Source organism: Variovorax sp. 01N425 (assembly GCF_056399465.1).
Genome location: NZ_JBFTRJ010000005.1, coordinates 336,278 through 391,599, shown reverse-complemented (window position 1 = coordinate 391,599; position 55,322 = coordinate 336,278). Strand labels below are relative to the sequence as shown.

Annotated in this window: 53 protein-coding genes (2 of these 53 running past the window's edge); 16 read left to right on the top strand and 37 right to left on the bottom strand. The window is 68.7% G+C overall.

The annotated features are described in order from the left end of the window. Nucleotides 1-1,108: the 5' portion of a MocR-like pyridoxine biosynthesis transcription factor PdxR gene (gene pdxR, locus AC1DSC_RS11780; RefSeq protein WP_436288658.1), read on the bottom strand. Its footprint begins 338 nt before the window's first position; 1,108 of the gene's 1,446 nt are visible here — the first part of the coding sequence; its start codon is at nt 1,106-1,108; the stop codon falls past the left edge of the window. Nucleotides 1,109-1,195: 87 nt separating this feature from the next. On the opposite strand from pdxR, the gene AC1DSC_RS11775 reads away from it, so the two are divergent. After that, a complete protein-coding gene (locus tag AC1DSC_RS11775; RefSeq protein ID WP_369664940.1) occupies nt 1,196-1,945 on the top strand; it encodes an NAD-dependent epimerase/dehydratase family protein in 750 nt (249 codons plus the stop codon). After that, on the top strand, nt 1,942-2,481 hold the full coding sequence (locus AC1DSC_RS11770) for a cupin domain-containing protein (protein ID WP_278878226.1): 540 nt from the start codon (nt 1,942-1,944) through the stop codon (nt 2,479-2,481). Before AC1DSC_RS11775 ends, AC1DSC_RS11770 begins: the two co-directional genes overlap by 4 nt. 28 nt (nt 2,482-2,509) lie before the next feature. Here AC1DSC_RS11770 and AC1DSC_RS11765 read toward each other — a convergent pair whose 3' ends face one another. Continuing rightward, on the bottom strand, nt 2,510-2,950 hold the full coding sequence (locus tag AC1DSC_RS11765; RefSeq protein ID WP_436288659.1) for an NUDIX hydrolase: 441 nt from the start codon (nt 2,948-2,950) through the stop codon (nt 2,510-2,512). Nucleotides 2,951-3,019: 69 nt separating this feature from the next. On the opposite strand from AC1DSC_RS11765, the gene pyrF reads away from it, so the two are divergent. Continuing rightward, nucleotides 3,020-3,718 (top strand): orotidine-5'-phosphate decarboxylase, encoded by a 699-nt coding sequence (pyrF, locus tag AC1DSC_RS11760; RefSeq protein WP_436288660.1) that lies wholly within the window; start codon nt 3,020-3,022, stop codon nt 3,716-3,718. A 22-nt stretch (nt 3,719-3,740) separates the two neighbouring features. On the opposite strand, the gene AC1DSC_RS11755 is transcribed toward pyrF, so the two are convergent. The 17 genes from AC1DSC_RS11755 to AC1DSC_RS11675 all read right to left on the bottom strand — a co-directional run bounded on the left by AC1DSC_RS11755 (nt 3,741) and on the right by AC1DSC_RS11675 (nt 19,946). After that, on the bottom strand, nt 3,741-4,745 hold the full coding sequence (locus tag AC1DSC_RS11755) for a MerR family transcriptional regulator (RefSeq protein WP_436288661.1): 1,005 nt from the start codon (nt 4,743-4,745) through the stop codon (nt 3,741-3,743). Between the two features lie 80 nt (nt 4,746-4,825). Then, complete coding sequence (locus AC1DSC_RS11750; protein ID WP_436288662.1) at nt 4,826-5,452, bottom strand: GntR family transcriptional regulator; 627 nt, start codon at nt 5,450-5,452, stop codon at nt 4,826-4,828. A gap of 130 nt (nt 5,453-5,582) precedes the next feature. Further along, nucleotides 5,583-6,395, bottom strand: a complete 813-nt coding sequence (locus AC1DSC_RS11745) for an HpcH/HpaI aldolase/citrate lyase family protein (RefSeq protein WP_436288663.1) — start codon at nt 6,393-6,395, stop codon at nt 5,583-5,585. 12 nt (nt 6,396-6,407) lie between these two features. After that, the gene (locus AC1DSC_RS11740; RefSeq protein WP_436288664.1) at nt 6,408-6,989 is read right to left on the bottom strand and encodes a cysteine hydrolase family protein; all 582 of its coding nucleotides are present in this window, start codon (nt 6,987-6,989) and stop codon (nt 6,408-6,410) included. Nucleotides 6,990-7,026: 37 nt separating this feature from the next. Beyond that, the gene (locus AC1DSC_RS11735; RefSeq protein WP_436288665.1) at nt 7,027-8,232 is read right to left on the bottom strand and encodes a CaiB/BaiF CoA transferase family protein; all 1,206 of its coding nucleotides are present in this window, start codon (nt 8,230-8,232) and stop codon (nt 7,027-7,029) included. Continuing rightward, complete coding sequence (locus tag AC1DSC_RS11730) at nt 8,229-9,392, bottom strand: CoA transferase (RefSeq protein ID WP_436288666.1); 1,164 nt, start codon at nt 9,390-9,392, stop codon at nt 8,229-8,231. The genes AC1DSC_RS11735 and AC1DSC_RS11730 overlap by 4 nt, the downstream gene beginning before the upstream one ends. 35 nt (nt 9,393-9,427) lie before the next feature. Continuing rightward, entirely contained in the window at nt 9,428-10,648 is a 1,221-nt protein-coding gene (locus AC1DSC_RS11725) for an FAS1-like dehydratase domain-containing protein (RefSeq protein WP_436288667.1), read from the bottom strand. A gap of 108 nt (nt 10,649-10,756) precedes the next feature. Then, a complete protein-coding gene (locus AC1DSC_RS11720; protein ID WP_436288668.1) occupies nt 10,757-11,752 on the bottom strand; it encodes a Bug family tripartite tricarboxylate transporter substrate binding protein in 996 nt (331 codons plus the stop codon). Nucleotides 11,753-11,789: 37 nt separating this feature from the next. Further along, entirely contained in the window at nt 11,790-12,713 is a 924-nt protein-coding gene (locus AC1DSC_RS11715) for an SMP-30/gluconolactonase/LRE family protein (RefSeq protein WP_436288669.1), read from the bottom strand. Nucleotides 12,714-12,726: 13 nt separating this feature from the next. Then, on the bottom strand, nt 12,727-13,488 hold the full coding sequence (locus tag AC1DSC_RS11710; RefSeq protein WP_436288670.1) for an ABC transporter ATP-binding protein: 762 nt from the start codon (nt 13,486-13,488) through the stop codon (nt 12,727-12,729). Beyond that, a complete protein-coding gene (locus AC1DSC_RS11705; protein WP_436288671.1) occupies nt 13,481-14,260 on the bottom strand; it encodes an ABC transporter ATP-binding protein in 780 nt (259 codons plus the stop codon). Before AC1DSC_RS11705 ends, AC1DSC_RS11710 begins: the two co-directional genes overlap by 8 nt. Continuing rightward, a complete protein-coding gene (locus tag AC1DSC_RS11700; RefSeq protein ID WP_436288672.1) occupies nt 14,257-15,261 on the bottom strand; it encodes a branched-chain amino acid ABC transporter permease in 1,005 nt (334 codons plus the stop codon). The genes AC1DSC_RS11705 and AC1DSC_RS11700 overlap by 4 nt, the downstream gene beginning before the upstream one ends. Further along, nucleotides 15,254-16,132 (bottom strand): branched-chain amino acid ABC transporter permease, encoded by an 879-nt coding sequence (locus tag AC1DSC_RS11695; protein WP_436288673.1) that lies wholly within the window; start codon nt 16,130-16,132, stop codon nt 15,254-15,256. The genes AC1DSC_RS11700 and AC1DSC_RS11695 overlap by 8 nt, the downstream gene beginning before the upstream one ends. 7 nt (nt 16,133-16,139) lie before the next feature. Beyond that, nucleotides 16,140-17,066 (bottom strand): NAD(P)-dependent oxidoreductase, encoded by a 927-nt coding sequence (locus AC1DSC_RS11690; RefSeq protein ID WP_436288674.1) that lies wholly within the window; start codon nt 17,064-17,066, stop codon nt 16,140-16,142. 14 nt (nt 17,067-17,080) lie between these two features. Beyond that, a complete protein-coding gene (locus AC1DSC_RS11685) occupies nt 17,081-17,824 on the bottom strand; it encodes an SDR family NAD(P)-dependent oxidoreductase (protein ID WP_436288675.1) in 744 nt (247 codons plus the stop codon). A gap of 46 nt (nt 17,825-17,870) precedes the next feature. Next, on the bottom strand, nt 17,871-18,722 hold the full coding sequence (locus AC1DSC_RS11680; RefSeq protein ID WP_436288676.1) for an HTD2 family dehydratase: 852 nt from the start codon (nt 18,720-18,722) through the stop codon (nt 17,871-17,873). Between the two features lie 9 nt (nt 18,723-18,731). Beyond that, complete coding sequence (locus tag AC1DSC_RS11675) at nt 18,732-19,946, bottom strand: ABC transporter substrate-binding protein (protein WP_436288677.1); 1,215 nt, start codon at nt 19,944-19,946, stop codon at nt 18,732-18,734. A gap of 183 nt (nt 19,947-20,129) precedes the next feature. On the opposite strand from AC1DSC_RS11675, the gene AC1DSC_RS11670 reads away from it, so the two are divergent. Beyond that, nucleotides 20,130-21,353, top strand: a complete 1,224-nt coding sequence (locus tag AC1DSC_RS11670) for a CaiB/BaiF CoA transferase family protein (RefSeq protein WP_436288678.1) — start codon at nt 20,130-20,132, stop codon at nt 21,351-21,353. A 12-nt stretch (nt 21,354-21,365) separates the two neighbouring features. After that, complete coding sequence (locus AC1DSC_RS11665; protein WP_436288679.1) at nt 21,366-22,349, top strand: Bug family tripartite tricarboxylate transporter substrate binding protein; 984 nt, start codon at nt 21,366-21,368, stop codon at nt 22,347-22,349. Nucleotides 22,350-22,370: 21 nt separating this feature from the next. On the opposite strand, the gene AC1DSC_RS11660 is transcribed toward AC1DSC_RS11665, so the two are convergent. From AC1DSC_RS11660 to AC1DSC_RS11625, 8 genes are all read right to left on the bottom strand, one after another. After that, complete coding sequence (locus AC1DSC_RS11660) at nt 22,371-23,849, bottom strand: NAD-dependent succinate-semialdehyde dehydrogenase (RefSeq protein WP_436288680.1); 1,479 nt, start codon at nt 23,847-23,849, stop codon at nt 22,371-22,373. Nucleotides 23,850-23,879: 30 nt separating this feature from the next. Then, complete coding sequence (locus tag AC1DSC_RS11655; protein ID WP_436288681.1) at nt 23,880-24,968, bottom strand: tartrate dehydrogenase; 1,089 nt, start codon at nt 24,966-24,968, stop codon at nt 23,880-23,882. Beyond that, nucleotides 24,965-26,620, bottom strand: a complete 1,656-nt coding sequence (locus AC1DSC_RS11650) for an ABC transporter ATP-binding protein (protein ID WP_436288682.1) — start codon at nt 26,618-26,620, stop codon at nt 24,965-24,967. Before AC1DSC_RS11650 ends, AC1DSC_RS11655 begins: the two co-directional genes overlap by 4 nt. After that, entirely contained in the window at nt 26,620-27,525 is a 906-nt protein-coding gene (locus AC1DSC_RS11645; protein WP_436288683.1) for an ABC transporter permease, read from the bottom strand. Before AC1DSC_RS11645 ends, AC1DSC_RS11650 begins: the two co-directional genes overlap by 1 nt. A gap of 10 nt (nt 27,526-27,535) precedes the next feature. Further along, the gene (locus AC1DSC_RS11640; RefSeq protein ID WP_015865688.1) at nt 27,536-28,492 is read right to left on the bottom strand and encodes an ABC transporter permease; all 957 of its coding nucleotides are present in this window, start codon (nt 28,490-28,492) and stop codon (nt 27,536-27,538) included. A 158-nt stretch (nt 28,493-28,650) separates the two neighbouring features. Then, nucleotides 28,651-30,273 carry an ABC transporter substrate-binding protein gene (locus AC1DSC_RS11635; RefSeq protein WP_436288684.1) on the bottom strand — a complete coding sequence of 541 codons (1,623 nt, stop codon included), beginning with the start codon at nt 30,271-30,273 and terminating at the stop codon, nt 28,651-28,653. Nucleotides 30,274-30,359: 86 nt separating this feature from the next. Beyond that, nucleotides 30,360-31,652: an NAD(P)/FAD-dependent oxidoreductase gene (locus AC1DSC_RS11630; protein ID WP_436288685.1), complete on the bottom strand. Its 1,293-nt coding sequence runs from the start codon at nt 31,650-31,652 to the stop codon at nt 30,360-30,362. Between the two features lie 31 nt (nt 31,653-31,683). Next, on the bottom strand, nt 31,684-32,349 hold the full coding sequence (locus AC1DSC_RS11625) for a haloacid dehalogenase type II (RefSeq protein WP_015865685.1): 666 nt from the start codon (nt 32,347-32,349) through the stop codon (nt 31,684-31,686). A 501-nt stretch (nt 32,350-32,850) separates the two neighbouring features. Here AC1DSC_RS11625 and AC1DSC_RS11620 point away from each other — a divergent pair. The 4 genes from AC1DSC_RS11620 to AC1DSC_RS11605 all read left to right on the top strand — a co-directional run bounded on the left by AC1DSC_RS11620 (nt 32,851) and on the right by AC1DSC_RS11605 (nt 37,097). Beyond that, nucleotides 32,851-33,729 (top strand): GNAT family N-acetyltransferase, encoded by an 879-nt coding sequence (locus AC1DSC_RS11620; protein WP_027730866.1) that lies wholly within the window; start codon nt 32,851-32,853, stop codon nt 33,727-33,729. Nucleotides 33,730-34,031: 302 nt separating this feature from the next. Beyond that, complete coding sequence (locus AC1DSC_RS11615; protein ID WP_436288686.1) at nt 34,032-34,964, top strand: 2-hydroxyacid dehydrogenase; 933 nt, start codon at nt 34,032-34,034, stop codon at nt 34,962-34,964. Nucleotides 34,965-35,127: 163 nt separating this feature from the next. Further along, the gene (locus AC1DSC_RS11610; RefSeq protein ID WP_418147894.1) at nt 35,128-36,531 is read left to right on the top strand and encodes an aspartate aminotransferase family protein; all 1,404 of its coding nucleotides are present in this window, start codon (nt 35,128-35,130) and stop codon (nt 36,529-36,531) included. 71 nt (nt 36,532-36,602) lie between these two features. Next, a complete protein-coding gene (locus AC1DSC_RS11605; RefSeq protein ID WP_015865681.1) occupies nt 36,603-37,097 on the top strand; it encodes an Lrp/AsnC family transcriptional regulator in 495 nt (164 codons plus the stop codon). A gap of 24 nt (nt 37,098-37,121) precedes the next feature. On the opposite strand, the gene AC1DSC_RS11600 is transcribed toward AC1DSC_RS11605, so the two are convergent. Further along, complete coding sequence (locus AC1DSC_RS11600) at nt 37,122-37,892, bottom strand: helix-turn-helix transcriptional regulator (RefSeq protein WP_436045611.1); 771 nt, start codon at nt 37,890-37,892, stop codon at nt 37,122-37,124. Between the two features lie 106 nt (nt 37,893-37,998). Here AC1DSC_RS11600 and AC1DSC_RS11595 point away from each other — a divergent pair, with 106 nt between their 5' ends. Further along, nucleotides 37,999-38,442, top strand: a complete 444-nt coding sequence (locus AC1DSC_RS11595; protein ID WP_278879136.1) for an ester cyclase — start codon at nt 37,999-38,001, stop codon at nt 38,440-38,442. A gap of 18 nt (nt 38,443-38,460) precedes the next feature. Here the strand turns inward: AC1DSC_RS11595 and AC1DSC_RS11590 are convergent, their stop codons facing one another. Genes AC1DSC_RS11590 through AC1DSC_RS11580 form a run of 3 tightly spaced genes read right to left on the bottom strand, consistent with a single transcriptional unit; the run spans nt 38,461 to nt 42,381 of the window. Further along, nucleotides 38,461-39,909 carry an MFS transporter gene (locus tag AC1DSC_RS11590; protein WP_436288687.1) on the bottom strand — a complete coding sequence of 483 codons (1,449 nt, stop codon included), beginning with the start codon at nt 39,907-39,909 and terminating at the stop codon, nt 38,461-38,463. 11 nt (nt 39,910-39,920) lie between these two features. Beyond that, nucleotides 39,921-40,886, bottom strand: a complete 966-nt coding sequence (locus AC1DSC_RS11585; RefSeq protein WP_015865677.1) for a tripartite tricarboxylate transporter substrate-binding protein — start codon at nt 40,884-40,886, stop codon at nt 39,921-39,923. Nucleotides 40,887-40,929: 43 nt separating this feature from the next. Next, nucleotides 40,930-42,381 carry an amidase gene (locus AC1DSC_RS11580; RefSeq protein WP_436288688.1) on the bottom strand — a complete coding sequence of 484 codons (1,452 nt, stop codon included), beginning with the start codon at nt 42,379-42,381 and terminating at the stop codon, nt 40,930-40,932. A 69-nt stretch (nt 42,382-42,450) separates the two neighbouring features. Between AC1DSC_RS11580 and AC1DSC_RS11575 the strand changes: the two genes are divergently transcribed. Next, entirely contained in the window at nt 42,451-43,350 is a 900-nt protein-coding gene (locus AC1DSC_RS11575) for a LysR family transcriptional regulator (RefSeq protein WP_436288689.1), read from the top strand. A 69-nt stretch (nt 43,351-43,419) separates the two neighbouring features. On the opposite strand, the gene AC1DSC_RS11570 is transcribed toward AC1DSC_RS11575, so the two are convergent. From AC1DSC_RS11570 to AC1DSC_RS11550, 5 genes are all read right to left on the bottom strand, one after another. After that, on the bottom strand, nt 43,420-44,052 hold the full coding sequence (locus tag AC1DSC_RS11570; protein ID WP_436288690.1) for a DUF4337 domain-containing protein: 633 nt from the start codon (nt 44,050-44,052) through the stop codon (nt 43,420-43,422). A gap of 96 nt (nt 44,053-44,148) precedes the next feature. Continuing rightward, nucleotides 44,149-44,847, bottom strand: coding sequence for an HAD-IA family hydrolase (locus AC1DSC_RS11565; protein ID WP_436288691.1), 699 nt, complete (start codon nt 44,845-44,847; stop codon nt 44,149-44,151). A 219-nt stretch (nt 44,848-45,066) separates the two neighbouring features. After that, nucleotides 45,067-45,801, bottom strand: coding sequence for an amino acid ABC transporter ATP-binding protein (locus tag AC1DSC_RS11560; RefSeq protein ID WP_278879141.1), 735 nt, complete (start codon nt 45,799-45,801; stop codon nt 45,067-45,069). Next, the gene (locus AC1DSC_RS11555; protein WP_436288692.1) at nt 45,798-47,066 is read right to left on the bottom strand and encodes a M20/M25/M40 family metallo-hydrolase; all 1,269 of its coding nucleotides are present in this window, start codon (nt 47,064-47,066) and stop codon (nt 45,798-45,800) included. Before AC1DSC_RS11555 ends, AC1DSC_RS11560 begins: the two co-directional genes overlap by 4 nt. Before the next feature lie 9 nt (nt 47,067-47,075). Next, nucleotides 47,076-50,030 carry an FAD-dependent oxidoreductase gene (locus AC1DSC_RS11550; protein ID WP_436288693.1) on the bottom strand — a complete coding sequence of 985 codons (2,955 nt, stop codon included), beginning with the start codon at nt 50,028-50,030 and terminating at the stop codon, nt 47,076-47,078. Between the two features lie 100 nt (nt 50,031-50,130). Between AC1DSC_RS11550 and AC1DSC_RS11545 the strand changes: the two genes are divergently transcribed. The 5 genes from AC1DSC_RS11545 (at nt 50,131) to AC1DSC_RS11525 (ending at nt 54,910) form a co-directional block, all read left to right on the top strand. Next, complete coding sequence (locus tag AC1DSC_RS11545; RefSeq protein ID WP_436288694.1) at nt 50,131-51,027, top strand: dihydrodipicolinate synthase family protein; 897 nt, start codon at nt 50,131-50,133, stop codon at nt 51,025-51,027. A 52-nt stretch (nt 51,028-51,079) separates the two neighbouring features. Continuing rightward, on the top strand, nt 51,080-51,910 hold the full coding sequence (locus AC1DSC_RS11540; RefSeq protein WP_278875321.1) for an ABC transporter substrate-binding protein: 831 nt from the start codon (nt 51,080-51,082) through the stop codon (nt 51,908-51,910). Between the two features lie 45 nt (nt 51,911-51,955). After that, nucleotides 51,956-52,681 (top strand): amino acid ABC transporter permease, encoded by a 726-nt coding sequence (locus AC1DSC_RS11535; RefSeq protein ID WP_015865655.1) that lies wholly within the window; start codon nt 51,956-51,958, stop codon nt 52,679-52,681. A gap of 13 nt (nt 52,682-52,694) precedes the next feature. Beyond that, nucleotides 52,695-54,149, top strand: a complete 1,455-nt coding sequence (gene hydA, locus AC1DSC_RS11530) for a dihydropyrimidinase (RefSeq protein ID WP_436288695.1) — start codon at nt 52,695-52,697, stop codon at nt 54,147-54,149. Nucleotides 54,150-54,223: 74 nt separating this feature from the next. Further along, nucleotides 54,224-54,910 (top strand): GntR family transcriptional regulator, encoded by a 687-nt coding sequence (locus AC1DSC_RS11525; RefSeq protein ID WP_015865653.1) that lies wholly within the window; start codon nt 54,224-54,226, stop codon nt 54,908-54,910. A 34-nt stretch (nt 54,911-54,944) separates the two neighbouring features. Here the strand turns inward: AC1DSC_RS11525 and AC1DSC_RS11520 are convergent, their stop codons facing one another. Continuing rightward, on the bottom strand, nt 54,945-55,322 hold the 3' portion of the coding sequence (locus AC1DSC_RS11520) for an RraA family protein (protein WP_018905955.1). Its footprint extends 309 nt past the window's final position; the window shows 378 of its 687 coding nt (coding positions 310-687); its start codon lies beyond the right edge, outside the window; its stop codon occupies nt 54,945-54,947.

Here is a 55,322-nt window from a genome sequence, read left to right as displayed (position 1 = left end):
GGCCTTCGCGCATGAAATCGGCGACCACCGCCTGCGTGAGCTGCGGGCATCCGTTGGACCCCGTCCGCGCAGCCTCGGCGAAGGCGCCGCGCAGCGCGTCGGGCACCACCACGTAGCCGAGCGCCAGTCCGGGATACAGCACCTTCGAGAAGCTGCCGGCGTAGAGCACGCGGTCATGGCGGTCGAGGCTCTTGAGCGCGGGCAGGGGCGGGCCGGTGTAGCGGTATTCGCCGTCGTAGTCGTCCTCTACGATCCAGGCCTTCGCCTGCGAGGCCCAGTCGAGCAGTTGCAGCCGGCGGGCGAGCGACATCGAGACGCCGAGCGGCGCCTGGTGCGAGGGCGTGACGACGGCCATCTTCGCCTTCGCTGCCTTGCGCATGCCGCGCGCAACGACCAGGCCTTCTTCATCCACCGGCACGGGCACCGTGCGCTGGCCGGCGCTGCGCAGCACCTCCTGCGTCGGCGGATAGCCCGGGTCTTCCACCCACACGCGCTCGTCCCTTGCGAGCAGCGCGTGCGAGATGAGCGCGAGCGATGCGCGGTAGCCGCCGGTCACGAAGACCTGTGACGGATGGCATGCGACGCCGCGCGACACCCGCAGGTAGGCGGCAATGGCGATGCGCAGCGGCGGATGGCCCGAGGGGTCGCCATAGAACATGTCGGCCGCGGCCATCGCCCTGGCGCGGCGCGACACCAGGCGCGCCCAGAGCTTGCGCGGAAAAGCATCGAGCGCCGGGATGCCCAACTGCAGGGGCGGTGGCGGCGCGGGTTCGGCCAACTCGTGTTCCACGGCCCGCGCCTCGGCCTGCCGGGACGTGCGGCGCGCCGACAGCGGAGCGGGCAGCGACGGCGAGACCACCGTGCCCGCCTGGCCCTGCGGCGAGAAATAGCCTTCGCCCGCGAGCTGGTTGTAGGCCGCCTCGATGGTGCCGCGCGCCACGCCCAGTTCGCTGGCCAGGCTGCGCGCCGAGGCCACGCGGCTGCCCGGGCGGAGCAGGCCCTGCTCGATGGCCGTGCGAAAGCGCTCGTAGATCTGCCGGTGCAGCGGCGTGGACGCCGCGCGGTCGATTGCGAGAAGGGCGGCGGGCGGTTTCTTCTCTTGCGTCATGGCCCATGCATTTTGACGAATCTTGGCTCTTTGGAATGGTGCATCGAAAACCTAAGCTTCGAACTGCCCATGAAAAAAGGAGATGCGATGAGCGAGAAGATATTCGTGGCGGGTGCGGCCGGGGCCATCGGCAGCGCACTCGTGCCCCTGTTGGTCGACGCGGGCTACACCGTGTACGGCAGCACGCGGCGCACCGAGCGCGCGCAGGCGCTGGAGGCGAGCGGTGCCGTGCCGGTCGTCGTCGACGTGTTCGACGCGAAGGCGCTGCGCGCGGCGCTGATGCGCATCGCACCGGCGATCGTGATCCACCAGCTCACCGACCTGCCGCGGGATCTCGATCCCAGGCGGATGGCCGATGCCGCCCATCGCAATGCACGCGTGCGCACCGAGGGCACGCGCAACCTCGTGGCCGCCGCGGTGGCGGCCGGTGCCCGCCGGTTGGTGGCGCAGAGCATCGCCTGGGTCTATGCGCCCGGCGCCACCCCGCATGTCGAGGAAGACCCGCTCGATCTCGCGGCCGAAGGCACGCGCGGCGTCAGCGTGGGCGGCGTGGCGGCGCTGGAGCGCAGCGTGCTGGGCACGGCGGGCCTCACGGGCACGGTGCTGCGCTACGGGCAGTTCTACGGTCCCGGCACGTCGACCGCCGAGCCCAGGGGCGCGTGTCCGGTCCACGTGGAGGCCGCGGCCTGGGCAGCGGTGCTGGCGCTGCGGCATGCACGCGGCGGTGTCTTCAACATCGCCGAGGACAACCCCGAAGTCAGCAGCGAGAAGGCCAGGCGCGAGCTGGGCTGGAGTGCATCGCTGCGGCTGCGCCAGCGGCGGGGAGTGGCCTCGTGAAGGCGGGGCGGCTTCATCGCCGGCAACTCGGCGCGGGCATTGCGGCGCTCTCGCTGGTGCTGGCCGCCGGCTGGGCGCTGACGCCGCATGGCAACCGGCAGGAGGCGGCGCTGTGGTTCGCCGACGTGTGCAGCAGCGTCGCCCGGCCGATGTTCGCGTCGGCCCCGGCGCCCGCGGGGTCGGGCGCCGATGCGAGGCCCGCGACCTCGAGCAAGGTGCTCTCGTGCGAGGCGCTGCCGAACGTGCCGGGCAAGTCGGTGACCACTGTGCTCGTGGACTTTCCGCCGCTGGCCTATTCGCCGGCCCATCGGCATCCGGGCTCGGTGACGGCGATCATCCTCGAGGGCACCATCCGCTCGCAGCTCGGCGGCGGTCCGGTGGGCACCTACAAGAGCGGCGAGACCTTCTTCGAGCCGCCGCGCACGCTGCATCTCTTTGCGGAGAACCCCGATCCGGTGCGCCCTGCAAAGCTGCTGGCGGTGTTCGTGGCCGACGAGAACTGCGGGCCGCTGGTGCTGCCGCCGGATGCCGATTGAGCGAAGGCCCGTCGAGATACAAGCGGCCTCAGGTGTCCCTTGTCATTCCGAAGCCGGGCAGCGTCCGAAGCACCGCCCTCATCGACTTGGCGGCAAGCACCGGTATGTCTGCGGTGTCCACCCACTTGAACTGGTCCACCTCGGGCGTCATCACGCCTGAAGCGTGATGAGGAAAGAAGCTCGTGCACTTGCACGCCGAAATATCGCAATCGCGCGTGTGCACGAAGGCACGGAACAGGTGCAGGTCCTTGGCCCGGCGGTAAGGCATGCGCCCGAGCTCTTCCAGCGAATCCGCGGCCAGCTCGATGCCCGTCTCTTCCCGAACCTCGCGGATGGCCGCTTCGCGCGCGGACTCGCCTGCTTCTGCGCCGCCCTTGGGGATGTCCCAGTGCTTCTGGCCCGTCGCGTGCGCCATGAGAAGCTGGTTCTGCTCGTTGACGATGAGCACGCCATAGGAGGTGGTTGGCATGATCGAACGATTGTCGCCATGCCGCTGCAACGCTGCAACAATGCCTGATTCTCGATTCGAAGTAACCGCTTGGACAACCGCATCATCGTGTCGCTCGACTTCGCCACCGCCGCATCGGCCGCATGCCTCGTGCGGCAATTGGGCGCTGAAGCGATGTTCTACAAGGTCGGCTTGCAGTTGCTGACCGCGGCCGGGCCTTCGGTCGTGCGCGAGCTCGTGGCGGGCGGCAAGCGTGTTTTTCTGGACCTCAAGCTGCTGGAGATTCCGAGTTCGGTCGCGGCAGCGGTGTCCGCGGCGGGGCAGATCGGCGCCTCGATGGTGACGGTCCATGCCTCGGGCGGTTCGGCGGTGCTTCGGTCTGCGGTCGAGGCCGCGCGCCGCTTTCCCGAGCTGAAGGTGCTCGCCCTCACCGTCATCACCAGCATGGACGACGAAAGCTTGCGCGAAGTGGGCGTGGGCTCGACGGTGACCGAACAGGTGCTGCGCCTTGCGCGGCTTGCCGCCGCTGCAGGATGCGACGGCGTCGTCGCTTCGCCGCTGGAAGCGCGGCTGCTTCGCGAGATGCTGCCGCCGGGCATGCTGATCGTCACGCCCGGCATACAGCTGGCCGGCGACTCGGAGAAGAGCGACCATGCGCGCTTCACCACGGCGGCGCAGGCCATCGATGCGGGCGCGACGCACGTGGTGGTCGGCCGGCCGATAGCGCATGCACCGAATCCCGCGGATGCCTTCGCTGCCATGCGCGCGGAGCTGTCGGCGCTGCGGTGACAGTGCCTGCTTCGATGCGTGCTCAGGCCGCCTGCCGCCACGCGACAACCCCCGCCGTTCGCGCCCGCACCTCCGGCGACGCCAGGCAGGTGGCGACGGCCTCGTAGCCCGGCGCGCCGGGGCAGGGTGCGACCAGGGTCGGCGGGCTGTGGTTCGCGGGACACAGGATGATCGCCTCGTCCGGCCCGACGGCGGCCAGGTCGAGGATTGCGCAGGAGCGCGTGAGCATGAAGATCGGCCGCGCGTTGGGTCCGCGGCGGCGCAGCCGGGCGATCAGCGCCTGCTGGGTGGCCTGGTCCAGGCCGTGTTCGATCAGGTCCACGACCACCGCATCGGGCCCTTCCGCTTCCAGCCCGGCCAGAAGTGCAATCAGCGCGTCCGATGGCGTTGCGCCGTCCTCCACGAGCCAGGCCAGCGCGTGGCCGGCCCGAGGCTCGGACGCAGCGGCGCCGCTCTCCGCCTGCCGGTCCAGCCCGAGCCAGGCCGCATTGGGCAGCACCTCGGCAATGCGCTGCGCCAGCCGGGTCTTGCCGCTGCCGAGCGGCCCGACGATGTAGTTGAGTGGCCGGATGTCCCGAAGCTCGAAGCGCTCCCCGCCCCAGGGCCATGGCAGGTCGAAGGCCAGGCGCACTTCGCCGGCGGGCGCGAGCAGGCCCGCGAGTTCGCCGATGCTTGGCGTCCGGCCTTGCGCAACATCGCTTCGCAGGCCGCGGACCTTCTCGACCGTGTGCATGAGCTGGCGAAGCTGCGCCTCCAGCGCCGTCTGGTGCGCGGCCAACGCCTGCTCCAGGCCTTCGGGGTTGCCCGCGAGCACCCGTGCCACCTGGGCCAGGCTGAAGCCGAGCGCGCGAAGCGCGACGATCTCGGCCGCGCGAGCCATCTCCGCCGGGCCATAGGCCCGCCATCCCGCCGCGGTCCGGCCGGGCTCGACCAGCCCGCGCTGCTCGTACAGCCGCAGGGCCTTGGCCGAAACGCCGAGCCGCCGCGCGGCTTCGGAGGGATTCAGGTGCGGGGCGGGAGATCGCATGAAGTGTTCCTTTCGAAGGATCTCCCCCTTTTAGAGGATGCCCCTGGGGTCGGGTCAAGCAGGAACGCGAAGCTTGCGTCCTATGCGGACTTCAGGACCGTCCACCCCGACTCGATGTGCTTGCGCATGGCGAGCATGGCCGCCGATGCGTCGCCGGTGGTGAGCGTGTGCAGGATTTCCTCGTGCTCCTTGACGGCTTCCTTGCCACGGCCCTCGACGGCGTTGATCAGGTCGAAGGGGTAGCGCGCCCACAGGATCTGCACGAAGTGCAGGGTCTGGGGCATCTCCGCAATGTCGTACAGCCGGCGATGAAAGCGGTAGTTGATGCCGCGTGCCGTCGCACGGTCGCCGCTTTCGAATGCGGCGGCGAACTCGTTCGCGAGTGCCCGCAGCTCGGTGATGTCCTTGGACGTGACCTTCTCGACCGCCCCGCGAACCAGCTGGGCTTCGAGGACCAGGCGCAGATTCAGGATCTCGCCGGAGGCTGCGGCATCGAATGGCACGACGCGGGTGCCGCGATAGGAGTCGCCGCTGACGTAGCCCTCGGCCGCCAGAAGCCTCAGGGCCTCGCGCACGGGCGTGATGCTCAGATGCAGCTGCTCGGCGATCTCGGCCTGCTTCAGGCGCGATCCGCGCGGGTAGACCCCCGAGATGATCCGCTCGCGCAGGTAGTCCGCGACCTGCTCTTCTTTGGTTCGATATTCCATCTACTGCAGCCCGACCGGCAATGCCGGCCAGGTGGCGAGTCCTGCGCTGGTTACAAGATTGGCCGGCTCTCCCGCGACGCGCATTTTTGTCCTCGACCACACCCCAGGCGAGCCACCTCATCGGCCGATTCTAAGCGTGGGGGGACGGCTGATCCTCGACGAGGATGCGCCGTGCCCGCTCGACCACCGGCTTGTCGATCATCTTTCCGTCCACCGAGGTCGCCGCGCCTTCGCTGGCCTCGAAGGCCGCAAGCACCTGCGTGGCCCAGCGCAGTTCCTGTGGCGTCGGCATGAAGCCCGCATTCACCGCGGCAACCTGGCGCGGATGGATGCACAGCTTGCCGCCGAACCCGAACTGTCGAGAACGCAGTGCGTCCGCATGCATGCACGCGTCATCGTCGAACCCGACGCTCACGCCGTCGATGGGCGCCGCGAGGCCGGCGTGGCAGGACTGCAGCACGATCTGGATGCGCACGCTGGTCATGGCTTCGCCTTCGTCCGCGATGCCGCTTTCGGCGGCAAAGTCCACGCTGCCGAACGCGATGCGCTCCAGGCCGGCAACGCTGGCCATGCGCGGCAGGTCCATGTAGCCGTCGACGGTTTCGAGCAGCGCGATGATCCGGCGTCCGGGCAGGGCTGCGGCGGTGCGCGCCAGCGAATCCGCATCGGCCTTTGCGAGCATCACGCCGGCCGTCGGCGCCGCATGCAGCATGCGCAGATCGTCCGCATGCCACTCGGTCTGAAGGGCGTTGATGCGCACGAAGGCGTGGTGGCCTGCCGACAGCCATGAGGCGACCCTCTCGCGTGCCTCGCTCTTGGCCGCCGGCGCGACCGCGTCCTCCAGATCCAGCACGGCTTCGTGCGCGCCGCTGGCGACGGCCTTGTCGAAGCGCTCCGGCCGGTGGCCCGGCACGAACAGCAGGCTGCGTGCGATGCGGCTCATCGGGACCTCACTTCACTCGAACACGACGTCCTGCGACGTCGTGAGCTTGCAGAAACGGCGCATGCTCTGGATCGCGCCCTCGTGCTCCTCGGCCGACAGCCCGCAGCAGCAGTCTTCGAGCACGACGATCTCGTAGTCGCGGTCATGGCCCTCGCGCACCGTGGCCTGCACCACCGCGTTGGTCGAGATGCCGGAGCAGTAGATCCGCCGGATTCCCCTGGCGCGCAGGATCGCCTCCAGCGTGGTGCTGTAGAACGGGCTCACGCGGTGTTTGACGATGTCGAAGTCGCCGGGCTGCTGGCCCAGGTCGGGGTGCACCTCGGTGCCCCAGGTACCGAGATTGAAGATGCCGTTCTTGCGCGCGCCGGAAAAAATCGGCGAATCGGGCGGGCACTCGCGGTAGTCCGCAGAGAAGCCGACCCGCACGAAGCCGACCGGCACGCCCGCCGCGCGCGCCTTGTCCAGCGCGGTGCGGGTGTGTTCCAGGATGCGCCGTCCCCGCACCTGTTCGCCGTAGCCTGCCTTCCCGTTCGGACCGTCGGCATGGACAAGGTCGTTCTCCATGTCCAGCACCAGGTAGATGGACTCTTTCATGTGGCATTCCTTTCGTTCGCGCCTTGATGGGGATCGTTCACAGAATCACCTCGCGTTCCACGAGGTCGGCACGGCGCGCCGAGTCGAGCCCCAGCAGTTCGCCGAACACATAGTCTTCATCCTGCCCCAGGGTGGGCGTTAATCGGCGGATGCCCACGTCGTCCGTGGCCGAGAAGCGCGCCGGTGCGCCCACGGCCAGGCGCTGTGGAATGTCCGCGGCGCTGACTTCGACCAGGGCGCCGCGCTCGCGCAGATGGGCATCGTTCGCCACATCCTGCATGTTCCACGACACGTGGGCGCATACGCCGGCCTGCTGCAGCTGCGCCGCCGTCTCGTCGGCTTTCCTCGCCGCGAGCCATCGAGTGAGCAGCGCATCGATTTCGGCGTGGTGGCTGCGGCGCTCGCGCGGACTCGAAAAGCGCGGGTCGCGCGCCATTTCGCCCTGTCCCAGCACCGCCAGCAGGGCTTGCCATTCGCGGTCGTTGCGCACCGCCAGGGTCAGCCAGCGATCGGGCTGGCCGGTAGGGTAGATGCCGTGCGGCGCCATCGCGAGGTCGCTGTTGCCGGGCCGAAGCGGCGTGCTGCCGCCGCTGGCCTGGACCAGCGCGTCGCCGATCATGGCCGAGGCCACCTCGCGTGCGGCCAGGTCGACATGCTGCGCGTGGCCCGTGCGGCGGCGCTGGTGCAACGCCGCCAGCGTGGCGGCTGCGGCATGCACGCCGGCCGAGTGGTCCATCACGTGGCGCATTTCCACCGGCGGCCCGTCGCTGTAGCCGCTCATCCACCCAAGGCCGCCCCAGGCGCCGAACAGCGGTGCATAGCCGGCGAAGTGCGAGTCGGGGCCGCTCTGGCCGCATGAAGACAGCGACAGCAGGACGATGTCGGGCTTGGCCTCGCGCAACTCGTCGAAGCTCAGGCCCAGCCGCTTCATCACACCGGGCCTGAAGCTCTCGGCCGCGATGTCGGAGATGGCGACGATCCGCTTGGCGAGCGCCACGGCCTCGGGCTGCTTGAGGTTGAGCCGCACCGACAGCTTGTTGGCCGACACCTGGTCGAAGGTGGCCGCCTGCATGCGGCCGTAGACCGCGTGGGGCTTGCGAAATGCGTCGGGCCGCGTGCGGCTTTCGATCTTGATGCACTGCGCGCCGAGCTGCGACAACAGGTGCGTGCAGAACGGGCCGGCCGCGTGGATCGTGAAGTCCGCGATGCGCACGCCGGCCAAGGGGGCAGGGGCAGCCGTCATGCAGTTGCCTCCCGTGCCGTCTCGCCCAGTGCGGGCACCCGCCCGGGACGCTGCAGCGGCGTGCAGCGGAACTGGAACGGTGCCTGCAGCACGTCGACCTGACGGCCGTTCGGGAGCCTGGCCGGCGCAAAGAGCCCGCGCGCGCGTTCGTGCTCGCCCTGCGCCACCTCGGCGGGCGTACGGTACTTGGCCGCGGGAACGCCCAGCTTCTGCGCGCGTCGCACGATGTCCTCGACCCGGTGGCGGGCCATCCACTCCCGGATGTGGCCATTGATCTCGTCGCCGCGCCGGCTGCGCTCCAGCGGATCGCGCAGGGCTTCTTCATCGGCCCACGCGGGCCGGCCGAGCAGCTCGACCAGCGCGCTCCATTGCCGGTCCTCGAGCGTGAGCAGCTCCAGGTAGCCGTCGAGCGTCTGGAACACGCCGCCATAGCGGAAGCTGCGCGTGGTCCGGTGTTCGAGCGAGCCGTCACCCAGGCGCTGCAGCGCAAAGGCGCCGACCGCGAGCATGGCGTCCTGCACCGACACATCCACATGCTGGCCGCCAAGCTCGGGCACCGACCACCAGGCGGCGAGCGCGCACGTCACGGCCATGCTGCCGCCCTGGTAGCCGGCGAAGTGGCCGTAGATCTTGAGCGGCGCACGGTCCGGAAAGAGTTCGTTGGACAACCCGTTGGGAAGCAGGAAGCCTTCGCCCCCGGCATGCAGCAGGTTCACCTCCTCGCCGTCCCAGTCCGCCTTGGCGCCGCTGGCGCCGAAAGGCAGCACGCTCACGTGGACGAGTTTCGCAAAGCGCGTGCCGATCGATGCCGCATCGAGACCCGCGCCGGCGCGCTCGCGTACCGGCGTGTCGTCGATGAAGATGTCGGCGCGGTCCAGCTCGCGCGCCAGCGCGGCCTGTCCCCTGATCGTCAGCGGATCGCACACCAGGCTGCTCTTGCCGACGGCCAGGTACGCGAACAGCGCGCTCTCCCCGTCGTCCAGCAGCGGCGGTGCGCGCCGCAGCGCAGAACCTTCCTCGGGCTCCAGCATCACGACCTGCGCGCCCATGGCGGCCAGCAGGCGGCCGGCATAGGCGGCCGCCACGGTGCGCGATCGTTCGACGACCCGGCAGCCCGAGAGAGGAAGTCCGGCGGATGGCGACGCTTCGTTGAAATCCATGTGAGCCCTTTCCCGGTTGGAGCGATGCCTAGTGTTCAGCGGATCACTGGCAGCTCGAGGTCGATACCCGAACCGTCGATGAAGGCCGGCAGCCTGACATCGCGCGAGGGCAGCGCCACCGTCGCGATGCCTGGCGTCGTGACTTCGCCGCGCTGGTTCTCGGCCGCGATCTCGATGTCCACGAGCGCGACCTTGTCCTTCACGTACTTGCGCACGACCTTGCCCTTGCAGAACGTGGTGTCGCCCACGATGTTGAAGCGGCGCATCTCGGTGCGCACCCGCTTGATGACGCCTGCATCGCCCATCCAGTTGGTGACCAACGTGCACATCCACGAGGAGCGCTGGGGGCCGTAGTCGTAGGTGCCGGGCACGCCCACTTCCTTGGCCACCGATTCGCGGTGGTGCCCGATGCCGGTGTACTCCACGCCGCCGCCCGCCTCGGGGTTGCGGAAGAAGTGGCCCGGGTGCTTGACCGCCGACTGCAGGATCACGCCATGCGTGTGGCCGCGGCCGCAGCCCACCAGGAAGCCCATGGTGTCCATCAGCGACAGCGGGCCGCGCGCAATGGTCGGCAGTTCCTCGCCTTCCTGCACCTCCTCCCAGTAGCGCACGTTCGCGCCGCGGATGTTCTTGGGCTCGTCCAGCACAATCTGGTCGATGCGGTCGTGCTGCTCGCTGGTGTACTCGTACTGCTCGATTTCCTTGTACTTGCCGGTGTCGCGCGCCGCCTTGCGCTCGTGCCGGGTGCAGGTGCCGAGCGCACGTGCGACCAGTTCGCCGCGCTGGTTGTAGTAGCAGGCCTCGACGTACTGCAGCACCAGGCGCCCGGAGAACTTGCTTTCCTTGACCTCGACGCCGACCACGCGCTCGATCGGCGTGATGCGGTCGCCCGGGCGCACGTGGCGGAACAGCTCCCAGTCGTTGCCGGCATAGAAACCGTGCACGCCCGGCAGGCCCCAGCGCGTGCGGCCGAGCCAGCCGAACGCCATCGGAAACATCGGATGCGCGACCATGGTGCCGAAGCGGCTGGCGGCGCCGTAGCCGATGTCGCGGTACACCGGGTTCAGGTCGCCGATGCCGTTGCACCAGTTGCGCAGCGTGTCTGGCGTGGCGTCCTGCAGGTAGGGACCCTCGGGGCGCAGGTGCAGCCCGATCATGGCCTTGGCATCGGCGATGGCCTTGTCGGTGATCAGTCCTTCGGCGGGCGCGTTGCCCACGTCGTTCTGCGCGGGGGCGATGGCAGTGGCAGTGTTCAAGTTCAGTACTCCTGGTGGTTGGGTTGAATATTGAATGCAGGATGCATTCTTTGAGAAAAGGGAGTGACCCCCGGGTGGCATGGCATCTCATTGTGGGCTGCGGGACTGCTAGTCGACGCGAATGTCGGCGGCCTTGATGATCTCGCCCCACTTGGGGCGCTCCGCCTTGACGAATGCATCGAGCTGGGCCGGCCCCATGAAGAGGGGCTCGACGCCGATCTCCAGCATCCGGCGGCGCGTGTCGGCCTGCTGCAGCGCGCGCTGCAGGTGTTCGCTGAGCTTTTGCACGATGTCCGGCGGCGTACCGTGCGGCGCGAACAGCGCGTCCCACGCCACCACGTCGAAGCCGGGCACGCCCTGTTCGGACACCGGCTTGATGCCGGGCAGCATCTCGCTGGCCTTCAGCGACGTGATGCCCAGCGCGCGCAGCTTGCCGCTGGCGATCTGCGGTCGCGCGGCGGTCACCGTGTCGATGGCCAATGGAATCTGTCCGCCGAGCAGATCGGTCAGCGACTGGCCGGACGACTTGTACTTCACGCCGAACAGCGGCGCCTGCGCCGACTTCACGAGCTGGGCGAACACGACGTTCGCAGTGGTGCTCGGCAATCCCACGTTCAGCGTGTTCGGCTTCGCGCGGGCCTGCGCGATGAGTTCCGCGATGCCGTTGCTGGGCAGGCCGCGCGCGGAGGTGCAGATCACCATCGGCAGCAGTCCGATCATCGCCACCGCCTCGAAGTCCGTGGCGGGCTGGAAGCCCAGGGCGCCGAAGAGGAACTCGTTGGCCGCATGCGTGGCGTTCGTGCCGAGCACGAAGGTGTAGCCGTCGGCCGGCGACCTCGCCGCGGCCGCGGCGCCGATGTTGCCGCCGGCGCCCGCGCGGTTCTCCACCACGATGCTCTGGTTGAGCGTTGCCGACAGCTCCTGGCCGATCAGCCGCATCAGCACGTCGGCGCCTTGCCCGGCCGCGTACGGCACGATGATGCGGATCGGCCGCGCCGGCCAGGGCTGCTGCGCGACGGCCGCAAGCGCCCCCGCACCGAGGATGGCTGCTGCGGTGCCGCCTTGCAGCAGGCGGCGGCGGGAGAAACAAGGGGCGTTGTTCATGTGCGCGGTCCTTCGAGGTTCTTCTGGCCGGGGATCGTCATGCCGACAGCGCCAGCCCCGCGCGCGGCCATCGCGCCGCAAGGAGCTGGCCGTGGCCGGAGAGAGTGATGAAGGCCGTTCGCCTGTCGGCCCCGCCGAAGCAGATGTTGGTGCAGTAGCCCTCGGGCGCCTCGTGAAACTCGAGCAGTTCCCCCGCAGGCGAGAACACGCTGATGCCACCGCGCACCAGCGTTGCCACGCAGATGTTGCCGGAGGCTTCCACGGCCAGGGAGTCGAAGCGCTGGAAGCCGGGCAGGCCATGCACCAGCCGCGCGCCGTTGGGCGAGGGCCAGGGTTCGTGCCCGAGTTCGCCGCGTGCGGTGACGGGATAGGACCAGAGCCGGCTGGTCTCGGTTTCGCTCACGTACAGCATGCGGCCGTCCGGCGACAGGCCGATGCCGTTGGGCGTGAGCACCGGATGCGCGGCGCGGCGGATGAACCGGCCGTCGGTGCGTGCGTAATACACCGCGCCGCGCAGCATGCGGTCCTCGAAGGTCTTGCCGAAGTCGGTGAACCAGAAGCCGCCGTGGGCGTCGAACACGATGTCGTTCGGCCCGTGCAGTGCAATGCCGTCGCATTGGGTGTAGAGCGTTTCCACCGCGCCGGTCGCGAGGTTCACGCGCTGGATCGCGCCGCCGTCGTAGTCGGCGGCGGGGCCCGTGGGCCGCGTGAAACCGTCGTCGGTGCGCCAGCTGAAGCCGCCGTTGTTGCAGACGTAGCAGTGGCCGTCCGGCCCCAGGGCCGCGCCATTGGGACCGCCGCCCAGCACGGCCACCACTTCGGGCTTTTCGCCCGGGCGTACGCGCAGCAGCCGGCCGGCGGCAATCTCGACCACCAGCACGCTGCCGTCGGGCAGCGCCACGGGGCCTTCCGGGAACTTCAGTCCGGTGGCAATCACTTCGCCTTGCAACTTGAGATTCACGCGCGCTCCTTGTTCATGCCGATGCGCTCGCAGGCTCGGCCTGCCGCGCGCCCAGGTAGGCGTCAATGGCCTGCTGCCGCCCTTCGCGCGTGCGCAGCGCCTGCGCGTCGAGCTCGCCCACGACGTGCCCATGGCGCATCACCCATGCGCGCGCGGCCAGCTTGGCCGCGGCGTGGAAGCTCTGCTCGACCAGCAGCGCGGTGAGCTTCTGCTCCTTCTGGATCAGCGCCAGCCGCTCGTAGACGCGTGCCACGAGCAGCGGCGCCAGCCCGAGCGAGGGCTCGTCCAGCAGGAGCAGGCGCGGCCCGGACATTAGCCCGCGGCCGATGGCCAGCATCTGCTGTTCGCCGCCGCTCAGCAGGCCCGCCGGCGACTTCAGCCGGTTGGCGATCTCCGGGAAGAAATCCAGCACCACCTGGCGCCGCCGTGCGCGTGTCGATGCATCGACGAAGTAGGTGCCCAGCGTGAGGTTGTCCGCGACCGACAGGTCGGTCACGATCGCGCGGCCTTCGGGCACGTAGGCGATGCCGGCGCGAAAGCGCCGCGCCGACGGCCAGCGGCTGACGTCCTGCCCGTCGAAGCGCACCTGCCCCTGCGCGGGCTCCAGCCCGGCAATGGCCCGCAGCGTGCTCGACTTGCCGGCACCGTTGGCGCCCAGTAGCGCCGCGACCGTGCCGCTTGCCACGCCCAGGGCGATGCCGTGCACCACCGGCCCGGCGCCGTAGCGGATCGTCAGCCCCTCCACCTGCAGCAGCTGCGAAGCCGTTTCACTCATCGTCGTCTCCGAGATAGACGCGCACCACGTCCGGGTTCGAGCGGATCTGCGCGGGGCTGCCCGAGGCGAGCAGGCGGCCCACGTTGAGCACGTGGATGGTGTCGCACACCTCCATGATCAGGTCCATGTCGTGTTCCACGACCACCATCACCAGCTGCGGCGAACGCAGCCGCATGAGCGCGGCCGAGAGATCGCCGGTCTCCACAGAATTGAGCCCCGCGGCGGGCTCGTCGAGCAGCAGCACGCGCGGCTCGCCGGCAATGGCCCGCGCGATTTCGGCCAGCCGCAGCACGCCCGGCGGCAGGTTGGCCGGCGCTTCGTCGGCCACGTGCGCGATACCCAGGCGTGCGAGCGCCGCCAGCGCGAGCTCGCGGTTGCGCACGCGCTCCTGGCGGCCGCGGGCGAGCGACAGGAAGGCGTCGAGCCAGCCCGCGGCCGACTGGCGGTCCAGCCCGATCGTCACGTTCTCGGCAATGCTCAGTTCCGGACACAGTGCCACATGCTGGAAGCTGCGCGAAAAGCCGAGCGCCGCGCGGCCGGTGGGCGGAATGCCGTCCAGGCGGATGTCGCCCAGCTGCATGCGGCCCTGCTGGGGTGCGTACAGGCCGGTCAGGCAGTTGAAGAAGCTCGTCTTGCCCGCGCCGTTGGGGCCGATGAGTCCCGTGATTTCGCCGGGTCGCAGCTGCAGCGCAATGCCCTGCAGCACCTGGTTGCCGCCGAAGGCGAGCGCCAGGTCCTGCACCACCAGCGGCAGTGCCGGCACGGCGCTCATGCGGCCCCCCCTTCGAGCCGGGCTCGCATGGCCGCCGGCAGCGCGTTGACGCCGAGCACCACCGCGAGCAGGGCGCCACCGTAGAGGATCGGCACCCAGTCGCCGGCACCGGCCAGAAGCAGCGGCATCAGTGTGAGGAACACGCCACCGATCAGGCTGCCCAGGGCCGACATCGAGTGCAGGCAGACCACCGAGCCGACCAGCAGGAAGATCGAGGTCCACAGCGTGAAGCTGTTGGGCGACACCGTCGACGAGCTGAACGACAGCATCGCGCCGCCGATCGCGGCGATGGCCGCGCTCAGCGCCATGCACGACAGGCGCGCCCAGCTGCGGCGCACGCCGAAGGACTCGGCGGCATGCGCCGAGGTGCGGATCAGCAGCAGCGCCATGGCCTGGCGCGAGCGGCGGAAGTGGCGCAGCAGCAGCGCCACCAGCACCAGCCCGACGAGCGGCAGGTAGTAGCGCTGCAGGTTCTTCGGCACGCCCGGCAGTGCATCGAGCTTCACGTACAGGCCTTCATAGCCGCCCGATACGCTGGAGAAGTGCAGCAGCAGTTCCGGCAGCGCCAGCGCGAGCGCCATCGTCGCCACCGCGAGGTAGATGCCCGAGAGGTTGCGCGACGGAAAGGCGAACACCACGCCGAGCACCCCGCCCAGCAGCGCGGCCACCGGCAGGCTGGCCAGCAGCGACAGCCCGAGGTACTTCTCGAGCACGGCGACCGTGTACGCGCCGGCCGCGACGAACACGCCGTGGCCGATCGAGACCTCGCCGCCGTAGCGCACCAGGAAGCTCACCGAGATGATCGCGATCGCGTTGGCAAAGCACACGCCGAGCGTGAAGGTCCAGTAGCCGCCCGAGATCAGCGGGAGCAGCAGCAACAGGGTCAGCACGAGCGCGCCGCCCAGCTTGCGTGCCCGGCCGCGGCCGGCGGGCCGGGCCTCGGGGCTCGATGGCAGGGTACGCGCGGGCGGAAGGCTCGAGGCGATGGGCAGGCTAGACACGGGCACCTCCACGAATGGCGAGCACGCCCTTGGGGAAGGCGTTGAGCACGAGCAGGATCGTGACCAGCAGGTAGGTGTTGTTGAACTCCGCCGCCACGTAGAACGACAGCAGATTCATCAGCACGCCGATGAAGATGCCGCCCACCACCGCACCCGGCAGGCTGCTGAAGCCCCCGACCACCGCGGCGGCGAACGACTGCAGCATGAACGACGAGACGCTCGTGGACGACAGGAACGTGGTCGGCACGATCAGCAGCGACGCCACCAGTCCGAGCAGGCCCGCCACCACCCACGAGAAGACATGCACCCCGCGCAGGTTCAGCCCGCAGACGCGGCTGGCGAACGGATTCGCCGACACTGCGCGGAAGGCGATGCCGATGCGGGTGCGCTCGATCAGCAGGTAGAGCAGCCCGATCGACAGCGCCGTCACCAGCAGCACCGCGAGGTCGTAGGAAGACACCTGGAGCCCCGCGATCTCTGTGCGCCATGCGGGCAGCGGGAGTTCCAGCGACACCACGTTGGAGCCGAACATCAGCTGTGTCACGCCCTGCACGATCAGCCCGATGCCCAGCGATGCGATCGTGCTGGTGAGGTCGGACTTGAACACCAGCGGCGCGAGCAGCAGATAGCTCAGCGCCATGGCCGCAACCATGATTCCCAGCGTCAGCAGCACCGCCGCGACCCAGGGCATGCTCGCGAAGGTGCCGGCCGTGAAGCCGAACACCAGGAAAGCGGCGAATCCCGCGAGATTGCCGTGCGCGAAGTTCACGACGTTCGAGCTCTTGTAGATGAGCACGATGCCGATCGCGCCCATCGCATAGAGCGATCCGCTCACGATGCCAGCCCAGACCAGGCCGATGAAGTCGGACATGGGGTGTTCAGTGCCTGTTGCCGGACGCGGCTGGGGCCGGGCCGATGTTGCGGTCGATGAGCTCGATCACCGCCGGGAAATAGCGCCCGCTCCAGCCGTGGCTCGAGGTCGCGGCGTAATAGCGCTGCGCGAGTTCGGTCACGTGCGCCGACGTTCCCACCTGGGCCGCCAGTTCGAGCAGGTAGGCAATGTCCTTGAGCGCGTATTCGGGCGGAAAGGACTTTTCCGGGAACTCGCGCGGCAGCATCGCCTTGCGGCCGTGGTTGCGCAGCACGAAGCTGTCGCCCGAACCCTTGGAAACGGCGTCCAGCAGCACGGCCGGCCGCACGCCGGCACGCTCGCCGATCACCATCATCTCGGCCAGCGCCATCGTGTGCTCGAACACGAGCGCGTTGTTGACCAGCTTGACCACCTGGCCGCAGCCGACCTCGCCGCAATGCGTGACGTCGGAGCCGATGTAGCGCAAGAGCGGTTCGATGCGCGCGAAGAGCGCTTCGCTCGCGCCCACCATGATGCTCAGCTCGCCGCGCTGCGCAGCCTCCCGCGTGCGGGCCACCGGCGCATCGGCGAAGGCGATGCCCCGGTCGGCCAGTTGCGCGGCCATGCCGCGGGCGCTCGCCACCGTGGTCGTGCTCAGGTCCACGATGACCGACGGGTGGCGCGCGCCCAGCGCGAGACCTTGCGGGCCGAGGCAGACCTGCTCCACCTGCGGTCCGCCGGGCAGCGACAGGAAGACCACGTCGGCCGCCGCGGCCACCTCGGTCGGCGTTGCGGCGCGGCGCGCCTTGGTGCCCTCGAGCGCCTCGAAGGCCTGCGGATTCATGTCGAAGGCGATGACCTCGGCCGTGTGCTTGAGCGCCATGTTGCGGCACATCGCACCGCCCATCACGCCCAGGCCGATGAAGCCGATCACCGTTGCTGCGTTGTCTGCCATGCGGTGTCCCCCGGTCAGTCCATCCACATGCCGCCGCTGATGTCCAGCGACGTGCCCGTGATCCAGTTGGAGGCGGGCGAGCACAGGAAGAGCGCCGCCTGGGCGATGTCTTCCGCGTTGCCGTAGCGCCCGAGCGGCACGGTGGCGTTGGCCGAGGGCGCGGCGCTGCCGGTGACGTTGGCCCACATCGCCGTCTCCACCGGGCCGGGGGCCAGCACGTTCGCATAGACGCCATGCGGCGCGCCCGCCTTGGCGATCCAGCGCATCATCCCGTGCACCGCCGCCTTGGAGGCCACATACGCGGGACCGGAAGCGACGCCGCCGTTCTTGGCCGCGATGGACCCGGCCGCCAGGATCTTGCCGAAGCCGCGCTCGCACATCAGCGGGAACAGCTTGCGCGACGGGTTGACCACGCCGCGTACGTTGACCGACATGATCGAATCCCACTCTTCGTCGGTGCTGTCGCCCAGCGGCGTGCGCGCGATGATGCCGGCGCACAGCACCAGGATGTCCACCCTGCCGTGGTCGGAGATCATCGCGTCGATGACCTTGTCTGTCTCGGCGCGCGAGCACACGTCGTAGCGCCGGTATTCGATGCCGGTCCCGATGTCCTCGTGCTCGGCGCGGTCGGTGGCAACCACCTTGGCGCCTGCGGCCTGGAAGGTCCGCGCGATCGCTCGGCCCATGCCGCCCGCGCCGCCGGTGATCAGCGCGACCTGGCCTTCGAGGCTCGCGGGTCCGCTCAGATGCTGTGCCATGTGTCGTGTCTCCTTGCGATGGTGTGAATGCGTGCTTGCGTGCGTGTCAGGCGAAGGCCGCGGTGGCGGACATCGACAGCTCGCCGTCCGGGCCGCGCGCCCACAGCGCGAGGCTGCCGTCGGCCTGCGCCTGCCCTTCGAGCCGGAACGGCCGGCCTGCGAACAGAGCGCTGACGCCGCGGAATTCGAACTGCGCCAGCCGCCTGCCGCCGCCGTGTGCCACGGCCAGCTGCTGCAGCAGCGTCGCGGTCAGCGGCCCGTGTACGACGAGGCCGGCGTAGCCTTCCTCGTCGCGCGCATACGCCTGGTCGTAGTGGATGCGGTGGCCGTTGAAGGTCAGTGCCGAGTAGCGAAAGAGCAGCGTCGTGTCGGGCGTGAAGGGCTGGCCCCATTGCGCTTCGGCCTCATGCCGCGGCGGCATTGGCGCGGAGCTTGCCGTGGCGGCAGCCGGCGGCGTGGCCTCGCGGTAGACGATGTCCTGCTCCTCCACGATGCAGATGCGGCCATCGCAGGTGGTGGTGTGCTCCACTGTGACGAACCACAGCGAGCCGCGCTTGCCGACCTTGTTCTCCACCTTCAGGATGCGGCTGCGTCGCGTGGCCTCGGCGTCCACCGGCAGGGCGGCAAGGTAGCGCAGCCGGCTGCCGGCCCACATGCGCCGCGGCAGCTCGATCGGCGGCAGGAAGCCCCCGCGCTTCGGATGGCCGTCGGCGCCGAGTTCGCTGCGCGGCGCCACGGGATTGAAGAAGAGCCATTGCCATCCCGGCGGCAGCGCCTCGCCGGGCGCGGGTGCCGCGCCCGTGTCGAGCGTTGCGGCCATGGCCTGCACCACTGTCGCGAGGATGCGCTGCGTGCGCTCTTCCTCGCGGCCGATCCATGCGTCGTACGCAGTACTCACATCGTCTCCTCAGGCCAGCTTCGCATCGAACACTTCGGCCGGGTAGGGCCGGAACTCGCGCAGCAGCTTGAAGCTGCCGTCGGACGCCGCCTGGATGATCCCCTCCTGGCGCGCACCCCGGTGGTCGCCGGCCTTGAAAGTCACGTTGCGGGCGCCGCCGATGGACTGGTCGTTGATCGTCTCCATCACGTCCACGAAGTTGGCCCGAGTCAGCGGCTTGCCGCTGGCCAGCAGCGCCTGGAAACCCTTCACGAACAGTGCGCCGTTGCTCCAGCCGTTGAGGCCGAACACACCGATCGGGTCGCTCGGGTAGTGCTTGGCGACGTTGTCGCGATAGGCCTTGATGTCCGGATCGTCGGCCGTGACGGGCATGAGCCACGACGAGAAAAACACACCGTCCAGCAGCGGTCCGGCGAGCTTGCGCGTGGTGGGGTCGGCGGTGAAGAAGGGGGCCATCCACTTGGCCTGGAAGCTGATGCGGTCGGCCGCCTTCAGCGCCGCGGCCAGGTTCGCGTTGGAGCCGAAGAGGATCACCACCTCCGCCTTCGCATTGGCCAGGCGGCGCACATGGGGCGTGAAGTCGGTGCTGCGGACCTCGAAGGGAATCGACTCGGCCGGCTCCTTCTTGTGCGAGGCCATGTGCAGGTCGAACCCGCGCTTGGCCGAGCGGCCCAGTTCGTCGTTCTCCCACAGCAGCGCGACGCGGCGGGTGTTGAGCCCGTTCCACGCGTAGTCGAGGTTCGACGCGGCCGACCAGCCGTAGTCGGGCAAGAGCGGGAACACCAGCCGTTCGGAGAAGAGAGCGCTGGCGCCGCCGATCGGCCCGATCATCGGCAGGCCCACTTCCTTGGCGTAAGGGATGACGGCCACCGATTGCGCGGTGCCCGTGGCGGCGGTCAGCGCGAAGATCTTGTTTTCCTCGACCAGGCGGCGCGTGACGGCCACGCTGCGCGCCGGCTCGTAGCCGTCGTCGTAGGTGATGAAGTTGATCTTCCAGCCGTTCAGCGCGTTGGTCTCGTTGGCCCACTTGAAGCACGATTCCGCGGCATGCGTGAGGATCGTATAGAAGGGCACCGGCCCCGTGATGGGGGTGAACGCGCCCACGGTGACGGTCTTGCTGGCCATGTCGATGCCGGGCGACACCTGCTGCTGCGCCTGCGCCCATCCGGGGAGGGCGACCGAGGCTGCGGCGGCAGAGCCGTAGAGAAAATTCCTTCTGCGCATGAAGTTGTCTCCTGGATGTGGTGCGAACCTGTGGGCCGGAATCGCCTGGTGAAGAATGCATTGTGTAATCTGCAGGCATGCGGGGTAATTCGGGTTTTCCCCTCTTAAATAGACATTTCTTGCCTCCTGAATGCTGGATGTTAAAATATAGAATGCATTTTATTTCGACGGAGACACTCCCACATGCAGCAGCAACCCGTTCTGGCCGGACGCCGCGTGATCGAACTTGGCACCATGCTCGCGGCGCCTTTTGCCACCCACATCCTTTCGCAGCTCGGCGCGGAGGTGATCAAGGTCGAGCCGCCGCGCGGCGATCCGACCCGAAGCCTGGTGCGGGGCGGGCCGAGCGGCACCTTCATTGCCTACAGCCACGGAAAGAAGAGCGTGTGCATCGACCTTTCCAGCGCTGAAGGACACGCCGCGTTCTGCAAGCTGCTGGCAACGGCCGACGTCTTCGTCCACAACCTCGCGCCCAAAGCCGCGCGCAAGCTCAAGCTCACGCGCGCGGATTGCGAGGCGATCCATCCCGCGCTGGTCTACTGCCACATCCGTGGCTACGCGGCGGGCCCGCAGGAGGACGACCTGGCCTCGAACCCCGTGGCCGAAGCTTCCACCGGCGTGATGGAAGCCAACCGCGTCAACGGCCGTCCGAGCCGGCTCGGCCCTTCCTACCATGACCAGTTCGCTGGCGCCTATGCGGTGATCGGCGTGCTGGCCGCGATGCTGCAATCGAACGCGGGCCGCACGGGGCAGGGCGTGGAAGTGGGCCTCTACGAGACCGGCTTGCATGTGGCGTCGCGCGATCTCGCGGGCGCCCAGCTGAAGCAGCACCTGCTGGGCCGGCCGGAGCGTGAGCCGCACGGGGAGTTCAGCATGCCGGGCTATGGGGCCTACATGACCTCCGACGAACGCTGGATGTACCTGCTGATGCTCAACGACACGCACTGGTTGAAGTTCTGCCAGGCCATGGGACTGCCGCAGGCCGGCGACGAGTCGCTGGCCACCCTGCGCCAGCGCAAGAAGGCACGCGAGCAGGTGGAAGACATCGTGAAGGCCGCCGTCTCGGCCCACACCTTCGACGAGGCCGCCGCGCGCCTGAAGGCGGCCGGCGTCGGATGCACCGAAGTGCTGCCGCTCGAGCGCGTGCTGGAAGCGCCCCAGGCGCGCCAGCCGGGCAAGCTACGGCAGGTCCGCTACCGGGGAATGGGGTTCGACGTGCCCGGATTCCCGCGGTCCGGTGCTGCGCAGGCGGAGGCCGTGTCGCTGCCGCCGCCGGAGCTCGGCGAGCACACGCTGGAGCTTCTGCGGGCCGCGGGCGTGGCACCCGAGGCATGCGAAATGCTGCTGGCTTGCGGCGCGATTTCCACGGCCAGGCCCGGCGACTTCGCCTGGGCTGCGGTGCGTTAGGGGCAAACAACCATGACGAATCTCGTGACCGGCCTGCGCAGGCTTCTCGCCCTTTGCCTGCTCGGCCTTGCCACCGAAGCCGTGTGCGCGGCAGGCTACCCCGATCGCCCGATCCGCCTGGTGGTGGGCTTTCCTCCGGGCGGAGGCGCCGATTTCGTCGCGCGGCAGGTCGCCCAGCACCTGGGGCAGTCGCTGGGCGTCAGCGTGGTCGTCGACAACAAGCCCGGCGCCAACGGCACCATCGCGGCCGCCGACGTGGCGCGCATGCCCGCCGATGGCTACACGCTCCTGCTGGGGGTCAGCGCGAGCCAGTCGATCGGCCCGGTTCTGATGCCCAAGCTCCCCTACGACCCGCTGCGCGACTTCACGCCGATCACCCAGGTGGGTTTCACGCCGCTGGTGCTGGTGGTCAATCCGGCGATGCCCGCGAAGACGGTGGACGATTTCGTGAAGCTGGTGAATGCGGGCAACGCGCCGGTCACGTACGGCTCGGCCGGCACCGGGAACATCACGCACATGGCCGCAGAGCTGTTCGTCCAGTCGAGCGGCGCCAGCAAGCTGCAGCACATTCCGTACAAGGGCAGCAGCCAGGTCATCACGGACCTGATCGGAGGCCACGTCACGGCCTACTTCGACACCCTGCCTTCATCGCTGCCATTCATCCAGAACCAGCAGCTGAGGGCCCTGGCGATCACGAGCAGCGAGCGCGCCAGCGCCGCGCCCGATATCCCGACCATGCGCGAGGCCGGGGTGCCCGGCTACCAGGCCACCACCTGGTTCGGCGTGCTGGCGCCGTCCAGGCTGAGCCCCGAGGTGGTGAACCGTCTCTACGAGGCGCTGCGCAGCAGCATGGGTACTCCCGAGGCGCGCCAGGCAATGACCTCGCGCGGCGTGGAGCCCGTGCTCGATACCCCGGCGAGCTTCCGGGCCGAACTGGAAGCGGACATCGCGCGCTGGCGCGAGGTGACGCGCAAGGCGAAGATCACGCTGGACTGACGGTCCGCTCCCGCGGACCTCTCACAGCTCGCCCTGGCACAAGTACTTGGTGTGCATGTAGTCATCGAGCCCGTGCACCGAGCCTTCGCGCCCGTAGCCCGACTCCTTCACGCCGCCGAAGGGCGCGGCCTCCGCGGCCAGCGCGCCTTCGTTGATGCCGACGATGCCGGATTCCAGCGCCTCGGCCACGCGCCAGATGCGGCGCACGTCGGTCGAGTAGAAGTAGGCGGCCAGGCCGAAGGGCGTGTCGTTGGCGGCCGCGATCACCTCGGCCTCGGTCTCGAAGCGCGTGACCGGCACGACGGGTCCGAAAGTCTCTTCGCAGCTGCAATCCATGCCCGCATCGGCGTTCACGAGCACGGTCGGCGCGTAGTAGTTGGGGCCGTCGCAGCGCGCGGAGCGCAGCCGTTCGCCGCCCACCACGATGCGCGCGCCGCGGGCCACGGCGTCGCGCACGTGGCGCTCGATCTTGTCGACCGCACGTGCGTTGATCATCGGGCCGATCTGCGAGTCGGGCTCCGTCGCCGGGCCGACCTTGAGTGCACCGACCCGCGCGGCCAGCTTGTCGACGAAGGCATCGTGCACCCTGGCCTGCACGAACACGCGGTTCGGGCACACGCAGGTCTGGCCGCCATTGCGGAACTTGGCGGCCATCAGGCCCTCGACCGCGGCATCGACGTCGGCATCCTCGAACACGATGAACGGCGCATTGCCGCCGAGCTCGAGCGACAGCTTCTTGAGCGTGTCGGCCGAGGCGCGCGCCAGGTGCTTGCCGACCGGCGTGGAGCCGGTAAAACTGATCTTGCGCACCCGCGCATCGGCCAGCCACACGTCGACCACCTCGGGCGTGCGCTCGCGCGAAGCCGTCACGATGTTGAGCACGCCTGCAGGCACGCCGGCCTCCTGCGCGAGCCTGACGAGCGCGAGCGAGGTCAGCGGCGTGTCCTCGGCCGGCTTGCACACCACGGTGCAGCCCGCGGCCAGCGCGGGCGCGATCTTGCGCGCGATCATCGCGGCCGGAAAGTTCCACGGCGTGATCGCGGCGACCACACCGACCGGCTCCTTCAGCGCGAGCATGCGGCGGCCCGTGACGGGTGCGGGAATCACGTCGCCGTTGGCGCGCGTGGCTTCTTCGCCGAACCATTCGACGTAGCTCGCTGCGTAGGCCACTTCGCCGCGGCCCTCGGCCAGCGGCTTGCCCTGCTCGCGCGAGATGAGGCGGCCCAGGTCTTCCTGGTGGGCGAGCATCAGGTCGTTCCAGCGCTTGAGGATCTGCGCGCGCTGCTTGGCCGGCACGGCACGCCAAGCGGGGAAGGCGGCATGCGCGGCATTCACTGCGGCGCGCGCATCGGCGGCGGTGCCGTCGGGCACGCTCGCGAAGACGCCGTCGGTGGCGGGGTCGGTCACGTCGAGGCGGCGGCCGTCGCTGGCTTCCCGCCATTCGGCGCCGATGAGGTGTTGGCCGGGCAGCAGGTCCTGGCGTTCAAGTGTCAGTGTCATGGTCGAAAAGGTCTTGTATGAATGGAGAGGTCAGGCCGCGGCCACGCGCTCGGCAATGGCCATGCCCACCTCGGTGGTCGAGGCCGTGCCGCCCAGGTCGCGCGTGCGCGGCCCGTCGCGCAGCACCGCTTCGATCGCGCCGAGGATCGCGTCATGCGCGGCGCGGCCCGCACCCTGGCCCTGCGTGAGAAAGTCCAGCATCAGCGCGCCCGACCAGATCATCGCGATCGGGTTCGCGATGTTCTGGCCGTAGATGTCGGGCGCCGAGCCGTGCACCGGCTCGAACAGCGATGGAAACTTGCGCTCCGGGTTGAGGTTGGCCGAGGGCGCGAGGCCGATGGTGCCGGTGGTGGCCGGGCCGAGGTCGGAGAGGATGTCGCCGAACAGGTTGCTTGCCACCACCACGTCGAAGCGCGTGGGTTGCAGCACGAAGCGCGCCGACAGGATGTCGATGTGCTGCTTGTCGATGGTCACGTCCGGATAGTCGCGTCCGACGGCGTCGGCGCGGCCGTCCCACCACGGCATGCTGATCGCGATGCCGTTGCTCTTGGTGGCCACGGTGAGGTGCTTTCTCTTGCGCGACTGGGCGAGCTCGTAGGCGTACTTGAGCACGCGGTCGGTGCCGTGGCGCGAGAACACCGATTCCTGGATCACGATCTCGCGCTCGGTGCCCTCGTACATCACGCCGCCGAGCGAGGTGTATTCGCCTTCGGTGTTCTCGCGCACCACCAGGTAGTCGATGTCGCCGGGCTTGCGGCCGGCCAGCGGGCAGGGCACGCCTTCGAACAGGCGCACCGGGCGCAGGTTGATGTACTGGTCGAACTCGCGGCGGAACTTCAGCAGCGATCCCCAGAGCGAGACGTGGTCGGGCACGGTCTCGGGCCAGCCGACGGCGCCGAAATAGAGCGCGTCCACGCCGCGCAGCTGTTCCTTCCAGTCGTCCGGCATCATCTGGCCGTGCTGTGCGTAGTAGCCGCAGCTGGCCCATTCGATGGTGCGGCAGTCGAGCTCGAAGCCGAAGCGCTCTGCGGCGGCCAGCACCACGCGCAGGCCCTCGGGCATCACTTCCTTGCCGATGCCGTCGCCGGCGATCAGCGCAATGCGGAATGTGGGGGTCATGCGAGTGCTTCCCTGGTTGATGGCGTGGCTGCCGCTGCTGCTGCTGCGTGGTCCATGTCGTCGAGCCAGCCCTGGCGCAGCTCGGGCACGGAACGCGCCAGCAGTTCGTAGTAGGGATGGTGAGGCCCGCGTTCATAGTCGGCACGTGCCACCTGCGAGAGCTTGCGGCCGTGCTGCATCACCACGATCTCGTCGCACACCGAGCGCACCGTGTGCAGGTCGTGGCTGATGAAGAGATAGGACACGCCGAGCTCGCGCCGCAGCTCGGCCATGAGGTCGAGCACCGCCGCGGCCACCACGGTGTCCAGCGCCGAGGTCACTTCGTCGCACAGGATAAGGTCGGGTTCGGCCGCCAGTGCGCGCGCCAGGTTCACGCGCTGCTTCTGCCCGCCCGAGAGCCCGCCCGGCAGGCGGTCGGCCACCGTGCGCGGCAGCTTCACGAGGTCGAGCAGCTCCAAGATGCGCTGCTTGAGCGGCTCGCCGCGCAAGCCCTTGTAGAACTGCAGCGGCCGCGCCAGGATGCGCCAGATGGTCTGCGAAGGGTTGAGCGCCGTGTCGGCCATCTGGAACACGATCTGGATGCGGCGCAGCTGCTCGCGATCGCGCTGCTGCAGCGTGGGCGCGAGCGCGTGGCCGTCGAAGGTGACGCTGCCATGGCAGGGCTTGAGCAGGCCGGCAACCGCGCGTGCCAGCGTGGTCTTGCCCGAGCCCGATTCGCCGATCACGCCGATGGCCTGGCCGCGGTAGAGCTTCAGGTTGATGTCCTCCAGGATGATCTTGGCCGGCTGGCCCTTGGCGTCCACCGCGCCGTAGCCGCATGAAAGCTGGTCCACGTGAAGCAGAAGCGCGGAATCGCCGGAGGCCTGTCCGGAGGCGCGCACCGCGGGCCGCGCGGCCGCGAGCAGGCACTTGGTGTAGTCGTCGGCCGGGGCGGCAAGGATCTGCCCGGTGGCGTTGAGCTCGCTCATCCGGCCGTTGCGCAGCACCAGGATGTGGTCGGCCATTTGCGCGACCACGGCCAGGTCGTGGCTCACGTACACGGCGGTGGCGCGGCGCTCGCGCACCACGCGGCGGAAGGCGCGCAGCACCTCGATCTGCGTGGTCACGTCGAGCGCGGTCGTCGGCTCGTCGAGGATCACGAGCTCGGGATCGCCGATCAGCGCCATGGCCGCCATCAGCCGCTGCAGCTGGCCGCCGGAGACCTGGTGCGGATAGCGCGATCCGATGTTCTCCGGATCGGGCAGCGCCAGCTCGCGGAACAGCTGCACCGCCTTGGCCTCGGCCTCGGCCCGCTTGCACAGGCCGTGGATGACGGTGGGCTCGACCACCTGGTCCATGATCGTGCGCGAAGGATTGAAGGAGGCGGCCGCGCTCTGCGCGATGTAGGAAACCGTGCGGCCGCGTAGCCCGCGCTGCCGCGCCGCATCGAGTGCCAGCACGTCGGTGTCGCCGATCTGCACCCGGCCGGCCGAGATGCGGCAGCCGCTGCGTGCATAGCCCATCAGCGCGAGCGCGGTGGTGGTCTTGCCCGAGCCCGATTCACCGATCAGTGCCAGCACTTCGCCGGGCTGCACCGAGAAGCTCAGGTTGTCGACCAGCGTGTTCGCGCCGGCCACGATGCTGAGGCCCTGGACAGTGAGTGGTGCGCCCATCAGCGTGCTCCTCGTTCCCGGGCCGCACGGCCGGGCAGGTTGTCGATGACGAGATTGACCGCGATGGTCAGGCTCGCAATGGCCAGCGCCGGCACGATCACCGAGGCGCCGCCCATGGCGAGCGCACCGATGTTCTCGCGCACCAGCGAGCCCCAGTCGGCCGCCGGTGGCTGGATGCCCAGGCCCAGGAAGCTCAGGCTCGCCAGCAGCAGCACGACATAGACGAAGCGCAGGCCCAGGTCGGCCAGCATCGGGCCCAGGATGTTGGGCAGGATCTCGCGCAGCATGATGTAGAGCGTGCCTTCGCCGCGCGTGCGCGCCACGGTCACGTAGTCGAGCGCGTTGATGTTGACGGCCAGCGAGCGCGCCATGCGGTAGGCGCCCGGCACGTAGATGATGGCCGCCGTGACCACCAGCATCGGCACCGAGGAGCCGAAGCCCGCCACCATGATGAGGGCGAACATCTTGCTCGGGATGGCGGTGAGCGTGTCCAGGCCGCGGCTGAGCACCGCGTCGATCCAGCGGCCGCTGGCGGCGGCCAGCAGCGCCAGCACGGTGCCGGTGCCGCTGGCCAGCAGCGTGGCCAGCAGCGCAACGCCGATCGTGTAGCGCGCGCCCTCGATGATCAGCGCCAGCATGTCGCGGCCGAGGTAGTCGGTGCCCAGCCAGTGCGCCGCGCTGATCGGCTCGAAGACGTTCGAGGTGCCCATGGCCGCCGCGCTGTGCGACAGCAGCCAGGGTCCGAGCAGCGCCGCGAGCAGCCAGAACAGCAGCACCGCGAGGCCCAGCAGGCCGGAGGCGCCGAAGCCGGCGAGCCAGCGCAGCGGACCGGCCCGGCGCTCTTGCGGCACCGGCGCCAGCAAGGCCGTGGTGCTCGCGACCATTGAAGTGGTGGACGTTTCCATGGCGCTTCCTTCAGCGGTGCCGCAGCCGCGGGTTGGCAAGAATGCCGAAGATGTCGGCCGTCGTCACCAGGATCAGGTAGGCGCAGCAGAAGATCATGGCGCAGGTCTGCACCAGCGGCATGTCGCGCTGCGACACGCCGTCGACCATCAGCTTGGCGATGCCCGGGTAGTTGAAGATGGTCTCGACGATGATCACGCCGCCCAGCAGGTACGACAGGCTCAGCGCCACCGCGTTGGCGATCGGCCCCACCGCATTGGGCAGCGCGTGCGCCAGCACCATGCGCATCGGCGAGGCGCCCTTGAGCCGCACCATCTCGATGTAGGGCGCCTCCAGCTGGTCGATCACCGCGGCGCGCGTCATGCGCATCATCTGCGCGACGATCACGCAGCACAGCACCAGCACCGGCATGGCGAAGGCGCGCAGCAGCTGGCCCAGCGATTCGATGTCGTTGACGAAGGACAGCGCCGGCAGCCAGTGCAGCTGCACCGCGAACACCAGCACCGCCAGCGTTGCGACCAGGAACTCCGGCACCGACACCACGCCCACCGCCGCCGTCGAGGCCGCGCGGTCGAACCACGAGCCGCGCCACACGGCCGAGGCGATGCCCAGCGCCAGCGCGATCGGCACCGAGAACAGGGCTGTGACCGCGGCCAGCAGCAGCGAGTTGGGCAGGCGGCTCGCCACCAGCTCGGACACCGGCATCTGCGTGGTCGCAGAGCGGCCGAGGTCGCCCTTCGCCATGCCGAGCAGCCACTTGGCATAGCGCGCGGGCGCCGGCACGTCCAGGCCCATCTGCGCGCGCAGCGCGGCCACCGCCTCGGGCGTGGCGTCCTGGCCGAGCTGCTCCTGCGCGGCGTCGCCGGGCAGCACCGCAGTGATCGAGAACACGACCACCGAGACCGCCAGCAGCGACACGAGCGCCAGCGCGATGCGCTGGCCGAGGAGTTTGAGAATGACGTGATTCATATCAGTGACTTCCCTGCGTTATGCGCTTCACGCCCACCGCGGCCGGCGAAGCCAGGCCCGTTCGGGGAACACCGCGGAACCGGCTTTGCCGGGCCGCTGGTGTTGCCCCCGGTGAGGGGGTTGGCGGCTACACGAAGTGAGCAAGACTGGGGGAGAGCTCATGTTTCTAGCCACACGTTCTCGGCAAAGTTGTAGCCCATGAGGCCACCCAGCGGAATGGGCGACAGGCCCTTGAGCTTGGAGCTGTGGCCGTCGAGGCTCGAGAGGAACAGCGGAATGCCGATGCCTGCGTCCTGGTGGATCATGGTCTGCATGTCGGCATACATCTGCTTGCGCTTGGCCAGGTCGGTCTCGGCGCGCGAGGCCACGAGCAGCTGGTCGAACTTCTCGCTTTTCCAGCGCGACTCGTTCCAGGCCGCACCCGACTGGAAGAACTGCGTCAGCAGCACGTCGGCGCTCGGGCGCGGATTGACGTTGCCGAAGCCGACGTGGCTGTTGAGCCAGTGGTTCGACCAGTAGCCGTCGGCCGGCATGCGCTTGATGTCCAGCTCCAGCCCCGCGCGCTGCGCCGTCTGCTGCAGCAGCAGGGACATCTCCACCGAATAGAGCGCCGCGGGCGAGGCCACCATCGGCACCTTGCCCGTGATGCCGGACTTCTGCAGGTGGAACTTCGCCTTGTCCAGGTCGAAGGCGCGCTGCGGCAGGCCGGCAAAGTAGAAGCGGTTGGTCGGGTCGACGGGCTGGTCGTTGGCCACCACCGCGTAATCGAGCGCAATGGTCTTCTTCATCTGCTCGCGGTCGAACAGGTGTTTCATGGCGAGCACGAAGTCGGGGTTGGCGCCGGGGCCCACGTCCTTGCGCATGATGAGGTCGGAGTACTGGCCCGACTGCGTCACGAAGATGCCGAAGCCGGGCGTTCCCTTCACGCGTTCCACCGAGCGCGGATTGACCGAGCCGACCAGGTCCATGCCGCCCGAGAGCAGCGCGTTGACGCGCGCGCTCTCGTCGCCGATGCCCACGAACTCGATCTCGTCGAGGTAGGGCTTGCCGGGCTTCCAGTAGGCGTCGTTGCGCACCATCAGCGAGCGCACGCCGGGCTTGAACTCCTTGAGCTTGTAGGGGCCGGTGCCGATGCCGGCGTTGAAGTCGGTGGTGCCTTCCTTGACGATGTGGAAGTGGAAGGTGCCCAGGATCACCGGCAGGTCGGCGTTAGGTGCGCTGAGCACGAAGGTCACTTCGTTCGGGCCGGTCGCCTTGGCGCTCTCGATCTGGTCGGCCAGGATCTTGGCCTTGGAGGCGGTGGCCGGGTCCTTGTGGCGCATCACCGAGAACACCACGTCGGCCGGCGCGAGCGCCTTGCCGTCGTGGAAGCTCACGCCCTTGCGCAAGGTGAAGACCCAGGTCTTGGCGTCCCTGGTGGTGAAGGATTCGGCCAGCGCGGGCTGCGGCGTGAGGCTGCCGTCCAGCGTGGTCAGGCCGTTGTAGATCATGTTGCAGCGCGAGTAGTCGGTCTGGTTCGACTGCTTGGCCGGATCGAGCGTGTCGGTGGCGGCGGCCGTGGCGCCTGCCACGCGCAGCCGGCCGCCCTTGCGCGGCGTCTGCGCATGGGCGCTCATCGCCACGCTTGCAAGGCTGCCCGCCAGGGTGGCCTGCATGCCGCCGGCCATCAGCATCGTGAGGATGTCGCGCCGCGATGCGCCGCGCTTGAGCGAATCCATCACGCGAAGGCTTTCGCCGGGACCGACGAGGTTTTCGAACCTCTTGTTGCTGCTGTCGCTCATGGTGGGGTACTCCTGTGGGGCCGGTGACTGATGAGGGTTGAAGAACAAACAAACACGGAACGAAAACGGTGCACTCGCGGGGGCGCTCAGGCCAGCTTGTCCTTGAGCGAGTAGTAGAGGCCCATGGCAGGCAGGAACCATGGCGGGCCGAAGTGGCCGGGAATGGCGGGCCAGCCGCGGTCCTGCCAGGGGTTGGCGGCGGCGTTGCCCTCCATCACGGCGGCCATGCGTTCGCCCATGTGGACCGACATCTGCGTGCCGTGGCCGCTGTAGCCCATCGCGTAGTAGAGGCCGTCGCGCTCGCCGGCGTGGGGGAGGCGGTCCTGCGTCATGTCGACCAGTCCGCCCCAGCAATAGTCGAGCCGCACGGCGCCGAGCTGCGGAAAGGTTTCAGCGAGCCCGGCGCGCAGGATCTCGCCGCTCGCGGCATCGGCCTGCGGGCTGGAGACCGAGAAGCGTGCGCGGCCGCCGAACACCAGCCGGTGGTCGGCCGTGAGCCGGAAGTAATGGTGGATGTTGGCCACCGTCGTGTAGGTGCGCCGCGCCGCGAGCAGCGCCTGCGCGCGCTCGGCGCCGAGCGGCTCTGTCACCACGATGAAGCTGCCGATCGGCACGATGCGCCGGCGCAGCCAGCCGAAGCTGCCGTAGCCGCCGTGGCGCGTGGCACCGGTGGCCAGCAGCACCTGCTGCGCCGTGACGATGCCGCCGGCGGTGTGCAGCCGGTGCGCGTGGCCCTGGCCCAGGCGCTCGATGCGATTCACGGCCGTGCCGGTGTGGATCTGCGCGCCGTGGCGCTCTGCGGCCTCGGCCAGGCCGTGGGCGAAGCGGCCCATGTGCATCTGGCCGCTGCGCCTGTAGAGCAGGCCGCCGTGGAAGCGCTCGCTCTGCACCTCGCTGCGCACCTGGGCCGCATCCAGGATTTCGACGTCGGTGTCCACGCCGTCGCCGACCAGGCGCTCGGCGCTGCGTTCGAGCGCGGCCATCTGGTTGGCGCGCGTGGCGAGCTTGAGCTTGCCGTGGCGCATGAAGTCGCAGTCGATCGCCTCGTCGCGCACCAGCCGCGCCACGGTGTCGACCGCGTCGTCGTAGGCGCGGTACCAGGCGCGGGCCTTGTCGATGCCGACCTTGGCGGCCACATCGGCATAGTCCACCGCGAGCCCGTTGTTCACGTGCCCGCCGTTGCGCCCCGACGCTTCGGCCGCCACGCGGCTGCCGGCCTCCAGCACCGCGACGCGGGCACCGCGCCTGGCCAGCGCCAGCGCCGCCGACAGGCCGGTGAAGCCGCCGCCGACGATCGCTACGTCGACCTGCGCCGGCAGTGCATGCACTGCGGGAACGAAGGCCGGCGCGGAATCGGTCCAGTAGGAGTCGAGCTTCATGGCGAGGGGCCTGTGCTGGATGAAAAAAAGATCAGAGACCGACGACGCCTGGCAGGCCGCCGATGTCCTGGATCTCGGTGTAGCGGTAGGCCGGGTTGCCCGGGCCATGGCCGCGGTTCACGAACACCTTGTTGACGATGCCGATGTCGTCGGCCGACATCAGGTCGTAGCGCAGGCTGGACGACACGTGCAGCACGTCTTCCGGGTTGCAGCCGAGCGAGTCGAGCATGTATTCGAAGGCCTGCAGCCGCGGCTTGTAGGCCTGGGCCTGCTGCGCGGTGTAGACGCGGTGGAAGGGCGCGCCGAGCATGGCCACGTTCTTCTGGATCTGGTCGTCCGAGGCGTTGGAGAGGATGACCAGCGGGATTTCCTTGGCCACCTTGGCCAGGCCCGCGGCCACGTCGTCATGCGGGCCCCAGGTGGGCACGGCGTCGTAGTAGGCCTGGCCGTCGCTGTCGAAGTACTGGATCTTCCATTTCTTGCACAGGCGCCGCACCGCGTTCTTCAGCACCACCTCGTAGGGCTGCCAGGCGCCCAGCACTTCGTCGAAGCGGTAGGCGGTGAAATCGGTGACGAACTGCGCCATCTGCTCGGGCCGGATGCGGTCGGCGAAGAGGTCGGTGGTCAGCTCCTTCATGCGGAACCGGGTGAGGGTGCCGTAGCAGTCGAAGGTCACGTACTTGGGGCGGAAGGTCATGGTCTCGAATCCTCTGTGAAGGGTGGCAAATGCGACAAACTCATTACGAAGCGATTGCAGCACGCCATTGCTCGGTGCATGTAGGGAAAAACGGCGCCTGGCGAAACGAAGCTGCGGTTTGCGGGGGCGCCGACGGCATGCCGTGCGGCGTGCCCTGCGTGCGTGCAGCCATGCACCTTGGTGCGCCGCGGCAAGGCCGAAGAGCACGCTTTTGAAGCGCAGCCTGGCGTCGGCCAACTGGCGTTCCAGGTCCTTGCCGACGGGTGTTTCGCGGATCGAAGGCTTGCATGGCGGGAGTCGTGGAAAGTGGCGGTCGATCCTAGGCAGGTTGGCACAGCATTTGTGTGCGTATGCGGCCGCGCCGCCGCAGCGAATTGCGAAACCGGGGTGTGCTGCAACCGAAGCTTGCAAGTTGCGAAAGAGGCCTTTTTCGCGCTGGTGCGGCGCCGCAATGTCGTCCAAGATGGATGCGCCATTCCGCCGCAACAGAGAGTTTTCCCTATGCCTGAACCCACTTCGAACGCACCCGCCATGGATGGCGTGGTGCTCAGGCCGATGACGGCCGCCGACCTTCCACAGGCGCATGCGCTCTCGGCCGAACTGCGCTGGCCGCACCGTCCCGCGGACTGGGAGCAGGTGTTCCCGCATGCCGATGGCATTGCAGTGGAGCGCGACGGCGAGATCATTGCGACCGGCCTGCGCTGGCGCTGGGGCCAGCGCCACGCCACCATCGGCCTGGTGATCGTCACGCCCGCCTGCCAGGGCCGCCGCATCGGCCATCGCCTGATGAGCGCGCTGCTCGATGGGCTCGAAGACCGCACGGTGCTTTTGCACGCCACCGCGGAAGGGCGCGGACTTTATGAGCGGCTCGGCTTTGTGCGCGCCGGTGAGGTGCGCCAGCACCAGGGCATTGCGCAGCCCGCGCCGCTGGTTGCGCTGCAGCCCGGCTGGCGCCTGCGGCCCGCGGGCCTCAACGAGCTGCCGGCGCTGCAGGCGCTCGACGCGGCCGCGCGAGGCATGCCGCGCGATGCGCTGGTCGCCGAGCTGCTGCAAAGCGCCGATGCCTGCGTGGTGCTCGACCACGACAACGAGCCGAAAGGTTTTGCCATGCTGCGGCGCTTCGGCCGCGGCCATGCGATCGGCCCGGTGGTCGCGCCCGATGCCGAGGGTGCGAAGGCGCTGATCGCGCACCTTGCAGGCTTGAACGCCGGCCACTTCACGCGCATCGACATCGACTTCGACAGCGGCCTGGCCGAATGGCTCGAGAGCATCGGCCTGCTGCGCGTGGATGCGCCGACGACGATGGTGCGGGGGGAGCCGCTTGCTGTCGCGTCGCAGGGGCCGTCGCTGTTTGCTCTCGTTACTCAGGCTGTTGGATAGTTTTTTCGGGGCGCGCTCCCGCCGACGGGGTACCTTGCTCCGCGAATGTCCCCCGCCTTCGGCTCCTCCTTGATTTCGCTGCGCAAGGCACCCCATCGGCGGGAGCGTGTTCAGAGCACTGGTTGATCAGCGGTGCACAACGAGCGTGCCCCAGTGCACAGGGCATCGGGTGCTCCCCGCAGCGAAATCAAGGAGGAGCCCGAAGGGCGGGGGACATTCGCGGAGGGGAGTACCCGGTGGCCTGTGCACCCGCCCTGAGCAGAAGAACCTGAACACAACAAGCACACCCAATACACCTCCCCATGAAGACCACCTTCCTCTACAAGTCCGACCCCGTACGCGGCCGCCAATGGGCCGAGGTGTTCGGGCAGCGCCGGCCCGACATCGACTTCCGCATCTGGCCCGACATCGGCGATCCGGCGCAGGTGCGCTTTCTCGCAGCCTGGGTGCCGCCGGAAGACATTGCCGAACGCTTTCCGAATCTGCAGGTGCTGTTCTCTTCGGGCGCAGGTGTGGACCAGTTCGACTTCGCGGCGCTGCCCGCTGCATTGCCGGTGGTGCGCATGGTCGAACCCGGCATCGTGCAGGGCATGGTCGAGTATGTGACGCATGCCGTGCTCGGGCTGCATCGCGACATGCCGCAGTACCGCCGCCAGCAGCAGGAAGGCCGGTGGCAGCCGCTGCCCGTGCGGCCCGCGGGCGAACGGCGCGTGGGTGTTCTGGGGCTCGGCTCGCTCGGCCAGGCCGTGCTCGCGCAGCTGGTCTCGTTGGGCTTCGACTGCGCAGGCTGGAGCCGCTCGCGGCATGCCGTCGATGGCGTGCAATGCCACGCGGGCGCCGACGAACTGCCTGCCTTTCTGGCGCGCACCGATATCCTCGTGTGCCTGCTGCCGCTCACCGATTCGACGCGCGGCTTTCTCGATGCGAAGCTGTTCTCGATGCTGCCCATGGGCGCCGGCCTCGTGCACGTGGGCCGCGGGCCGCACCTGGTCGAACATGACTTCCTCGAAGCGCTCGCCAGCGGCCAGATCGGCGATGCGGTGCTCGACGTGACCGACCCCGAGCCGCTGCCGCCCGGGCATGCCTTCTGGCGCCATCCGCGCATCCAGCTCACGCCGCACATCGCGAGCATGACGCAGCCGCTGAGTGCCGCCGAAGCCGTGCTCGAGAACCTGCACCGCTTCGAGGCCGGCGAGCCGATGGTCGGCCTCGTGGACCGCGCCAGGGGCTACTGACGAGAAGCAAGAGAAATGGCCCGCCGCATGATGTGCCGTGGCGAGGCGCATTACCGCAGCCTGCTTCGCGCAGCACCCCCAAAGCAGCACCACGCCATGCGGCACGCGGCCTAAGCTCGAGGCATCGAAAGCTTCCTTCGCTCTCGCTTCACTCGACACCGCCATGACGCACCCCACCGCATTGCCTCGCCACGCCACGCTCGACGCCATCGACCGTGCCCACCTCATCCACCCCGTCTCGCCCTGGCGCACGCACGAGCAGCGCGGCCCTACCGTGCTGGCCTCGGCCCGCGGCGCATGGCTGACCGATGCCAACGGGCATGAACTGCTCGACGCCTTCGCGGGCCTGTGGTGCGTGAACGTGGGCTACGGCCAGGAGAGCGTGGTGCAGGCCGCGGCCGAGCAGATGCGGCGCCTGCCGTACGCCACCGGCTACTTCCACTTCAGCAGCGAGCCGGCCATCCGCCTCGCGGAAAAGCTGGTGCAGATCGCGCCCCCATCGCTGACGCGTGTGTACCTCACGCTCGGCGGCTCGGAGGCGGTCGATGCCGCCGTGCGCTTCATCGTGCAGTACTACAACGCCATCGGCAAGCCGTCGAAAAAACAGTTCATCGCATTGGAGCGCGGCTATCACGGCTCCTCGTCCACCGGCGCGGGCCTCACGGCCTTGCCCGTTTTCCATCGCGGCTTCGACCTGCCGCTGCCCACGCAGCACTACATCCCGTCGCCCAACCCGTACCGCCACGCGAATGGTGCCGATCCACAGGCGCTGATCGCCGCGTCGGTGGCCTCGCTGCGCGCCAAGGTGGCCGAACTCGGCGCGGACAACGTCGCCGCCTTCTTCTGCGAGCCGATCCAGGGCTCGGGCGGCGTCATCGTGCCGCCCAAGGGCTGGTTGAAAGCCATGCGCGATGCCGCGCGCGAGCTCGACATCCTGTTCGTCGTCGACGAGGTCATCACCGGCTTCGGCCGCACCGGCCCCATGTTCGCCTGCGAGGCCGAAGGCGTGGAGCCCGACCTGATGACCATGGCCAAGGGCCTGACCTCGGGCTACGTACCGATGGGGGCGACCATGATGTCCGAGAAGGTCTATGCCGGCATTGCCGACGGCGCGCCGGCGGGCGTGCCGGTCGGCCATGGCGCCACCTATTCGGCGCACCCGGTGAGCGCCGCGGTCGCGCTCGAGGTGCTGCGGCTGTACGAAGAGGGCGGGGTGCTCGCCAACGGCCAGCGCGGCGCGGCGCACTTCGCGGCCGGCCTCGATGCGCTGCGCGCGCATCCGCTGGTGGGCGATGCGCGCCACCGCGGCCTGCTCGGTGCGCTGGAGCTGGTGAGCGACAAGCAAGGCAAGCGCGGCTTCGATCCGGCGCTGGGCCTCGCGGACCGCATCTTTGCCGCGGGCTACCGCAACGGCCTGGTGTTCCGCTCCTTCGGCGACCACATCCTGGGCTTTGCGCCGGCGCTCACCTTCACCGAGGACGAGTTCGCCCAGATGTTCGCGCGCCTGAAGAAAACGCTCGACGAGGTGCTGGACGCCGCCGACGTGCGCGCCGCGCTGGCGGCCTGAGCGGGAAAGCACTGCCCCGCGGCTGCGCCGGCAAAGCAGAATCGGATCCTCCTTCGTTTTTCAGGACCGCCATGTCTGAAGCTTTCAAGATCGACCGACTCGACCTGCGCATCCTGGCCCAGCTGCAGCAGAACGGGCGCATGACCAACGTCGACCTCGCGGATGCGGTCGGCCTGTCGCCCAGCCCCTGCCTGATCCGCGTCAAGCGCCTGGAGCAGGCCGGCTACATCGCCGGCTACGGCGCGCACCTGCGGCTCGAGAAGCTCGGCGACACGCTCACCGTGTTCACCGAGGTCACGCTGCAGGACCACCACCGCGAGGACTTCGTGCGCTTCGAGGCCGCGATCCGCGAGGTGGACGAGGTGCTCGAATGCCATCTGGTGAGCGGCGGCTACGACTACCTGCTGCGCTTTTTGACGCGCGGCGTCAATCACTACCAGGAAGTGATCGAGGAACTGCTCGAGCGCAACATCGGCATCTCCAAGTACTTCAGCTACATCGTCATCAAGTCGCCGTTCATCAAGACGCATTGCCCGATCGAACGGCTGTTTCCGCATCCGCGCTGACTGGCGAATGGCTGCGAGGCCGGATCAGCAGTACTCGCCGCCTTTCAGCAGGCGCCGAGGCGCCTGGCCGGTCACGGAACGGAACTCGCGGATAAAGTGCGACTGGTCGGCATAGCCAGCCTGGACAGACAGCTGTGTGAGGCTGGATGCCTCGTCGTACAGCGACAACGCATGGCGCATGCGGATGATGGAGGCGAGTTGCTTTGGTGTCGCTCCGACAGTACGGCGGAATCGTTTTGCCAGCCAGTCGACGCTGACGCCCAGATCCGACGCAAGCGCTGCGATGCGGATCGTTCCGACGCTCTTCTCGATGGCTCGCAGGGCCTCGCTCACCAACGTGTCGGCGGGCCGCCTTCGTCGGGCGAGAAGAAAGCGCTCCAGGCAATTCACGCGCTGCAGATCGTCCCCGGCCGCGGTCATGGCCGAGCAAAGACCTGCCAGGTCGGCATCCGCCACCAGGGAGGCAAGATCGATCGTGGTGCCGAACAGGCCTTCTGCGGGCAGGTCGAAGAACTGCGCAGCGCCCGCAGGACGGAAAGCAGCAAGCACGATGCCACCGCCGGCCGAGGTGTGCATCGAACGTGCGGTGTCGCGCAGTCCCGTCAGCGTGGTCTGGGGCAGGCGGCGTGTCTTCGGCCCATCCAGTTGCTCGGCATAGCCGCCGTAACGAATGCCAAGCAGGATGCTTGGCTCCGGCATGAGCAGGCGAGTGGCGGCCTCGGCGGTTTCGACGATCACGAAATTCCGCACCTGGTCTGCGAGGGCGAGGGTGGTTGGCAGCAAGCGCATGCGCATTGGCCGATGGTAACGGGGCGCCTTCTTTTGTGTGACTCACTGATTTTGTTCAATTGCCGAGCCCGCGTGCTGTCTAGCATGGAGCCCCATCCATTCAGGAGAAACCATGCAAGACGATGTGAAGGCCCGAAACAGCCAACTGATCCGGGCACTCTATGAAGACTGGTTGTCGCACGGGCGCTTCGAGGAGCTGCAGGACTCGATCGCGGATGACTACGTGGGGCCCAACGGCGAAAGAGGCGCCGCAGGCTTTGCGACGACCATGAACGGCTTGCGCAGCGCCTTTCCGGACATCCGCTTCCAGGTCGAGGACCTGATCGCCGAGCCGGACAAGGTCGCAGTGCGCTGGCGCTGGCAGGCCATTCACGCAGGCGAGTTCCGCGGCCTGGAAGCGTCGCACCGCCGAGTGGAGAACACAGGCATTGCCATCTACCACTTGCGCCACGGCAAGATCGTGCGCTCCTGGCTGGAAACCGACCGGCTGGGTGCGCTGCAGCAGATTGGCGCACTTCCTGCCGGCGTGGGTGCTTCGCCTCCGCGCAGCAACTAGGGCCTGCTGCCGTGTCCTTCACGCTGATCGCAGCCGGCCGGCTTGACGCCGGGTATTCGCGATCAGGGCCGCGCCGGCAAAGCAAAGGACCGCAAGCAGCACCAGCGCAGAACTGGCCCCTTGGGTAAAGGCCGCCACATCCAGGTTCGAAAGCCCCGGGCCGCCATTTCCCAGAATCATGCGTTGCGAGCCGGAAGGAAGCTGCGCCATCGCCACGCTCAGCGTCAGCGCGGTGCCGATCATGATGCCGGTGTTCTGCAGCGTCGAGCGGACGCCGTTGGCGATGCCCCGGCGCCGGGGCGCCACGCTCTGGAGGATCGATGTGTTGTTCGGTGTCACGAAGCTCCCGATGCCCACGCCGAGCAGCCAGAGGCACAGCGACAGCTGCACGGTGCCGATCGCCGGCTGCAGCAGCGCGGCCAGCAGCGCCAGGGCGCATCCTGCGAGCAGCATGCCGGCCACGCAGATGGATTCGGGCCTGAAGCGCCGCGTCAGGGCGCCTGCCAGCGGCGCAGCCATCAGCATGCCGAACGCCACCGGTGCAATGCGCAGGCCCGCCTGCGATGGCTGCAGGCCCGCGCAGGCCTGCAGGTACAAGGCCACCAGCAACAGGGGCGCCGCCTGCGTCATCGACAGCAGCAGGATGCCCGCGTAGGCGGTCCGGCGCCCCGGGTCGCTGAACAGCGAGGGGTCGACCAGCGGGCTGGCCACGCGCATCTGAACGCCGGAGAAGAGCGCGATGGCGCACAGCCCCGCGAGCATGGAGGCCCACACCGGCGTGCTGGCCCAGCCGCGGGTGCCGGCCATCGAGAGCGCATAGGTCACGCATCCGATGCCGACGAGGGACAGCGCCGCGCCTGCCAGATCGAAGCGTTCGGCGCCGGCGGCCGCACTGCGGGGCAGCACCTTCCAGGACCACGCCAGCACGCCCAGCCCGATCGGCACGTTGAGCATGAAGAGAACGCGCCATCCCCACCACGACACGACGAAGCCGCCCGCCAGCGGGCCCACGACCTGGGCCAGCGCCGCGACCATCGCGAGCACGCCCAGCGCCAGCCCCATCCTGCGGCGGCCGAAGGCATCGCCCACCAAGGCGCTGGCATTGGCCATGACGCCGGCCGCGCCGACGGCCTGGGCGATGCGGCTCGCGAGCATCAGTTCGGCGGTGGATGCGAGGGCGCATGCCGCGCAGGCGGCCACGAAGAGCCACAGCCCCGCGAGGAAGAGCCGGCGCCGTCCCCAGAGATCGGCCAGGCGTCCGAAGCTCAGGATGCAGACGGTGCTGACCAGCATGTAGGACAGCAGGATCCAGCTCGCCTGCGCCGGCGAGGCATGCAGGCTGCGCGCCACGGCCGGCAGCGCGACGTTGAGCGCGCTGAGATTGAGAAAGCACAGCAGCGCGCCCGAACTCGCGGCAACGAGCACCGCCCAATCGGCCCTGCCGGCGTCGTGGTCCTCGTCGGCCACCGTCGGTCGATTCAGTCTTCGCTCCTGAACCCCGAGGCCTTCACGATGGGGCGCCAGTACGCGCGGTCCTCGTTCATGATCCGCGTCACTTCCGCGCCAGGGAGCCCCGTCGGCTCCAGGCCCATGCGATCGACCTGCGCGCGCACCTGCGGATTGCGCATGGCGGCGAGCAGGGCCGCCTCCAGCCTGGTGGCCACGTCCTTCGGCGTTCCTGCCGGCACGAAGGCGGCATAGGCGGCGTTGGCGCGGTCGAAGGCGTCGTAGCCCGACTCCTTGATCGTCGGAACGTCGGGCAGCCAGCTCAGCCGCCGGGTACCCGCAACGCCCAGGATCCGCAGCTTGCCCGCGCGGTGGAGTTCGAGCTGGCTGGCGAGCGCGTCGGCTGCGAGCGGTACGTGGCCGCCGACGATGTCGGTCGCGAGCGGCGCGCCGCCCTTGTAGGTGACCGGCGCGAGCGGCACGCCGATGGCCTTGGACAGCTGCAGCACGCTGAAGTGCAGTCCGCCGCCGAGGTTGGTCAGCCCCACGCTGGCGCCGGCGGGGTTCTTCTTGATCCATGCGACGTATTCGGGAACCGTCTTGAACGGCTGGTCTGCGCCGGCGGAAAGGACGCTGGGCACGATCGCCAGGTGCGCGACCGGGATGAAGTCCTTGTCGACGTCGTAGTTCAGCCGTGCATAGGTCATCGGAAAGAGAACGAAGGGCGGCGTCGAGCCCAGCAGGATGGTGCGGCCGTCGGGCCGCGCGGCCTTGACGGCCTCGATGGAAATGCGCGTCGACGCGCCGGGCCGGTTCTCCACCAGCACGGGTTCCTTGAGCGTGGTGCGCAAGTCCTCGGCCAGCGAACGCGCCAGGCTGTCGAGCGCGCCACCGGGCGGAAAGCCGATGACCAGCCGGATGGGCGCGTCGGCATGCGCGGCGGCGCCGACCAGGGAGATCGACGCAGCGAGAAGAAGTGTCTTGAGGAACGAGGCCATGGTGGGTACCTGCTGGGTTGAGAACGAAACGAAAGGGGCGGACTCAGAAAGCGAGGGTCGGCAGCGCGTTCGCCGGCCGGTGCGCGGCTTCGAAGAACGACGCGGCCTGCAGCAGCTGCAGGTCCCCGCGGAACCGGCCGACAAGCTGCATGCCGATGGGCAGGCCGTCGCGGCCCGCACCGCACGGCAGGCTGATGGCGGGGTGGCCCGTGAGGTTGAAGGGCATCGTCCATGGAAACCAGTTCGCCCTGACCTCGGCATACGTCTCGCCATCGATCTCGATGCTGCCGAACAGGTCCTGGTCGATCGGCAGCGCCGTGCGCGAGAGCGTCGGCGTGAAGATGAAGTCGTGGGTCTCCAGCTGGGCCTGGACCTTGCGAAAAAGCGCGGTCCTGGCAAACATGGCTTGCTGGAAGGCGACCCCGTCGACGTGCTCTGCGAGCGCGAGCTGCTGCAGCAGGGACGGGCTCAGCTGGTCGGCATGCGCCGCGGCCAGCGGCGCGAAGCGGCCGCGCCAGCTGGTGTGGTTGATCACCCGCCACACCGGCTCGACGTCATAGCCGTCGCCGGGCATCTCTTCGAGCTGCGCGCCCATCGAACGCAAGGTGGCCAGCGCGGCTTCGAAGGCGGCGGCGACGTCGGCGGAGATCGGGCGTCCCGCCGGTGCTGCGCAGTAAAGAATTCGCTTGCCGCGCAGATCGCCGCCGGGCTGCAGCGCGTCGAAGTAAGGCTGCGCCGGCACACCCAACGACCAGGGGTCGGACCCATGGGCGCCGGTCATGGCCTGCAGCATGAGCGCGGTGTCGGCCACGTTGCGCGTGGTGGGCGTCACATAGGTGTAGTTGCCGAAGGCATCCTGCACCTGGCTGTGGGGCACCACGCCCAGGCTCTGCTTCAGGCCGACCACGCCGTTGCAGGCGGCGGGAATGCGCGTCGAGCCGCCGCCGTCGGTGGCAATGGCCAGCGGCGCGATGCCGGCCGCAATCGATGCGGCCGCCCCGCCGCTCGAGCCGCCGCTCGTGCGCGTCGCATCCCATGCGTTGCGGGTGCTTCCGAACAGGGGCGCGTCGGTCAGGCACTTGGCGCCGAACTCGGAGGTGGTCGTCTTGCCGATGAGGATGGCGCCGGCCTGGCGCATGCGCGCCACGGCCACGGCGTCCTGCGTGGGGACGTGGTCGCGATGCAGCAGGGAACCGTAGGTCGTCCTGACGTTCGCGGTGTCGACGATGTCCTTCACCGTGAAGGGCAGGCCGTGCAGCAGGCCCAGCGGCTCGCCCCTCATCACGGCGCTTTCCGCCTCGCGGGCCTGCGCCATCGCCTGCTCGTGGCACAGCGTGATGAAGCAGTTCAGCTGCGGCTGGACGGCGTCGGCGCGGCGCAGGACTTCCTGGGTGATCTCCACCGGCGAGAGCTTTCGCTGCGCAACCAGCGTGCGCAGCGCCACGGCGGACAGCTCGCAGATTTCAGACTTCGGAAGACGCGGAAACTTTTTCATGCGCAAATGATTGATGCGCGGCAACATCGAGTCCAATACTGTTTTCTTGAAAAGGCATACGACCAGCGTATGGCAGCACCGGACTTCAGAACGCTCCGCTACTTCGTGGCCGTGGCCGAGGAACGCAGCGTGGGCAAGGCGGCACGCCGGCTCAACATGGCCCAGCCGCCGCTGTCGGTCCACATCAAGAACCTGGAGGCGGCGGTGGGCACGCCGCTGTTCCGCAGGGCGGCGCGCGGCATGGAGATCACCGATGCCGGCCATGCGCTCTTCCAGCGTGCCAAGGAGGCGCTGCTGCTTGCCAACGAAGGCTTCGATGCGGCACGGGCGATCGGCTCGGGCAGCAGGGGCCGGCTCACCGTCGGCACCATGGTCGTGCTGTCCTACCTGGTGCTTCCTCGCCTGGAAAACACGCTTCGGGCGAAGCTGCCGGACGTGGAGATCCAGTATGTGGAGCTGAACGCTGCCAACAACGTCTCGGCCCTCACTGATTCGGAGGTGTCGGTGGCGATCTGCATCCCGCCCATCGCCCACGCGGGCATTGCGGCCGAACGCATCGGAACCCAGCCGCTGATGCTCGCCGTGCGCGCGGATTCGCCGCTGGCCCGCATGTCCAGCATTCCGATGGAACGGCTGTCGGGCATGCCCCTCATCGGGCTGCCCGTGCCCGATGGCGACGTCGACAAATCGCTCATTGCCTCGATGCTTCGGCGGCACGATGTCAGCATGCCGATCGCGCAGCGGGTCGAGACCATGGTGTCGGCGTTGGCGCTCGTCCTTGCAGGCAGGGGCGTGGCCATCCTGCCCGCCTGCGCCCGGATCGGCCGGCCTCCGGGCGTGGTGTTCCGCCCCTTGCGGAACGTCGATGCAAGGATGGACATCGCTGCCTGCTGGCGCAGCGATTGGCAGAGTCCGCTCATCGAACCCTTCCTGGCCTGCGCGCGCGCCTCGCTGCGGCAAGCTGCGTAGCGAAGCGGAGTGCCGGGAAGCCGGGGCGGCAGCTGCATGCCTCGCTTCCGGCTCGCGCCGGCCTGGCTGCTAGATGTGAAACGCAGCCAGCACTCCCACCACAAGCCCCCCGGCCGCCACGCCGAACATCGCGCGCTCCAGCCATTTCTTCTTCGTCAGCAAGGCAATGGCGGCCAGCGCGATCGACACCTGCAGCACGGTCGTCGCCTGGGCCCAGCGATGGTGCTGGTGCATTTGCTCTTCCGACTGGGCGTCCCATTGGCTCGCCTCGGCTTCCAGCTTCTTCGCGGCGGCCTGGATGTCGGTCTTCTCCTGGTCGTAGCGCGTGACCTTGAGCTGCCAGTCCTGCCTGCGGGCGTCGTCGGCCGCGGTGTCGCGCGCGAATTCGGCGAGCGCCTGCTTGGTGCTTTTCGACTGGAAGTAATTCCACTGGTTCGACGCCTCGGTCTTCTTGATCGCGGCGTTGTTCTTGTAGAGGCCGGCGTTGGCCTGCGTGGCCCCGCCCATGTACGAGAAGATCGCGCCGACGGTGGCGATCACGGCGGTACACACAGCGATCTTGCTCGTCATGCTCATGCCACCGGAAGGCGAGGCTGCCCCGCCTTCCGCATGGCCATGGCTGTCGCCATGGCCGCTGCCGGATGCCGCGTGTTCAAGTTCGTGGTCGTGCGGGCCGTGCACGTGAAAGCCGTGTCCTGACATGGGATCCTTGCTGATATAGGGTTTCTCGGAGCGCGTGCGAGTATGCCTTGCCAGCAGACGAAAGCATTCATTCGCTGCGCGCGGAGACCCAAATGGTCAGCGGCCCGCCTCGACCGCATCCGCCAGTTCGGCCAGCGTGTGGAAGTGGTAGTCGGGCTCGGTGCGTTTCGACTCGATGGTGCCTCCGGAGCCCTTCTGCGCATGGCGGCGCTCGATCCAGCAGGTGGTGATGCCCAGCTGCTTCGAGATGCCGATGTCGTGGTATTGGCTTTGCGCCACGTGCAGGTTGTCGGCCTGCCTGAAGCCCCAGGCGCCCTCGAAGCGGCCGCGTGCGTAGGCGAAGTAGCGTGCGTCGGGCTTCTCGCACAGCGCATCGTCGCAGCTGAGCAGCATGTCGAAGGGCGAGCCCAGCGTCTTGTCGAAGTGGGCCAGCGCCCATTGCTGGGCATTGGTCATCGTCACCAGCTTGAAGCGCTTGCGCAGCCGCTGCAGTGCCTCCACCGAATCCGGGAAGGCCGGCCATTGCGCCACCGAATCGCGCAGGCCGCGGGCCAGCGCATCGCTGTCGGGCAGGCCCAGCGCGGGGGCGATGGCGTGCCAGCAGCGCTCCAGGTCATCGGGGTACCAGCCGGCGTGGCCGTCGGCGCGGGCCTGGCGGTAGGCGCCCAGGAATTCGTCGTCGCTCACGCGCGCATCGGGCACGGCCGAGCGCAGGTAGGCGAGCATGCCGCCCTCGAAGTCGATCAACGTGCCGACCACGTCGAAGGTGAGGACCTTGAAATCTTGCAGGGACATACGAGAGAAGCTCCAGTGGGAGGGGCAGGAAATCGCCGCAGCGGCAACGGGCGAGGGGGCTGCCGGGCGTCTGTACGTCACGAGCATAGGAGCTTCGGCGGGGCGGGACAGGCCGAACTCGGCGTGCGATCCAGCACAGGATGTCGCAGTCTTGCCGAAGACGGCATCTTCTTTGGCACGGCCGCGTGTGCGGAGCGGAAGCCGGGTGCTGGACGCTGCTCAGTGCTGCAGGATCTTCGAGAGGAACTGCTGCGCGCGGTCGGAGCGCGCAGCCGCGTTGCCAAAGAACTCCTCCTTCGGGCAATCTTCGACGATGCTGCCGCGGTCCATGAAGATCACCCGGCTGGCCACCTTGCGCGCAAAGCCCATCTCGTGGGTCACGCACATCATGGTCATGCCTTCGCACGCCAGCTGAACCATCACGTCCAGCACCTCGTTGACCATCTCCGGGTCGAGCGCGGAGGTGGGCTCGTCGAACAGCATGGCGATCGGGTCCATCGCCAGTGCGCGTGCGATGGCCACGCGCTGTTGCTGGCCGCCCGAGAGCTGCGACGGAAACTTGTGCGAATGGGCCTTCATGCCGACGCGCTCGAGCAGCGCCATGGAGCGGGTGCGCGCCTCGCTCGACGAGCGCTTGAGCACCTTGACCTGCGCGATCGAGAGGTTCTGCTCGATCGAGAGATGAGGAAACAGCTCGAAGTGCTGGAACACCATGCCCACGCGCGAGCGCAGCCGGTTGAGGTCGATCTTCGGATCGCCCACTGAAGCCCCGTCGACCGTGATGCTGCCCTGCTGGAAGGGCTCCAGCGCGTTCACGCATTTGATCAAGGTGGACTTGCCGGAACCCGAGGGCCCGCAGACCACGACAACCTCGCCTTTGCGGATGCGCGTCGTGCAATCGGTCAGCACCTGGAACGTGCCGTACCACTTGCTCACCTGGTTGATGTCGATCATCGGGTTTCCTTTGGCAGGACCATGAGGTGCAACAGCGTGTTCGCAACGACGAGGGTCGCCTTGCGCAGCTCGTCGAGGGGAACCCGTTCGTCGGCGCGGTGGCCGTTGGCTTCGAGCAGCGACTCGGGGCCCGCGCCGTACATCACGGTCGGGATGCCAGCTTCGCTGTAGAGGCGCGCGTCGGTGTACAGCGGCACGCCGATGGGGGTCACCGGCTTGCCCATGACCGCGCTCGCCTCGCGGCACATCAGTGCTGCGAACTCCGCGGCACCGGGCGCGGATGCAAAAGGACGGGCCAGCAGGATCTGCCGGATCTCGACGGCGATGCCCGGCAGCGTGGCACAGGCGTCCTCGATGACCTGCCGAAGTTCGGCCTCGACCGCTTCGGGCGTCTCTTCCGGCACGATGCGCCGGTCGATGCGCAGGCTCAGCGTGTCGGCCACCACGTTGGTGTTGATGCCGCCCTGGATCAGCCCGACCACCATCGTCGGATGCGTGATGCCGGGGGTTTGCGAGGGCCGTGCGGCCAACTGGTCACGGTAGCGGTAGAGCGCGGGCAGCAATGTCGCAGCAGCCTCGATCGCGTCGGCCCCGGTGTCGGGCCGCGCCGCATGCGCGGACTTGCCGCGCAGGATCACCTCCAGGTGCAGGCAGCCGTTGTGCGCCACGACCACGTGGTGCGAGAAAGCGGCGGAGATCACGTAGTCGGGGCGGCTCAGGCCCTGCGAAAGAATCCAGCCGGGTCCGGTCATGCCGCCGGTCTCTTCGTCATAGGTCAGGTGCAACTCGACCGTGCCGGCCAGCGGTGTGCCGCTGGCGCGCAGTTGCTTCAGCGCACGCAGCGCGAAGGCGTAGGTGGTGAAGTCCGACTTGGAAACCGCCGCGCCGCGCCCGTACAGCCATCCGCCGCGCACCTCGCCGCTGTAGGGCGAGCCGGTCCAGCCCGAGCCCGGCGGCACCACGTCGCCGTGCGCGTTCAGGGCAATCACCGGCCCGTCGCCGAAACGCTCGCGCACGATGAGGTTGGTCACGCTGCGCATGCCGTGCTGCTGTGCGAACGCGGGCGGCACGGCATGGCGTTCGACCACCAGGTCCATGCCCTCGAGCAGGCGGGCCGCCACTTCGGCATGCGGCGCGCAATCACCGGGTGGGTTGTCGGACGGGCATTGCACCAGCTGCGCCAGGGTCTGGACCTGTTCCTGGAAGTGGCTGTCGATGAATTCGCGCAGCACGTCGCGCGCTGGGGCTTGGGAGTGGTCAGTCATGGAGTTCTGTCAAAGAAACCGGTCGATCCGGAAAGGCGTGATGTCGATGTCCGTGCGCCCGTGCACGATCAGGTCGGTGACCAGGCGCGCGGCGATGGGCGCCAGGGTGTAGCCGTTGGAGGTGACGGCGTTGTAGAAGCCGGGCACGCCGGGCACGTCGCCCAGGATCGGCGCGCCGTCGATGTTGACGTTCATGCCGGCCCAGCAGCGCATCATGTGCAGGCCGCACACGGCCGGCAGCACCTGCCGCGCAACCCACAGCCCGCCCTCGATGCTGGCGCGTTCGGCGCGGTTCAGCCGCATGCCTTCATGGAAGGCCGCGGTCCAGCCGCCGCCGATGATCAGCCCGCCGGTGGCCGCCTGCTTGAGGCTCAGGTGCCGGTCGGCATGCGCCACCAGGTGGTTGACCAGCGGCGGCGCGGGCTCGGTCACGATCATCTGCAGCGGTGCGCCCTTGACGGGAATCTGCACGCCGAGCATGTCGCCCACCGTGCTGGACCATGCGCCGCTGGCGTTCACCAGGCGGCCCGCCTGGATGACGCCGCGCGAGGTATGGACCACGAAGCCGCCGCCGTCGCCCGGACGGCGTTCGATCCGGCGTACATCGCAGCCTCGCAGGAAGCGCGCGCCCTGCTGCTGCGCGAGAGAAGCCACGGCATAGGTCGCGCGCAGCGGGTTGATCTTGCCCTCCATGGGACAGAGTTCGGCCCCCAGCAGCTGCGGCGACAGCGCGGGCGACAGGCGGCGCAGCGTGGCCGCGTCGATCACCTGCGCCTCGATGCCGTGGCTGCGCTCCAGCGCGGCCTTGGCCTCGATGAAGCGCAGGCCGGCCTCGGTGTCGGCCACCATCAGTCCGCCGGTGATCTTGATTTCCAGGTCTTCGCCGCTCTCGGCCTCGATCTCCTGCCACAGCCGCACCGACATCGGGCCCAGCGGCAGCGTGGCCGCGGCCGGACCGCCGCCTTGCTGCGCCTTGGCGCCGAAATCGAAGGACAGCAGCTGCACGTGCAGGCTGCCCGCATTGGCGCCCGAGGCCTGGAGGTTGATGTCGTCGCGGTCGACCACCGTCACGTCCTGGCCCGCCTTCGACAGATAGTGGCCGAGGCAGGAGCCGAGCACGCCGGCGCCGATGACCAGCACGTCGGTGCGCAGGGTTCCGAAGGGCGCGTGTTCGACCGGGCGCGCGAGGTTCGGCGTGATGGCCGGCTTGTGGCCGCCCCATTCGGGCTTCTCGAAGCCCAGGGCGCCGGCCGGCACGGGTTTGGCCGGCGGACGCGGCGCGAAGTACTGCTCGACCTCCAGCGGCCGCCCCGTCATCTCGCTCACCAGCTTGGCGGCCGTGACCGCGCAGTAGCGCCCCTGGCAGCGGCCCATGCCCAACCGCGTGTTGCGCTTGAGCGCTGCCAGCGTGTCGCGGCCCGCGCGGATCTGTTCGCGCACGGAGCCGAAGCTGATTTCTTCGCAGCGGCACAGCAGCGTGTCGTCGCCGACGGCGGCCAGTGCCACGGGCGGCGCCTTGTACAGCGACCAGAGGGCCTGCTGGAAGCACTCGGCCCGCTGGAGCTGGGCCGCCGTCCGGTCGGGAGCGGCCATTGGCTTTGCCGGCAGTCCGAGCTTGCGCGCCGCGGACCTCCCGGCCAGCGTGCCGCGTGCCAGCGCGACGCGCGAACCGCCGAGGTCCGCACCGTCGCCGACCACGAAGACATCTTCCAGGCTGGTGGCACCGTCGCCGGCGGTCACGGTCGCGAGATAGCCGAGGTGCCGCTCGACCACGCGATGCTCGCAGCCCAGCATGCGTGCGAGCTCGGTCGAAGGGATGAAGCCGTAGCCCAGGCACAGCGTGTCGGCCTCGAAGCGCCGCATCGGCGCTGCCGTGGGCTGGCCCTGCGCGTCCAGTTCAACCACATGCACCGCCTGCAATTCGCCGTCGCCTTCGGCCGCTGCCACCGCGTGGCGCCACAGCACAGGCACCTTGTGCGCGCGCAGCTGCCGCAGGTAGCCCCAGCCCTGGCGCACCAGGTCGGGCGCGGTGCGGGCAGTGGTCAGCAGGTGGCGCCAGTCGCGCACCGAGGGACGTGCCGCCGATTCGAGCACTGCGACCACGTGCGCACCGCCGGCCAGCAGTTCCGCGGCAAGTTGCAGGTTGAGCGGACCGTTGCCCGCGACCACCACGCGCCGGCCCGGCGCGACGCGGTAAGCCCGCGCCAGCGTTTGCGCGGCGCCGGTGGTCATCACGCCGGGCAGCGTCCAGCCCGGAATGGGAACGGGCCGCTCGTAGGCGCCCGGGGCGATCACGAGTTGCCTGCATCGGATGTGGGTGGCGCGCCCGGCGATCAGCGCGCTGACTTCATGCGCCGAGAACGCAGCCCAGACCTGCGCGCCCTGCGCGATGGCCACGCCGGCCGCGCGCACGTCGCGCTCGAGCGCGAGGCCCTTTGCGAACTGGCGATCGACGGGGCGGGGCGCATGGTGCGAGGGGGCCAGCGGCTTGTAGAACTGGCCGCCGGACTGCAGCCGCTCGTCCAGCACCAGCACGCTGGCGCCGGCTTGCCGCGCGGCCAGCGCCGCCGACAGGCCGGCCGGCCCGGCGCCCACCACCAGCACGTCGACGTCCTGCGCGGCGGGCTCCGCATCGGCGGGTGGCGCGAGCGGCTGCAGGGGGTCGGCCGGCGTGCCCGCCGGCATGGCCGAGCGAATCTGCTGGCCGTCCGCCACCTTGGCCAGGCAGGCGCGCTGGCTGGCCACGCCGTCGATGGTCACCAGGCAGTCGAAGCACGCCCCCATGCCGCAATAAAGGCCCCGGCGCCCGCCACCGCGCGTGTGCCGCATCTGGCGGATGTGGCTGGCCGCCAGTGCCGCTGCCACGGTCTCGCCCTCGAGGCCGTCGATGGCCTGGCCGTCGTACCAGAAGCGGATCGTCCGGCCACTGGCGGCAATGGAGCTGTGGGTCAGTCGGGCGCTCATGAGCAGGTGCGATGAAAAACTGCTTGGATATACTGAATGTATACGTATACTAATCGTACACGATCATTCAGTCATCCGATTTTTCACCAAGGACCGACCCATGGCAGCGTTTCGAGGCACCTATACGGTGCTGATCACCCCGATGACCGCCGACGGAAAGCACGTGGACGTGCCCGCGCTCAAGAAGCTGGTCGACTGGCAGATCGAAGAGGGCATCCACGGGCTGATTCCGCTGGGCAGCACCGGGGAGTTCCTCTCGTTGACGCCCGAAGAGCGGCAGCTGGTGATCGAGACCTGTGTGCAGACGACCGCAAAACGCGTGCCTGTTCTGATCGGCACCGGCGCAGAGTGGACCGACGAGTGCGTGCGGCTGAGCCGCGAGGCCGAGGGCATGGGCGCCGACGGCGTGATGATCATTCCGCCGTTCTACAGCTCGCCCACCGACGACGAGCTGTTCGAGCACTACCGCAAGGTGGGCGAGGCGATCAACCTGCCGATCATGGTCTACAACAACCCGGCCACGGCCAATGTGGACCTCAAGCCCGCGCTGGTGGCGCGCCTCTCGCGCATCGAAAACTGCAGGTACATCAAGGAGTCGACGCTCGAGGTCACGCGGGTGCGCGACATCATCGAACTCTGCGGCGACCGCATGACGGTGTTCGCGGGCATCCTCGGCTACGAGTCGTTCTGGCTCGGCGCCCAGGGCTGGGTGGCGGTGTGCTCCAACCTGATTCCGAAGATGTCGGCCCGCCTGTTCGAGCTGGTGGCCGACGAGCACGACATGCCCGCCGCGCTGGCGCTCTACAAGCAGATGCTGCCGATCGTGCGCTGGGTCGGCGGCCACCGCTACGTGGCTGCCTCGAAGGACGGCCTCTCGATGATGGGCCTGCCCGTGGGCAAGCCGCGCGCGCCGCGCCTGCCCCTGCCTGAAGCCGATGCCGCCGACCTGCGGCGCGCGCTCGGCCAGCTCGGCCTGCTGGACTCCATCGCGCCTTGAGCTCCCTTTTTGCCACCACGCCGCCTCGTCCAACCTCCACCAGGAAATCACCATGAAACTGCTCCCCGCTCTCGCTTCGGTCGCTGCTCTTTTCATTCTCGGGATCGGGGCCGCGAACGCCCAGGCCTGCAAGTCGCCCGTGCCTGATGCCGCGCTGGTGAAGAAGGGCACGCTGACGATGTCGATCAACCCGACCCTGCCGCCGATGCAGTTCGTCGACCAGACCGGTGCGCTCAAGGGCATGCGGGTCGAACTGGGCGAGGCCATTGCCAAGCGGCTGTGCCTCACGCCCGAGTACGTGCGCATCGAGTTCTCGGCCATGATCCCGGGCCTGCAGGCCGGCCGCTGGGACGTCATCAACACCGGCATCTTCTACACCGATGAGCGCGCCAAGCTCATGCAGATGCTGCCCTACGAAGACCAGGCCATCAGCATCAGCACCGCCAAGGGCAACCCGCTGAAGATCGGCAAGCCCGAGGACCTGTCGGGCAAGAGCATCGGCGTGGAGATCGGCGGCTTCGAGGAGCGCAAGGCGCGCGAGCTCGACAAGCAGCTGACCGACAAGGGCCTGAAGGGCATGACCATCCGCACCTTCGAGAACTTCGCGATGGCGTTCCAGGCGCTGCGCGCCGGCCAGGTCGAGGTGGCCCTGTCGATCGACTCCACCGGCGCCGAGTACCAGAAGCGCGGCGACTTCGACCGCGTGCTGCAAGGCCTGTTCCCGACGCCGGTCGCGCTGGCCGCCAAGAACAAGGAACTGTCCATTGCGGTGGCCAAGGTGCTCAACGACATGAAGGCCGACGGCTCCTTCAACAAGCTGCTCGACCAGTACGGCGTCAAGGCGACCGACGGCGCCGTGGTCGTCAAGGGACCGGCGAGCTGAGCGCCCTCGCTGCGCACCATTGACTTCGGCAACCAAGGAACTTCCATGGGACAAGGCTGGAACTGGTCGGGCTTCTTCGGCTATCTGTTCAACCCCTACATCCTGAGCGGTGCGTTCACCACCCTGTGGCTGACGCTGGCGGCCATTGCAGGCGGATTGGTCGTGGGATGCGCCCTGGCCCTGGCCAGGCTGTCGCGCCATGACTGGCTCGCCGCGCCGGCGCACTTCTACATCTGGGTGTTCCGCGGCACGCCGCTGCTGGTCCAGCTGATCATCATCTACACCGGGCTGCCGCAGCTGGGCCTCAAGCTGTCGGTGGTCGAGTCGGCGCTGCTCGGCCTGATCCTCAACGAGGCGGCCTACCTCGCCGAAGTGGTGCGCGGCGGCATCCAGTCGGTGCCGGCCGGCCAGACGAACGCGGCGCGCGCCGTCGGCTTCAGCAGCGCACAGAGCATGCGCTACATCGTGATGCCGCAGGCGATGCGACTGATCATCCCGACGCTGGGCAACAGCATCAACGGCCTGCTCAAGACCACGTCCATCACTTCGGTGATCTCGATGGAAGAGCTGCTGCGCCGCACCCAGGTGCTGATCCAGGAGAAGTTCATGGTGCTGGAGCTGTTCATCGTGGCCGCCATCTACTACCTGCTCATGACGACGGTGTGGGACGTCATCCAGCGCCGCATCGAGCGCCACTATGGCCGCGCCTACGGCAATGCGAGCGAGCCCGTGGCGGCAGCCACGGCCGACGTCGTGCTCGAGCAACGCTAGCCGGGAGTCCGTCATGCAGCCCTACGACCTGATCCTTCGCAACGCCGACATCGCTACCGTGGGCGACCGCTACCGCGCCGACATCGGCGTTCGCGACGGACGCATCAGCGCCATCGCCCGGCAGCTCGACGGCAGTGCCGCGCGCGAGATCGATGCGGCCGGCCGGCTCGTCACGCCCGGCGGTGTCGACGGCCATTGCCACTTCGACCAGCCCACCGGGGACGGCTCGCGCTTCTCCGATGACTTCTTCACCGGAACGCGCTCGGCGGCCTGCGGCGGCACCACCACCGTGCTGCCCTTCGCCGCGCAGCAAAAGGGCGGCAGCATCCAGGACGCGGTCGACGATTACCACCGCCGTGCCGACGACAAGGCGGTGATCGACTACGCCTTTCACCTGATCGTCGCCGACGCCACCAAGGACGTGACGCAGCGCGAGCTCCCCGCGTTGATCGAGAAGGGCTACACCTCGTTCAAGATCTACATGACCTACGAGGACCTGAAGCTGGACGATCGCCAGATCATCGAGGTGCTGGCGGTGGCGCGCCGGCAGGGCGCGATGACGATGATCCACGCGGAGAACAGCGACTGCATCGCCTGGCTCACCGAGCAGCTGCTGGACGCGGGCCTCACCGCGCCGCGCTACCACGCGAGCTCGCGGCCGATGGCCGTGGAGCGCGAAGCTACGCACCGCGCGATCGCGCTGGCAGAACTCATCGACACGCCGATCCTCATCGTGCATGTCTCGGGCCGGGAGGCCGTCGAGCAGATCCATTGGGCGCGTGGACGCGGACTGCCGATCTTTGCAGAAACCTGTCCGCAGTACCTGTTCCTGAGCGCGGAAGACCTGGGCATCGATCCCGACGATCCCATGCACGGTGCGCGCTGCATCTGCAGCCCGCCGCCGCGCGACAAGGCCAACCAGCAGTTCATCTGGAACGCCCTGGCGAGCGGCCTCTTCACAGTGTTCTCGTCCGACCATGCGCCGTTCAACATCGACGGCCCCGACGGCAAGCGCGTGGCCGGCGACGACGCTTCCTTCGATCGCATTCCGAACGGCATTCCCGGCGTCGAGACGCGCATGCCGCTGCTGATGAGCGAGGGCGTGCTGGCCGGGCGCATCGACATCCACCGCTTCGTCGAGCTCACCGCCACCAACCCGGCGCGCATGTACGGCCTGTATCCGAAGAAGGGAACGATCGCCGTGGGCGGCGATGCCGATTTCGTCGTCTGGGATGTCTTCGAGGCGGGAAGCGAGAAGGTCATCGCCAACGACATGCTCCATCACGCAGCCGACTACACGCCCTACGAAGGCATGCGGCTGCGGGCCTGGCCCGCAGTCACGGTCTCGCGCGGGCGGGTGGTGTGGCAGGACGGCGTCTTTTCGGCCGAACCCGGCTCGGGGCAGTTCCAGCCCTGCCTGCGGCCGCGCGCGCCGAACGCCGGCAGTCCGCTGGACAAATGGCTGTGAGACCATTCGTCCCCCGGCGGTCGGCCTGCTAAGCTTTTTCGACACCGCCTGTGGAAACCTTTTTTTGTCGTCGCATGCCCAGTCTTCCCAGTCCGGCCCAACCCGCCACCATCACCATCGCACCGCTCGAGGTGCGCTCTGCCAGCCTGGCCGAACAGGCCTATGCGCGCCTGCGCACCCTGATCCTGGATCGCCAGATCTCGGCCGGCAGTCCCCTGCAGGAAGGCCGGCTCGCGGAAGAACTCCGGATCTCGCGCACGCCGATGCGCGAGGCGCTGGTGCGCCTGGCCGGCGAAGGGCTGCTGGTGCGCCGCGATGCGCGTTCCTATGCGGTGCGCGCACTGGGCACCAAGGAATACTTCGACTGCATGCGAGCCCGCGAGATCATCGAGGGCGAAGCCATCGTGCTCGCCATCGACAAGATCAGCGACGCGCAGATCGATGCGCTCGAGGCCGACCTGAAGTCGTTGGACGCCGGTGAGCATGACGAGACCGAGCACTGGCATTTCGATGACCGGTTCCACCTGCTCATTGCGGCGGCCAGCGGCAACGTCGTGCTGCCGAGGCTGGTCGAGGAGCTGCGCGTGAACGCGCGTCTGTTCCGGCTGCACAGCCCGCTGCATCGCCAGCGCGAAAACCACGACGAGCACGGCGAGATCATCCATGCGCTGCGAGCGCGCGATCCGGCGCTGGCACGCAACGCCATGTGCGCGCATTTGCGCAGCCTTCAGGAGGACGTCAAGCGCGCGATCGTCGGTTGATGGCGCCGGTGCGGCCGATGTGCGGCCGCCCAGCTCACATCACCCCGAAGGTCTTGAACGCCTCGACCGTGCTCATGCCGTTCTTGATGGCTTTTCTCACGCTGCTTTCCGTGTCGGCCTTCTCCAGCGCGAGGCTGATCGCCTCTTTCTCCGCCTCGCGCGGAATGATCAGCACGCCGTCCTGGTCGCCGAAGACGATGTCGCCGGGGCGAACTCGAATTCCCCGGATCTCCACCGGCACGCGATAGTCGACGACCTTGCCTCGCGGGCCCTGGTCCTGGGCATAGCCGCCAAGCGAAAACACCGGGAGGCCGAGTTCGAGCACCTCCGCCGTATCGCGGGAATACCCGTCGAGAACCGCGCCGGCTGCTTTCAGATGCAGGGCGCGCGTGGTCATCAGGCCTCCCCACAG

What these genes read in the sequence shown, in the direction of transcription:
- AC1DSC_RS11775 (WP_369664940.1), top strand. Translation starts at nt 1,196, where the DNA reads ATGAGCGAGAAGATATTCGTGGCGGGTGCGGCCGGGGCCATCGGCAGC.
- AC1DSC_RS11765 (WP_436288659.1), bottom strand. Translation starts at nt 2,950, where the DNA reads ATGCCAACCACCTCCTATGGCGTGCTCATCGTCAACGAGCAGAACCAG.
- AC1DSC_RS11755 (WP_436288661.1), bottom strand. Translation starts at nt 4,745, where the DNA reads ATGCGATCTCCCGCCCCGCACCTGAATCCCTCCGAAGCCGCGCGGCGG.
- AC1DSC_RS11750 (WP_436288662.1), bottom strand. Translation starts at nt 5,452, where the DNA reads ATGGAATATCGAACCAAAGAAGAGCAGGTCGCGGACTACCTGCGCGAG.
- AC1DSC_RS11745 (WP_436288663.1), bottom strand. Translation starts at nt 6,395, where the DNA reads ATGAGCCGCATCGCACGCAGCCTGCTGTTCGTGCCGGGCCACCGGCCG.
- AC1DSC_RS11740 (WP_436288664.1), bottom strand. Translation starts at nt 6,989, where the DNA reads ATGAAAGAGTCCATCTACCTGGTGCTGGACATGGAGAACGACCTTGTC.
- AC1DSC_RS11735 (WP_436288665.1), bottom strand. Translation starts at nt 8,232, where the DNA reads ATGACGGCTGCCCCTGCCCCCTTGGCCGGCGTGCGCATCGCGGACTTC.
- AC1DSC_RS11730 (WP_436288666.1), bottom strand. Translation starts at nt 9,392, where the DNA reads ATGGATTTCAACGAAGCGTCGCCATCCGCCGGACTTCCTCTCTCGGGC.
- AC1DSC_RS11720 (WP_436288668.1), bottom strand. Translation starts at nt 11,752, where the DNA reads ATGAACAACGCCCCTTGTTTCTCCCGCCGCCGCCTGCTGCAAGGCGGC.
- AC1DSC_RS11710 (WP_436288670.1), bottom strand. Translation starts at nt 13,488, where the DNA reads ATGAGTGAAACGGCTTCGCAGCTGCTGCAGGTGGAGGGGCTGACGATC.
- AC1DSC_RS11705 (WP_436288671.1), bottom strand. Translation starts at nt 14,260, where the DNA reads ATGAGCGCCGTGCCGGCACTGCCGCTGGTGGTGCAGGACCTGGCGCTC.
- AC1DSC_RS11695 (WP_436288673.1), bottom strand. Translation starts at nt 16,132, where the DNA reads ATGTCCGACTTCATCGGCCTGGTCTGGGCTGGCATCGTGAGCGGATCG.
- AC1DSC_RS11690 (WP_436288674.1), bottom strand. Translation starts at nt 17,066, where the DNA reads ATGGCAGACAACGCAGCAACGGTGATCGGCTTCATCGGCCTGGGCGTG.
- AC1DSC_RS11685 (WP_436288675.1), bottom strand. Translation starts at nt 17,824, where the DNA reads ATGGCACAGCATCTGAGCGGACCCGCGAGCCTCGAAGGCCAGGTCGCG.
- AC1DSC_RS11675 (WP_436288677.1), bottom strand. Translation starts at nt 19,946, where the DNA reads ATGCGCAGAAGGAATTTTCTCTACGGCTCTGCCGCCGCAGCCTCGGTC.
- AC1DSC_RS11670 (WP_436288678.1), top strand. Translation starts at nt 20,130, where the DNA reads ATGCAGCAGCAACCCGTTCTGGCCGGACGCCGCGTGATCGAACTTGGC.
- AC1DSC_RS11665 (WP_436288679.1), top strand. Translation starts at nt 21,366, where the DNA reads ATGACGAATCTCGTGACCGGCCTGCGCAGGCTTCTCGCCCTTTGCCTG.
- AC1DSC_RS11660 (WP_436288680.1), bottom strand. Translation starts at nt 23,849, where the DNA reads ATGACACTGACACTTGAACGCCAGGACCTGCTGCCCGGCCAACACCTC.
- AC1DSC_RS11655 (WP_436288681.1), bottom strand. Translation starts at nt 24,968, where the DNA reads ATGACCCCCACATTCCGCATTGCGCTGATCGCCGGCGACGGCATCGGC.
- AC1DSC_RS11650 (WP_436288682.1), bottom strand. Translation starts at nt 26,620, where the DNA reads ATGGGCGCACCACTCACTGTCCAGGGCCTCAGCATCGTGGCCGGCGCG.
- AC1DSC_RS11645 (WP_436288683.1), bottom strand. Translation starts at nt 27,525, where the DNA reads ATGGAAACGTCCACCACTTCAATGGTCGCGAGCACCACGGCCTTGCTG.
- AC1DSC_RS11640 (WP_015865688.1), bottom strand. Translation starts at nt 28,492, where the DNA reads ATGAATCACGTCATTCTCAAACTCCTCGGCCAGCGCATCGCGCTGGCG.
- AC1DSC_RS11635 (WP_436288684.1), bottom strand. Translation starts at nt 30,273, where the DNA reads ATGAGCGACAGCAGCAACAAGAGGTTCGAAAACCTCGTCGGTCCCGGC.
- AC1DSC_RS11630 (WP_436288685.1), bottom strand. Translation starts at nt 31,652, where the DNA reads ATGAAGCTCGACTCCTACTGGACCGATTCCGCGCCGGCCTTCGTTCCC.
- AC1DSC_RS11625 (WP_015865685.1), bottom strand. Translation starts at nt 32,349, where the DNA reads ATGACCTTCCGCCCCAAGTACGTGACCTTCGACTGCTACGGCACCCTC.
- AC1DSC_RS11620 (WP_027730866.1), top strand. Translation starts at nt 32,851, where the DNA reads ATGCCTGAACCCACTTCGAACGCACCCGCCATGGATGGCGTGGTGCTC.
- AC1DSC_RS11615 (WP_436288686.1), top strand. Translation starts at nt 34,032, where the DNA reads ATGAAGACCACCTTCCTCTACAAGTCCGACCCCGTACGCGGCCGCCAA.
- AC1DSC_RS11610 (WP_418147894.1), top strand. Translation starts at nt 35,128, where the DNA reads ATGACGCACCCCACCGCATTGCCTCGCCACGCCACGCTCGACGCCATC.
- AC1DSC_RS11605 (WP_015865681.1), top strand. Translation starts at nt 36,603, where the DNA reads ATGTCTGAAGCTTTCAAGATCGACCGACTCGACCTGCGCATCCTGGCC.
- AC1DSC_RS11600 (WP_436045611.1), bottom strand. Translation starts at nt 37,892, where the DNA reads ATGCGCATGCGCTTGCTGCCAACCACCCTCGCCCTCGCAGACCAGGTG.
- AC1DSC_RS11595 (WP_278879136.1), top strand. Translation starts at nt 37,999, where the DNA reads ATGCAAGACGATGTGAAGGCCCGAAACAGCCAACTGATCCGGGCACTC.
- AC1DSC_RS11585 (WP_015865677.1), bottom strand. Translation starts at nt 40,886, where the DNA reads ATGGCCTCGTTCCTCAAGACACTTCTTCTCGCTGCGTCGATCTCCCTG.
- AC1DSC_RS11580 (WP_436288688.1), bottom strand. Translation starts at nt 42,381, where the DNA reads ATGAAAAAGTTTCCGCGTCTTCCGAAGTCTGAAATCTGCGAGCTGTCC.
- AC1DSC_RS11575 (WP_436288689.1), top strand. Translation starts at nt 42,451, where the DNA reads ATGGCAGCACCGGACTTCAGAACGCTCCGCTACTTCGTGGCCGTGGCC.
- AC1DSC_RS11570 (WP_436288690.1), bottom strand. Translation starts at nt 44,052, where the DNA reads ATGTCAGGACACGGCTTTCACGTGCACGGCCCGCACGACCACGAACTT.
- AC1DSC_RS11565 (WP_436288691.1), bottom strand. Translation starts at nt 44,847, where the DNA reads ATGTCCCTGCAAGATTTCAAGGTCCTCACCTTCGACGTGGTCGGCACG.
- AC1DSC_RS11560 (WP_278879141.1), bottom strand. Translation starts at nt 45,801, where the DNA reads ATGATCGACATCAACCAGGTGAGCAAGTGGTACGGCACGTTCCAGGTG.
- AC1DSC_RS11555 (WP_436288692.1), bottom strand. Translation starts at nt 47,066, where the DNA reads ATGACTGACCACTCCCAAGCCCCAGCGCGCGACGTGCTGCGCGAATTC.
- AC1DSC_RS11550 (WP_436288693.1), bottom strand. Translation starts at nt 50,030, where the DNA reads ATGAGCGCCCGACTGACCCACAGCTCCATTGCCGCCAGTGGCCGGACG.
- AC1DSC_RS11545 (WP_436288694.1), top strand. Translation starts at nt 50,131, where the DNA reads ATGGCAGCGTTTCGAGGCACCTATACGGTGCTGATCACCCCGATGACC.
- AC1DSC_RS11540 (WP_278875321.1), top strand. Translation starts at nt 51,080, where the DNA reads ATGAAACTGCTCCCCGCTCTCGCTTCGGTCGCTGCTCTTTTCATTCTC.
- AC1DSC_RS11535 (WP_015865655.1), top strand. Translation starts at nt 51,956, where the DNA reads ATGGGACAAGGCTGGAACTGGTCGGGCTTCTTCGGCTATCTGTTCAAC.
- hydA (WP_436288695.1), top strand. Translation starts at nt 52,695, where the DNA reads ATGCAGCCCTACGACCTGATCCTTCGCAACGCCGACATCGCTACCGTG.
- AC1DSC_RS11525 (WP_015865653.1), top strand. Translation starts at nt 54,224, where the DNA reads ATGCCCAGTCTTCCCAGTCCGGCCCAACCCGCCACCATCACCATCGCA.